This window comes from Streptomyces sp. NPDC040545 (assembly GCF_055595065.1).
The window spans coordinates 802,896-859,782 of sequence record NZ_JBVIWA010000001.1 but is presented as its reverse complement, the minus strand read 5'-3'; the positions used below and the strand labels follow the sequence as shown (position 1 = coordinate 859,782).

52 protein-coding genes and 1 tRNA gene (1 of these 53 running past the window's edge) are annotated in these 56,887 nt (G+C 71.1%); 17 read left to right on the top strand and 36 right to left on the bottom strand.

Annotated elements, in window-relative coordinates:
• Positions 1-142: 142 nt before the first annotated feature.
• The 6 genes from scy (at position 143) to ACZ573_RS04120 (ending at position 9,825) form a co-directional block, all read left to right on the top strand.
• The gene (gene scy / locus ACZ573_RS04145; protein WP_471298646.1) at positions 143-4,699 is read left to right on the top strand and encodes a polarized growth protein Scy; all 4,557 of its coding nucleotides are present in this window, start codon (positions 143-145) and stop codon (positions 4,697-4,699) included.
• A gap of 195 nt (positions 4,700-4,894) precedes the next feature.
• On the top strand, positions 4,895-5,833 hold the full coding sequence (locus ACZ573_RS04140; protein ID WP_030386920.1) for a coiled-coil domain-containing protein: 939 nt from the start codon (positions 4,895-4,897) through the stop codon (positions 5,831-5,833).
• Positions 5,834-5,934: 101 nt separating this feature from the next.
• A complete protein-coding gene (locus ACZ573_RS04135) occupies positions 5,935-6,930 on the top strand; it encodes an ABC transporter ATP-binding protein (RefSeq protein WP_471298643.1) in 996 nt (331 codons plus the stop codon).
• Between the two features lie 2 nt (positions 6,931-6,932).
• Positions 6,933-7,709 carry an ABC transporter permease gene (locus ACZ573_RS04130; protein ID WP_471298640.1) on the top strand — a complete coding sequence of 259 codons (777 nt, stop codon included), beginning with the start codon at positions 6,933-6,935 and terminating at the stop codon, positions 7,707-7,709.
• Positions 7,710-7,861: 152 nt separating this feature from the next.
• Positions 7,862-8,992, top strand: a complete 1,131-nt coding sequence (locus tag ACZ573_RS04125; protein ID WP_471298638.1) for an ABC transporter ATP-binding protein — start codon at positions 7,862-7,864, stop codon at positions 8,990-8,992.
• Positions 8,989-9,825: an ABC transporter permease gene (locus ACZ573_RS04120; RefSeq protein WP_471298636.1), complete on the top strand. Its 837-nt coding sequence runs from the start codon at positions 8,989-8,991 to the stop codon at positions 9,823-9,825. The genes ACZ573_RS04125 and ACZ573_RS04120 overlap by 4 nt, the downstream gene beginning before the upstream one ends.
• A 9-nt stretch (positions 9,826-9,834) precedes the next feature.
• On the opposite strand, the gene ACZ573_RS04115 is transcribed toward ACZ573_RS04120, so the two are convergent.
• Positions 9,835-10,161, bottom strand: a complete 327-nt coding sequence (locus tag ACZ573_RS04115) for a hypothetical protein (RefSeq protein WP_030009607.1) — start codon at positions 10,159-10,161, stop codon at positions 9,835-9,837.
• 229 nt (positions 10,162-10,390) lie between these two features.
• Here ACZ573_RS04115 and ACZ573_RS04110 point away from each other — a divergent pair, with 229 nt between their 5' ends.
• The gene (locus tag ACZ573_RS04110; RefSeq protein WP_471298633.1) at positions 10,391-11,422 is read left to right on the top strand and encodes an LLM class flavin-dependent oxidoreductase; all 1,032 of its coding nucleotides are present in this window, start codon (positions 10,391-10,393) and stop codon (positions 11,420-11,422) included.
• A gap of 92 nt (positions 11,423-11,514) precedes the next feature.
• On the opposite strand, the gene ACZ573_RS04105 is transcribed toward ACZ573_RS04110, so the two are convergent.
• Positions 11,515-11,907, bottom strand: a complete 393-nt coding sequence (locus ACZ573_RS04105; protein ID WP_030009605.1) for an SCO5389 family protein — start codon at positions 11,905-11,907, stop codon at positions 11,515-11,517.
• Positions 11,908-12,127: 220 nt separating this feature from the next.
• Between ACZ573_RS04105 and nucS the strand changes: the two genes are divergently transcribed.
• The gene (gene nucS, locus ACZ573_RS04100) at positions 12,128-12,799 is read left to right on the top strand and encodes an endonuclease NucS (RefSeq protein WP_189743080.1); all 672 of its coding nucleotides are present in this window, start codon (positions 12,128-12,130) and stop codon (positions 12,797-12,799) included.
• Between the two features lie 55 nt (positions 12,800-12,854).
• On the opposite strand, the gene ACZ573_RS04095 is transcribed toward nucS, so the two are convergent.
• From ACZ573_RS04095 to ACZ573_RS04080, 4 genes are all read right to left on the bottom strand, one after another.
• On the bottom strand, positions 12,855-15,338 hold the full coding sequence (locus ACZ573_RS04095) for an ATP-binding protein (RefSeq protein WP_471298630.1): 2,484 nt from the start codon (positions 15,336-15,338) through the stop codon (positions 12,855-12,857).
• Between the two features lie 192 nt (positions 15,339-15,530).
• On the bottom strand, positions 15,531-15,854 hold the full coding sequence (locus ACZ573_RS04090; protein ID WP_030764081.1) for an STAS domain-containing protein: 324 nt from the start codon (positions 15,852-15,854) through the stop codon (positions 15,531-15,533).
• Positions 15,855-16,029: 175 nt separating this feature from the next.
• Positions 16,030-16,878: a 3-hydroxyacyl-CoA dehydrogenase family protein gene (locus ACZ573_RS04085; protein ID WP_471298625.1), complete on the bottom strand. Its 849-nt coding sequence runs from the start codon at positions 16,876-16,878 to the stop codon at positions 16,030-16,032.
• 156 nt (positions 16,879-17,034) lie between these two features.
• On the bottom strand, positions 17,035-17,577 hold the full coding sequence (locus tag ACZ573_RS04080) for a hypothetical protein (RefSeq protein ID WP_471298622.1): 543 nt from the start codon (positions 17,575-17,577) through the stop codon (positions 17,035-17,037).
• Positions 17,578-17,680: 103 nt separating this feature from the next.
• Between ACZ573_RS04080 and ACZ573_RS04075 the strand changes: the two genes are divergently transcribed.
• On the top strand, positions 17,681-18,253 hold the full coding sequence (locus ACZ573_RS04075) for a cob(I)yrinic acid a,c-diamide adenosyltransferase (protein ID WP_351151244.1): 573 nt from the start codon (positions 17,681-17,683) through the stop codon (positions 18,251-18,253).
• Here the strand turns inward: ACZ573_RS04075 and ACZ573_RS04070 are convergent.
• On the bottom strand, positions 18,250-18,834 hold the full coding sequence (locus ACZ573_RS04070) for a hypothetical protein (RefSeq protein ID WP_471298619.1): 585 nt from the start codon (positions 18,832-18,834) through the stop codon (positions 18,250-18,252). The two genes, ACZ573_RS04075 and ACZ573_RS04070, sit on opposite strands and share 4 nt — an antisense overlap.
• A gap of 163 nt (positions 18,835-18,997) precedes the next feature.
• Between ACZ573_RS04070 and ACZ573_RS04065 the strand changes: the two genes are divergently transcribed.
• From ACZ573_RS04065 to ACZ573_RS04055, 3 genes are all read left to right on the top strand, one after another.
• Entirely contained in the window at positions 18,998-20,182 is a 1,185-nt protein-coding gene (locus tag ACZ573_RS04065; protein ID WP_471298616.1) for a sensor histidine kinase, read from the top strand.
• On the top strand, positions 20,179-20,832 hold the full coding sequence (locus tag ACZ573_RS04060) for a response regulator (protein WP_390797624.1): 654 nt from the start codon (positions 20,179-20,181) through the stop codon (positions 20,830-20,832). The genes ACZ573_RS04065 and ACZ573_RS04060 overlap by 4 nt, the downstream gene beginning before the upstream one ends.
• Positions 20,833-21,005: 173 nt before the next feature.
• On the top strand, positions 21,006-22,859 hold the full coding sequence (locus ACZ573_RS04055) for a glycosyl hydrolase family 18 protein (RefSeq protein ID WP_471298612.1): 1,854 nt from the start codon (positions 21,006-21,008) through the stop codon (positions 22,857-22,859).
• 122 nt (positions 22,860-22,981) lie between these two features.
• Here the strand turns inward: ACZ573_RS04055 and ACZ573_RS04050 are convergent, their stop codons facing one another.
• From ACZ573_RS04050 to ACZ573_RS03930, 25 genes are all read right to left on the bottom strand, one after another.
• Positions 22,982-23,428 (bottom strand): DUF2550 domain-containing protein, encoded by a 447-nt coding sequence (locus tag ACZ573_RS04050; protein ID WP_189972913.1) that lies wholly within the window; start codon positions 23,426-23,428, stop codon positions 22,982-22,984.
• A 163-nt stretch (positions 23,429-23,591) separates the two neighbouring features.
• The gene (locus ACZ573_RS04045) at positions 23,592-23,963 is read right to left on the bottom strand and encodes a F0F1 ATP synthase subunit epsilon (RefSeq protein WP_030008701.1); all 372 of its coding nucleotides are present in this window, start codon (positions 23,961-23,963) and stop codon (positions 23,592-23,594) included.
• A 140-nt stretch (positions 23,964-24,103) separates the two neighbouring features.
• Entirely contained in the window at positions 24,104-25,546 is a 1,443-nt protein-coding gene (atpD, locus tag ACZ573_RS04040) for a F0F1 ATP synthase subunit beta (RefSeq protein ID WP_030386949.1), read from the bottom strand.
• Entirely contained in the window at positions 25,546-26,463 is a 918-nt protein-coding gene (locus tag ACZ573_RS04035; protein WP_314244062.1) for a F0F1 ATP synthase subunit gamma, read from the bottom strand. The genes atpD and ACZ573_RS04035 overlap by 1 nt, the downstream gene beginning before the upstream one ends.
• 20 nt (positions 26,464-26,483) lie before the next feature.
• Positions 26,484-28,079 (bottom strand): F0F1 ATP synthase subunit alpha, encoded by a 1,596-nt coding sequence (atpA, locus tag ACZ573_RS04030; protein ID WP_471298608.1) that lies wholly within the window; start codon positions 28,077-28,079, stop codon positions 26,484-26,486.
• 130 nt (positions 28,080-28,209) lie between these two features.
• Entirely contained in the window at positions 28,210-29,025 is an 816-nt protein-coding gene (locus ACZ573_RS04025) for a F0F1 ATP synthase subunit delta (RefSeq protein WP_471298605.1), read from the bottom strand.
• Positions 29,022-29,567 carry a F0F1 ATP synthase subunit B gene (locus ACZ573_RS04020; protein WP_471298602.1) on the bottom strand — a complete coding sequence of 182 codons (546 nt, stop codon included), beginning with the start codon at positions 29,565-29,567 and terminating at the stop codon, positions 29,022-29,024. The genes ACZ573_RS04025 and ACZ573_RS04020 overlap by 4 nt, the downstream gene beginning before the upstream one ends.
• Positions 29,568-29,607: 40 nt before the next feature.
• Positions 29,608-29,856, bottom strand: a complete 249-nt coding sequence (locus tag ACZ573_RS04015) for an ATP synthase subunit c family protein (protein WP_030008695.1) — start codon at positions 29,854-29,856, stop codon at positions 29,608-29,610.
• 74 nt (positions 29,857-29,930) lie between these two features.
• Entirely contained in the window at positions 29,931-30,767 is an 837-nt protein-coding gene (gene atpB, locus ACZ573_RS04010) for a F0F1 ATP synthase subunit A (RefSeq protein WP_471299068.1), read from the bottom strand.
• 210 nt (positions 30,768-30,977) lie between these two features.
• Positions 30,978-31,427, bottom strand: coding sequence for a hypothetical protein (locus ACZ573_RS04005; RefSeq protein ID WP_301366443.1), 450 nt, complete (start codon positions 31,425-31,427; stop codon positions 30,978-30,980).
• A 275-nt stretch (positions 31,428-31,702) separates the two neighbouring features.
• Positions 31,703-33,037: an MraY family glycosyltransferase gene (locus ACZ573_RS04000; RefSeq protein ID WP_471298598.1), complete on the bottom strand. Its 1,335-nt coding sequence runs from the start codon at positions 33,035-33,037 to the stop codon at positions 31,703-31,705.
• A 116-nt stretch (positions 33,038-33,153) separates the two neighbouring features.
• Entirely contained in the window at positions 33,154-34,383 is a 1,230-nt protein-coding gene (locus tag ACZ573_RS03995; protein WP_471298595.1) for a serine hydroxymethyltransferase, read from the bottom strand.
• 268 nt (positions 34,384-34,651) lie between these two features.
• Positions 34,652-35,308, bottom strand: coding sequence for an arsenate reductase/protein-tyrosine-phosphatase family protein (locus ACZ573_RS03990; protein ID WP_471298592.1), 657 nt, complete (start codon positions 35,306-35,308; stop codon positions 34,652-34,654).
• On the bottom strand, positions 35,305-35,952 hold the full coding sequence (locus ACZ573_RS03985; protein ID WP_030720925.1) for an L-threonylcarbamoyladenylate synthase: 648 nt from the start codon (positions 35,950-35,952) through the stop codon (positions 35,305-35,307). The genes ACZ573_RS03990 and ACZ573_RS03985 overlap by 4 nt, the downstream gene beginning before the upstream one ends.
• Before the next feature lie 49 nt (positions 35,953-36,001).
• Entirely contained in the window at positions 36,002-36,847 is an 846-nt protein-coding gene (prmC, locus tag ACZ573_RS03980) for a peptide chain release factor N(5)-glutamine methyltransferase (RefSeq protein WP_030008688.1), read from the bottom strand.
• A gap of 47 nt (positions 36,848-36,894) precedes the next feature.
• Positions 36,895-37,974, bottom strand: coding sequence for a peptide chain release factor 1 (gene prfA / locus ACZ573_RS03975; protein ID WP_030008687.1), 1,080 nt, complete (start codon positions 37,972-37,974; stop codon positions 36,895-36,897).
• A 126-nt stretch (positions 37,975-38,100) separates the two neighbouring features.
• The gene (rpmE, locus tag ACZ573_RS03970) at positions 38,101-38,319 is read right to left on the bottom strand and encodes a 50S ribosomal protein L31 (RefSeq protein ID WP_030708126.1); all 219 of its coding nucleotides are present in this window, start codon (positions 38,317-38,319) and stop codon (positions 38,101-38,103) included.
• A gap of 183 nt (positions 38,320-38,502) precedes the next feature.
• On the bottom strand, positions 38,503-39,606 hold the full coding sequence (locus ACZ573_RS03965; protein ID WP_471298588.1) for an LCP family protein: 1,104 nt from the start codon (positions 39,604-39,606) through the stop codon (positions 38,503-38,505).
• 230 nt (positions 39,607-39,836) lie between these two features.
• Entirely contained in the window at positions 39,837-41,969 is a 2,133-nt protein-coding gene (gene rho / locus ACZ573_RS03960; protein WP_471298584.1) for a transcription termination factor Rho, read from the bottom strand.
• Positions 41,970-42,401: 432 nt separating this feature from the next.
• Positions 42,402-43,328, bottom strand: coding sequence for a homoserine kinase (gene thrB / locus ACZ573_RS03955; RefSeq protein ID WP_471298581.1), 927 nt, complete (start codon positions 43,326-43,328; stop codon positions 42,402-42,404).
• Between the two features lie 409 nt (positions 43,329-43,737).
• On the bottom strand, positions 43,738-44,808 hold the full coding sequence (gene thrC, locus ACZ573_RS03950; protein WP_471298579.1) for a threonine synthase: 1,071 nt from the start codon (positions 44,806-44,808) through the stop codon (positions 43,738-43,740).
• 6 nt (positions 44,809-44,814) lie between these two features.
• On the bottom strand, positions 44,815-46,104 hold the full coding sequence (locus ACZ573_RS03945) for a homoserine dehydrogenase (RefSeq protein ID WP_314244546.1): 1,290 nt from the start codon (positions 46,102-46,104) through the stop codon (positions 44,815-44,817).
• A gap of 126 nt (positions 46,105-46,230) precedes the next feature.
• Positions 46,231-47,622, bottom strand: a complete 1,392-nt coding sequence (lysA, locus tag ACZ573_RS03940) for a diaminopimelate decarboxylase (RefSeq protein ID WP_301366450.1) — start codon at positions 47,620-47,622, stop codon at positions 46,231-46,233.
• 19 nt (positions 47,623-47,641) lie between these two features.
• Positions 47,642-48,583 (bottom strand): ArgS-related anticodon-binding protein NrtL, encoded by a 942-nt coding sequence (gene nrtL / locus ACZ573_RS03935; RefSeq protein ID WP_471298576.1) that lies wholly within the window; start codon positions 48,581-48,583, stop codon positions 47,642-47,644.
• A gap of 94 nt (positions 48,584-48,677) precedes the next feature.
• Positions 48,678-49,169, bottom strand: coding sequence for a response regulator (locus ACZ573_RS03930; RefSeq protein WP_471299065.1), 492 nt, complete (start codon positions 49,167-49,169; stop codon positions 48,678-48,680).
• A 100-nt stretch (positions 49,170-49,269) separates the two neighbouring features.
• Here ACZ573_RS03930 and ACZ573_RS03925 point away from each other — a divergent pair.
• The 3 genes from ACZ573_RS03925 to ACZ573_RS03915 all read left to right on the top strand — a co-directional run bounded on the left by ACZ573_RS03925 (position 49,270) and on the right by ACZ573_RS03915 (position 52,204).
• Positions 49,270-49,341, top strand: a tRNA-Arg gene (locus ACZ573_RS03925).
• A 1,078-nt stretch (positions 49,342-50,419) separates the two neighbouring features.
• The gene (locus tag ACZ573_RS03920; RefSeq protein ID WP_471298574.1) at positions 50,420-51,154 is read left to right on the top strand and encodes a hypothetical protein; all 735 of its coding nucleotides are present in this window, start codon (positions 50,420-50,422) and stop codon (positions 51,152-51,154) included.
• A gap of 123 nt (positions 51,155-51,277) precedes the next feature.
• The gene (locus ACZ573_RS03915; RefSeq protein WP_471298571.1) at positions 51,278-52,204 is read left to right on the top strand and encodes a hypothetical protein; all 927 of its coding nucleotides are present in this window, start codon (positions 51,278-51,280) and stop codon (positions 52,202-52,204) included.
• Here the strand turns inward: ACZ573_RS03915 and ACZ573_RS03910 are convergent.
• Positions 52,197-52,838 (bottom strand): hypothetical protein, encoded by a 642-nt coding sequence (locus ACZ573_RS03910; RefSeq protein ID WP_471298568.1) that lies wholly within the window; start codon positions 52,836-52,838, stop codon positions 52,197-52,199. The genes ACZ573_RS03915 and ACZ573_RS03910 overlap by 8 nt on opposite strands.
• A 656-nt stretch (positions 52,839-53,494) precedes the next feature.
• Between ACZ573_RS03910 and ACZ573_RS03905 the strand changes: the two genes are divergently transcribed.
• Positions 53,495-54,481, top strand: a complete 987-nt coding sequence (locus ACZ573_RS03905; protein ID WP_471298565.1) for an XdhC family protein — start codon at positions 53,495-53,497, stop codon at positions 54,479-54,481.
• 15 nt (positions 54,482-54,496) lie between these two features.
• Here ACZ573_RS03905 and ACZ573_RS03900 read toward each other — a convergent pair whose 3' ends face one another.
• Complete coding sequence (locus tag ACZ573_RS03900) at positions 54,497-54,820, bottom strand: plasmid stabilization protein (protein ID WP_471298562.1); 324 nt, start codon at positions 54,818-54,820, stop codon at positions 54,497-54,499.
• A 114-nt stretch (positions 54,821-54,934) separates the two neighbouring features.
• Here ACZ573_RS03900 and ACZ573_RS03895 point away from each other — a divergent pair, with 114 nt between their 5' ends.
• A complete protein-coding gene (locus ACZ573_RS03895) occupies positions 54,935-55,330 on the top strand; it encodes a DUF6479 family protein (protein WP_373041067.1) in 396 nt (131 codons plus the stop codon).
• A gap of 45 nt (positions 55,331-55,375) precedes the next feature.
• Here ACZ573_RS03895 and ACZ573_RS03890 read toward each other — a convergent pair whose 3' ends face one another.
• Entirely contained in the window at positions 55,376-56,263 is an 888-nt protein-coding gene (locus tag ACZ573_RS03890) for an ATP-dependent DNA ligase (protein WP_471298559.1), read from the bottom strand.
• Positions 56,260-56,887: the 3' portion of a non-homologous end-joining DNA ligase gene (ligD, locus tag ACZ573_RS03885; RefSeq protein WP_471298556.1), read on the bottom strand. 269 nt of this gene lie beyond the right edge of the window; only the last 628 of its 897 coding nucleotides appear in the window; the start codon falls outside the window, past its right edge; it ends in the stop codon at positions 56,260-56,262. The genes ACZ573_RS03890 and ligD overlap by 4 nt, the downstream gene beginning before the upstream one ends.

The window sequence follows — 56,887 nt, the reverse complement described above, 5'->3', positions numbered from 1 at the left end:
GGCCGGGGTTCGGTGCGGAAACGGGGTCGGGGCCTGTCACCCCTGCCCGTATCTGACACCATTCCCCCGGGGGCGTCGTTCAGCGGGCGAGCGATGCTCATTGGGAGTGAGCTTGCGACCAGGGGACGGATGGGACCGCGCTGTGCGGGGCTACGAAAGCCAGGAGAGCCATCAGGCCGAAGCCGACCATCTCTCGCGCTTCGAAGCCGAGATGGAGCGGCTGAAGAAGGAGCGCGGGAAGGCCGTCCAGCACGCCGAGGACCTGGGATACCAGGTCGAGGTGCTGCGCGCCAAACTGCACGAGGTACGGCGCGCTCTGGCGTCCCGCCCCGCCTACGACGGCGCGGACATGGGGTACCAGGCCGAGCAGCTGCTCCGCAATGCCCAGATCCAGGCCGACCAGATGCGCTCGGACGCCGAGCGCGAGCTTCGTGACGCCCGGGCCCAGACCCAGCGCATCCTCCAGGAGCACGCCGAGCACCAGGCGCGCCTGCAGGCCGAGCTGCACGCCGAGGCCGTCAACCGCCGCCAGCGCCTGGACCAGGAGCTGGGCGAGCGGCGCCAGACCGTCGAGGCCCACGTCAACGAGAACGTGGCCTGGGCCGAGCAGTTGCGCGCCCGTACCGAGGCCCAGGCGCGCCGCCTCATGGAGGAGTCCCGCGCCGAGGCCGAGCAGTCCCTGAACGCCGCCCGCGCCGAAGCCGCCCGGGTCGCCGAGGAGACCCGGCGCCGGATGGCCGCGGACGCGGAGGCCGCCCGCGCGGAGGCCGAGGCCACCCTGCTGCGTGCCCGCAAGGAGGCCGAGCGGCTGCTGACCGCCGCCTCCTCGCAGGCCCAGGAGGCCAGCGAGCACGCGGAGCGGCTGCGCTCCACCACCACCGCCGAGGCCGAGCACACCCGCCAGCAGACCCTGGATCTGGGCCGGCTCGCCGAATCCCGCGTGCAGGAAGCCGATTCCGCGCTGCGCGAGGCCCGTGCGGAGGCGGAGAAGCTCCTCGCGGACGCGAAGGAGAGCGCCACCCGGCAGCTGACGTCGGCGGAGTCCGTCAACGAGCAGCGCACCCGCACCGCCAAGGAGCAGGTTGCCCGACTGGTCGGCGAGGCCACCAAGGAGGCCGAGGCCCTCAAGGCGGAGGCCGAGCAGGTCCTGGCCGATGCCCGCGCGGACGCCGAGCGGCAGCGCACCGAGGCCGGCGAGCAGGCCCGTACGGCCGCGGCCGAGGACATGGCGGCGCAGCTGGCGAAGGCCGCCCGCACCGCCGAGGACGTACTGAACAAGGCCTCGGAGGACGCCCGGGCCACCACCCGGGCCGCGTCCGAGGAGGCCGAGCGGATCCGCCGCGAGGCCGAGACCGAGGCCGACCGGCTGCGCCTGCAGGCGGCGGCCACGGCCGACGAGCTCAAGGGCGCGGCGAAGGACGACACCGAGGAGTACCGGGCCCGCACGGTCGAGCTCCAGTCGGAGGCCCGGCGGCTGCGCGGCGAGGCCGAGCAGCTGCGCGCCGAGGCCGTCGCCGAGGGCGAGCGGATCCGCGGCGAGGCCCGCCGCGAGGCCGTACAGCAGATCGAGGAGGCGGCCCGGACCGCCGAGGAGCTGCTCGGCAAGGCCAAGGCGGACGCGGACGAGCTGCGCGGCGGCGCGACCGCCGAGAGCGAGCGGGTGCGTGCCGAGGCCGTGGAGCGGGCCGGCACGCTGCGCAAGCAGGCCGAGGAGACCCTGGAGCGGACCCGCGCCGAGGCCGAGCGGCTGCGCGCCGAGGCCGAGGAGCAGGCGGAGAACGTACGGGCCGAGGCGGACGCGGCGGCCGTCGCCCGGCGCCAGGAGACCGAGCAGGCGCTGGCCGCCAAGCGGGCGGAAGCCGACGAGGAGCTCGTACGGCTGCACACGGAGGCCGAGACCCGGCTGACGACGGCCGAGCAGACGCTGCGTGACGCCCGCGGCGCGGCGGAGAACATCCGCCGGGAGACCACGGAGGAGAACGACCGGCTGCGCGCCGAGTCGGCGGAGCGGATCCGCGCCCTGCAGGCGCAGGCGGAGACCGAGGCCGAGCAGCTGCGCACGGACGCGGCGCAGGACGCCGGCCGGGTGCGCGCGGAGGCCGAGCAGGTCGCCGTACGGCTGCGCAGCGAGGCGGAGTCCGAGGCCGAGCGGGTGCGCTCCGAGGCCCAGGAGACCGCGGACCGGCTGCGCGCGGAGGCGAAGGCCGCCGCCGAGCGGGTCGCCGAGGAGGCCGCGGAGGCGCTGGCCGCCGCGCAGGAGGAGGCCGCCCGGCGCCGCAGGGAGTCCGAGGAGACCCTGGCGTCGGCGCGGACCGACGCGGACAACGAGCGGGCCCAGGCCCGCGAGCAGAGCGAGGAACTGCTGGCGCAGGCCCGCAAGCGCTCCGAGGAGGCGCAGGCCGAGGCGGTCTGGCTGACGGAGGAGGCCGAGCGGCGCGCGTCGGAGGTCGTGTCGGCGGCGGAGGCCACCGCACAGCAGGTACGGGACTCCGTGGCCGGGCTGCACGAGCAGGCCGAGGAGGAGATCGCCGGGCTGCGCAACGCCGCCGAACACGCGGCGGAGCGTACGAAGACGGAGGCCGAGGAAGAGGCCGGCCGGGTCCGCGCGGACGCCTACGCGGAACGGGAGCGGGCCACCGAGGACGCCAACCGGGTCCGCAGCGAGGCGCGGGCCGAGACGGACGCGGCGAAGGCACTGGCGGAGCGGACGGTCGGCGAGGCCATCGCCGAGGCGGAGCAGCTGCGCAGCGACACCGCCGAGTACGCGCAGCGGGTGCGTACGGAGGCCACGGACGCGCTGGCCGCCTCCGAGCGGGACGCGGCCCGGACCCGGGCGGATGCCCGGGACGACGCGAACCGCATCCGCGGCGAGGCGGCGGAGTCCCTGGAGTCCGCCCGCGCCGAGGGTGCCCGGATCACGGCCGAGGCGACGGCCGAGGCCGAGCGGCTCACCGAGGAGACCCGCGCCGCGAACGCGGCCACCGTCGCCGACGCCGAGGCCGAGGCCGAGCGGATCACCGCCGAGGCGGCGGAGGCCGCCGAGGCCACCCGCACCGAGGCCGCGAACACCCTGGACGAGGCTCGGGCCGAGGGCAACCGGCTGCGTACCGAGGCTGCGGAGCAGGTCGACCGGCTCATCTCCGAGGCCGCGGCGGAGGCCGAGCGGCTCACCGAGGAGACCCGCGCCGCGAACGCGGCCACCGTGGGCGAGGCGACGCTGGAGGCCGAGCGGCTCACCACCGCGGCGGTCCGGCTCAAGGCGCAGGCGGCCGAGACGCTGGCGAGCGCCGAGCGCGACGCCGCGCGGATCATGGTCGACTCGCGTGCCGAGGGCGACCGTCTGATCGACGAGACCCGTGTGGCCAACGAGGCCACCGTCGGCGAGGCCGCGGCGGAGGCCGAACGGGTGCGCGCCGAGGCGGCCCGGGTCCTGGACGAGGCCCGCGCGGAGGGCGGCCGGATCATCGGCGAGGCCACCGCGGAGGCGGAGCGGGTCACGGTCGCGGCGAACGAGACCCTGGCGGGCGCCGAGCGCGACGCCGAGCAGACGCTGGACGAGGCGCGCGCCGAGGCGAACCGGCTGCGCAGCGAGGCGGCCGAGCAGGCGGACCGGCTCATCACCGAGGCCGTCTCCGAGACGGAGAAGCTCACCGAGCAGACCCGCAAGGACAACGAGCGCACGGTCGGCGAGGCGGCCGGCGAGGCCGAGCGGCTGCGCGCGGACGCGTCGGAGGCGCTGTCGTCGGCGCAGGAGCACGCGGCCCGCACCCGGTCGGAGGCCGAGCGGGTCAAGGCGCAGGCGGCGGCCGAGGCCGAGCGCATCCGCGGCGAGGCCCGTACCGAATCCGAGCGGCTGCTGGACGAGGCCCGTGAGGCGGCCAACAAGCGCCGCAGCGAGGCCGCGGAGCAGGTCGACCGGCTCATCACGGAGGCTTCGGCGGAAGCCGAGAAGCTCACGGCCGATGCGCAGAAGCAGGCCCTCGCCGCCACCACGGCGGCCGAGGAGCAGGCCGACGCGATGGTCGACGCGGCCCGCAAGGAGGCCGCGCGGATCTCCTCGGAGGCGACGGTCGAGGGCAACTCCCTGGTGGAGAAGGCCCGTACGGACGCGGACGAGCTGCTGGTCGGCGCGCGCACGGACGCGGCCGCCATAAGGGAGCGGGCGGAGGAGCTGCGCTCCCGCGTCGAGGGCGAGGTCGAGGAGCTGCACGAGCGGGCCCGCCGGGAGTCGGCCGAACAGATGAAGTCGGCCGGCGAGCGCGTGGACAAGCTGGTGCGCGCGGCGACGGAGCAGAGCGTCGAGGCCGAGGCGAAGGCCAAGGAGCTGGTGTCGGACGCGAGCAGCGAGGCGAGCAAGGTGCGCATCGCGGCGGTCCGCAAGGCGGAGGCGCTCCTCAAGGAGGCCGAGCAGAAGAAGGCGGAGCTGGCCCGGCAGGCCGAGAGCGCGCTCGCGCAGGCCAAGGCGGAGGCGGAGCAGATCGTCGAGGAGGGCCGCCGGGAGCTGGAGGTCCTGGTGCGCCGTCGCGAGGACATTCAGGCGGAGATCTCCCGTGTCCAGGACGTTCTTGAGGCGTTGGAATCATTCGAGGCGCCATCGGGCGGCGGAAAGCCGGTGGTCGGCGGCCAGGGTGTAGGGGGCGTGAAGGCCGGCGTGACTGCGGGATCCACTCGTTCGGGTGGCAAGGCGTCGGAGGGGTAGCCAAATGCTCCGGGGTGTGTGCACCTGATGAAGGTTCAGGCGAACGGGTGACAAGCATTCTGCCGCCTTGCCACTCAAAAGGGGTGTCATTGTCCAGATCAAACGTGGATTGACTCGATGACACGCCGTCTGGGCGCCTAGGATTCCCCTAACACCTCACGTAGCACCTCATCGGTCTCATTCGACAGGAACCCCATGAGCGACACTTCCTCCCCCTTCGGCTTCGAGCTCGTGCGGCGTGGTTACGACCGTGGTCAGGTGGACGACCGCATTACCAAGCTGGTCTCCGACCGCGACAGCGCCCTTGGACGTATCAACTCTCTGGAAAAGCGGATCGAGGAGTTGCACCTCGAGACGCAGAACGCCCAGGCCCAGGTGAACGACGCCGAGCCGTCGTACGCCGGTCTCGGCGCCCGGGTCGAGAAGATCCTGCGGCTGGCCGAGGAGGAGGCGAAGGACCTGCGCGAGGAGGCCCGTCGCGCGGCCGAGCAGCACCGTGAGCTCGCCGAGTCGGCTGCCCAGCAGGTGCGCAACGACGCCGAGTCGTTCGCCGCCGACCGCAAGTCGAAGGCGGAGGACGAGGGCGTCCGCATCGTCGAGAAGGCCAAGGGCGACGCGTCGACCCTGCGCGCCGAGGCCCAGAAGGACGCGGCCTCCAAGCGCGAGGAGGCCGACGCCCTCTTCGAGGAGACCCGCGCCAAGGCCGCCCAGGCCGCCGCGGACTTCGAGACCAACCTGGCCAAGCGCCGTGAGCAGTCCGAGCGCGACCTGGCCTCCCGCCAGGCCAAGGCCGAGAAGCGTCTCGCGGAGATCGAGCACCGTGCCGAGCAGCTGCGCCTGGAGGCCGAGAAGCTGCGTACGGACGCCGAGCGCCGGGCCCGCCAGACCGTGGAGACCGCGCAGCGCCAGGCCGAGGACATCGTGGCCGACGCCAACGCCAAGGCGGACCGCATCCGCAGCGAGTCCGAGCGCGAGCTGGCGGCGCTCACCAACCGCCGCGACTCGATCAACGCGCAGCTGACCAACGTCCGCGAGATGCTGGCGACGCTGACCGGTGCGGCCGTCGCGGCGGCCAACCCGATCGTGGACGACGAGCCCGTCACCCGCGGCGTGCCGGCGCAGCAGAGCCGCTGATTACCTGCGGGTACACGCAGCACCCGTCGTGTGCCCGATCGAGGGCCCTATGTCACCCTTTTGAGGTGGCGTAGGGCCCTCGGGCGTTCTAGCGTGGCCGCATGATCGAGCTTGAGGGCCTTACCAAACGATTCGGCACGACGACTGCCGTGGACCACCTCAGCTTCCAGATCCGACCGGGGGTGGTGACCGGCTTCCTGGGCCCCAACGGCGCGGGCAAGTCCACGACCATGCGCATGATGCTCGACCTCGACAACCCGACCAGCGGCACGGTCCGGGTCTACGGGAAGCACTACCGCGACCTGGCGGAGCCGCTGAAGCACGTGGGGGCGCTGCTGGACGCGAAGGCCATGCACGGTGGCCGAAGTGCGTACAACAACCTTCTCTGTCTGGCCCAGTCGAACAGCATCCCGCGGCAGCGGGTCGACGAGGTACTGGATCTGGTCGGCCTGACGGCCGTGGCGAAGAAGAAGTCCAAAGGATTTTCGCTCGGAATGAGCCAACGGCTGGGAATCGCCTCTGCATTGCTGGGCGATCCGGAAATCCTGATGTTCGACGAGCCGGTCAACGGCCTTGATCCCGAGGGAATTCTCTGGATCCGCAATCTGATGAAGGGGCTGGCGGCGGAGGGGAGGACGATCTTCGTCTCCTCCCATCTGATGAGCGAAATGGCGCTGACCGCAGACCATTTGGTGGTGATCGGACAGGGAAAGCTGCTGGCAGACCTGCCTATGGCCGATTTCATCCAGCAGAACTCGCGCAGCTACGTCCGGCTGCGCACGCCGCAGCAGGAGCGGCTGAAGGACGTCCTGCACGAGGCCGGGATCAACGCCGTCAGCGTCCCCGCCACCGGCACCCTGGAGATCGACGGCGTGAGTGCGGAGCAGCTCGGCGAGCTGGCCGCCCAGCACCAGATCGTGCTGCACGAACTCAGCCCGCAACGGGCTTCACTGGAGGAAGCGTTCATGCGCATGACGGCGGACTCCGTCGAGTACCACGCCCACGCACCGGGCATGGCCGCCGACAACCCGGCCCGGCCGGCCGACGTCCCCGCCTGGGGCGCCGGCTACACCGCGACGCGCAAGGGTGGTGAGTGAGCATGGCCTTCACCGCCGTCCTGCAGTCCGAGTGGACCAAGATCCGCACGGTCGCCTCCACCAGCTGGACCCTCGCACTGGCCCTGATCGTCACCGCCGGCTTCGGCGCCCTGATCTCCACCGCGGTGGCGGCGGGCTTCAACGACATGAGCGCGATCGAACGGGCCACCTTCGACCCCACCCTGGTGAGCTTCGCCGGCATGCAGTTCGGCCAGCTGGCGATGATCGTCTTCGGTGTGCTGGTGGTCAGCACCGAATACAGCACGGGCATGATCCGCACCTCGCTGGCCGCCGTACCCGCCCGCGGGAACTTCCTGTTCGGCAAGCTGACCGTGGCCACGGTACTGGCCCTGCTGGTCGGACTGCTGACCAGCTTCGTCTCGTTCTTCCTCAGCCAGGCGATCCTGGGCGACCACGGCACCGGTCTCGACGCGGAGAACGTCCTGCGCGCGGTGATCGGCGCCAGCGTGTACATGGCACTCATCGCCCTGTTCTCCATGGGTGTCGCCAGCATGCTGCGCAGCTCGGTCGCCTCGATCAGCATCCTGATCCCGTTCTTCCTGATCGTCACGAACCTCCTCAACGCCTTCGAGGCGACCCGTGAGTACGGTCAGTACCTGCCCACCGCGGCGGGGTCGAAGATCATGCAGGTCGTACCGAACGCCATGGGGACCGAAGAGGGCCCCTACGGTCCGTGGGGCGGGCTCGGAATCATGCTCCTGTGGGTGGCCGCCGCGGTACTCGGGGGCTACCTCGTCCTCAAGAAGAGGGACGCCTGACGGCCGGCCCCCACTGAAGTACTACGGGTGATGCCCGGGTCGGTCTCAGGGGCAGCTCAGGGATCCGGCCCGGGACGGAACCGCAGGAACCTCGTTATCCTCTTAACCCTTACGCGGGCGAAAGTCGTCCCGGCCTGGTAAGGGGCAGCAAGATGATCGAGGCAGTCGGCCTGACCAAGCGCTACGGCGCCAAGACCGCCGTCGACCAGCTGTCCTTCCAGGTCAAGCCGGGTCACGTCACCGGATTCCTGGGGCCCAACGGCTCCGGCAAGTCCACCACCATGCGCATGATCGTGGGTCTGGACCGGCCCACATCCGGCCACGTCACGATCAACGGCCGGCCCTTCCGGGAGCTGCCGAACGCCCAGCGACACGTCGGCGCACTGCTCGACGCCAAGGCCGTGCACGGCGGCCGCCGGGCCCGCGCCCACCTGCTCTCCATCGCCCAGCTCTCCGGGATCCCGGAGAAGCGGGTGGACGAGGTGCTGGCCGTGGTCGGCCTCCAGGACGCCGCCCGGCAGCGCACGAAGGGCTTCTCGCTCGGAATGGGCCAGCGGCTCGGCATCGCCACGGCCCTGCTCGGCGACCCGCAGGTGCTCCTGTTCGACGAGCCGGTCAACGGTCTCGACCCCGAGGGCATCCTCTGGGTCCGCAATCTCATGCGCCGCCTCGCCTCCGAGGGCCGCACCGTCCTGGTCTCCTCGCACCTGATGAGCGAGATGGCGCTGACCGCCGACCACCTCATCGTGATCGGCCGGGGGCGGCTGCTGGCCGACATGGGCACCCAGGAGTTCATCGCGCACAACTCGGCCGGATTCGCTCGGGTGCGCGCGGCCGACACTGATCGTCATGGCCGGGAGACGCTGGGTACGGCCCTCACCAAGGCGGGCGGGCGGGTCCTCCAGGAGTCCGACGGAGCACTGCGCGTCACCGGGCTGGAGCTGCCGCAGATCTCGGACCTGGCGCACGCGGCCGGTGTCCGGCTGTGGGAGCTGTCACCGCACCGGGCCTCGCTGGAGGAGGCGTACATGCGGATGACCCAGTCCGCGGTCGAGTACACCTCCACCGAGGACCCGCGGGCCGAGCTGTGGGAGCCGGAGCCGCTCTCCCTCCCGGCCTGGGAGGACGAGGCGGAGGCCGCCCCCGAGGTCCCGCAGAACGGTTTCTACGCTCCGCCGCCGCCCGGAGCGGGCGGGCAGCCCTTCCTGATGCCCGGCAAGCCCGGCGAGCTCGCGAGCACCACCAGGAACACCACCCCGCGCACCCCCGAGGACACCCGATGACCCCGACGACCACGACGGCGGAGCAGCCCGGGAGCTACAGCTCCCCCCTGGCCACGCCGCGGCCGCACCTGGGGCACGCCCTGGCCTCGGAGTGGACCAAACTGGTCTCGCTCCGCTCCACCCTGTGGACGCTGGGCTCGCTCGTGCTGATCGTGGTCGGGGTCGGCCTGCTCGTCGTCGCGCAGACCGGGGACGAGGACTTCGCGCAGATCAACTTCACCACGCCCGCCCTGATCGGCCTGCTGGTCGGCCAGCTCGCGGTGATCGTCCTCGGCGTGCTGACCATCAGCTCGGAGCACGGCACCGGGCTGGTGCGGACCACCTTCACGGCCGCCCCCGACCGGCACCGGGTGCTCACCGCGAAGTACCTCGTCTTCAGCATGACGGCCTTCGTCACCACCACGCTGTCGGTGTTCGTGGTCGGGGTCTCCGCAGCGGTCGTACGCGGCGGCAGCGCGTCCGGCCCGCACGCGGCCGGCGAGTGGTTCGGGGCCCTGCTCGGCTGCGGCTACGTTACCCTGCTCGGCGTGCTCGCGCTCGCGATCGGCGCGCTGGTGCGGCACTCGGCCGGGGCGATCGCGGTGATGCTGGGCCTGGTCACGCTGCCGCCGGTGATCGGGGGCATGCTCAGCATGTGGGTGGCCGTCGAGCCCATCGGGCGGCTCATCCTGCGGCACAACGTACCGGTGGCGATGATGCAGCTGTTCGGCCTGCCGGAGGGCGGCGACCTCGGCTCGTCGCCGAGCAACTTCGCGCACCTGGCACTGATCGTGGTGATCACCGGCGCCGCGGTGGCCGGCTCGTACGTGGTCGTCGGCCGCCGGGACGTCTAGTTACGAGTCCTAGTACCTGGGAGCGTTACGGGACCGCTGCACCTTCGAGGTGCGGCGGTCCTTCGCGTTCCAGCAGGCCTTGTGCCAGTGCCGGCGGTCGTCCACGCCGCCGTACTCGGGCCAGGCCACCAGGTGCGGGGTGCCGGAGGGGATCTCCTGGTCGCAGCCGGGGCAGCGGTAGCGCTTGCCCGCCGCGCTGGCACCGGCCACGTGCCGGACCTTCCAGTCCTCGCCCTGGTACTCCTCCGTGCGCTCCAGCCCGTAGCGGTCGAGGCCGGTGCTGGGGCGTTCGTCCGGGGTCTCGCCGCCCCTGGGGCGGTTGTTGCGCGGTGACACGTATACCTCACGGATGGGCGGACGGCAGTGACTTTCTCCCAGACTACGCGCAGCGAGCCCGGGTACCCGCAGGGTTGCCGAGGAAGGCGGCCGCGCGAAGAGGAATGGCCCGACAATCCCAATAACTTTCGTGTCAGCCCGTGCCTTTGGCACGTGTCAGACGTTGTTGCCATAGGAAGAACCGGTCCACCTGGGGGAGGCCGCGTCAGCCGCGAGGAGGCTATAGGCGATGCGCGTAGGAGCGTTTGTACTGGCGGCCCAGTTCCCGGGCCAGGGACAGGGAGAGGCACTGCACCGGGCGGTGCGGACCGCCGAGGTGGCCGAGGAGGCCGGGCTCGACTCGGTCTGGCTCGCCGAGCACCATTTCGTCCCGTACGGGGTCTGCCCGTCGGCGGTGACCCTGGCGGCCCTGCTGCTGGGCCGGACGCGCAGGCTGCGGGTGGGCACGGCGGTGAGCGTGCTGCCGAGCACGCACCCAGTGGCGCTCGGGGAGCAGGCTGCCCTGCTGCACGTGACCTCGGGCGGCCGGTTCACCCTCGGGGTGGGCCGCGGCGGGCCGTGGGTCGACCTGGAGGTGTTCGGGGGCGGCCTGGACAGTTACGAGAACGGCTTCCCGGAGGCTCTGGACCTGCTGCGGCGCTGGCTGACCCGGGCACGGGTGGGCGCTGCCGGCGAGCGGTACGCGTTCCGCGAGGTGGACGTCGTACCGCGCCCCTCGGAGACGCTGGACGGGGACGCGGCGGGGCCCGAGGTCATCGTGGCCTGCACCTCGCCGGCGTCGGTGCGGATGGCCGCGGAGCGGGGGCTGCCGATGCTCCTCGGAATGCACTGCGGGGACGACAGCAAGGCCGAGATGGTCGCCCTGTGGCGCAGCGCGGCGCTGGCGGCGGGCCACTCGCGCGAACACGTGGCCGGCGCGGGACACGTCTCCGCCGGGGTGTGCCAGATCGCGGACCGTACGGCGGACGCGCGCGAGACCCTGCTGAAGGCGATGCCGGGCTGGCTCAAGCAGGGCCTCGACGCGCATGTGACGGTGGACGGCCGGGTGCGTGCGATGCGGGATCCGGTCGCCTACACGGAACTGTTGTGCGACCTGCACCCGGTGGGTACCCCGGAGGTGGCGGCGGACCGGCTGGCGGCCACGTCGGCACGGACGGGCATCACGCGCTTCGCCCTCCTGACGGAGGGCTCGGGCGATCTCGCCGCGACGGAGGAGAACGTACGCCGGCTCGGCGCCGAAGTCCTTCCCCGCCTCGGCTGAGACGGCCCGCCGGCCCCACCTGGGCCGTTTCCTTCGGATCACGCCCGGGCGGCATGATCCGAAAGAGGCGGCCAGGACACGGCCGTCAGGGCCTAGCAGTCGCGCAGCTCCGGCGACTGGTTGAGCAGCTGACCGCGGATCGAAGTGAACTTGGCCAGCCGGTCGTCCACCGAGGGATCCAGCGGGAACACCGCCACCCGGTGACAGTTCTGGAATGCCAGGCGCACTCCGAAGTGCCGCTGCAGCGCACCGCGTATCGCGTCACTCGCGAGGGCGCGCAGCAGCTGCCCCCGCGCCTGCTCGTCCGGCGGCGGCGTCTGGTTGTCGGCGAACTCTCCGCCGTCCACCTTCAGCTGAGCCACCAGCGAGCTGATCATCTCCCAGGCGAAGGGCAGGGAGGTCCGGACGCAGTCGACGAAAGCGGCTTCGTCGACCTCGCCTCGCTCGGCCTGTTCGAGTAGGGCCGGTGAGACGTCGAGCGACATGGGTTCTCCTCTCGCGACCCCGGCTGTTTGGGTTGCCGGAGTCTTACGGGCAGGGAAGGAGGTCGCGACGCAGAGTGCACGCTCGACAACCTCCCGCTCACCACGGTAGGCGTCCCATCGGTGACGCACCAGGAGAATGCGCATACAACGCGCCATCGGCGAACGGGGCTTTCAGGGGCGAATCGCGTGAAGGCCTTCTCGTCGAGTAGCGTTGCCGACCATGCGTCTCGTCATTGCCCGCTGCTCCGTCGACTACGCGGGCCGGCTCACCGCCCATCTGCCCTCGGCACCCCGTCTGATCCTCGTGAAGGCCGACGGCAGTGTCTCGATCCACGCGGACGACCGAGCGTACAAACCGCTCAACTGGATGTCGCCGCCGTGCACCCTCAAGGAGGGGAGCGGTGATGAGGCCAACATCTGGACGGTCATCAACAAGGCGGGCGAGAAGCTCATCATCACCATGGAGGAAGTCCTCCACGACTCCTCGCACGAGCTGGGCACCGACCCGGGCCTCATCAAGGACGGCGTCGAGGCACACCTCCAGGAACTCCTCGCGGACCGGATCGAAACGCTGGGCGAGGGCTACACGCTGATCCGGCGCGAATACATGACGGCGATCGGCCCGGTGGACATCCTGTGCCGGGACGCCTCGGGCGCGACGGTGGCCGTGGAGATCAAGCGCCGCGGCGAGATCGACGGTGTCGAGCAGCTGACCCGCTACCTCGAACTCCTCAACCGCGACCCGCACCTGGCCCCGGTCCGGGGCATCTTCGCGGCCCAGGAGATCAAGCCGCAGGCGAAGGTCCTCGCGACCGACCGCGGCATGGACTGCGTGGTCCTGGACTACAACGCGCTGCGCGGCATCGAGGACGACAAGCTCCGCCTGTTCTGATCCTCCGCTCCTGCACGCACGACGGCTCCGTCCCCAGGGACGGAGCCGTCGGCGTTCACCGGTCCGTGGCCGGTGAGACGGCGGCCCCCGTACCTGTCGGGGTGGTGGTCGTCGGCGACGGCGCGGCGGTCTCCGTCGGGGTGGGCGAGGGCTCCGCGCTCGTCGTCGGCGGCGGCGAAACGGACGTCGCCGGCGGGGACTTCGGCGGCGTCGGGGACGGGCGGCGCGACGGGGTACGGGCGGGACTGCGGCCCGGGGTCGGGGCGGCGCTCTGCCCGGGCTCCGGGGATTGCGCCGGCGGGGCCGATACGGGCGGCTCCGGTGCAGGATCGTTCCCGCTGTTGACGGCGGTCGTGGCGGACTCCGTGGCCGTGGGGGTGGCGGACACCGCCGGTCCCTGCGCCGGCGGCGCGGTGTCCGAGGAGCTCAGCGCCAGGCTCACGACGGTGCCCAGCGCCACCACCGTCAGCGCGCCCGCGCCGGCCAGCAGCACGAGCCGGCGACGGCCGCGGGCCGCCGGGGCCGGGGCGGCGGCGGTGGCGGGCCGGGGCGCGGCGGGCGGGGCGGGCTTCGGGTTCAGCGGGAAAGCGTCCTCGAAGACCTCGGACAGCGTCGTGGGCGCCTGCGACCGGGCGGTCACCGGCACGACGGGGGTCATCCGGGTCACCGCCTCCGCGGAGACCGGGACCACGGGGGCGACCCGGGCCCCGGGAGACACCGGGGCCACCTCGGCCGTGGGCGCCTCGGAGGCCGCCGGGGCCGCCGCCTTGGGCCCGGGGGCGGCCTTGGGCCGGGGAGCGGCCGGGGTGGCCACCGTGACGGCCTCCGGAGCCGCCGCCGGAGCGGCGGGCGCCTCCAGGCGCAGCGGGGGCGACACGGCCGCCCCGGCCGTCTCCCGGTCGACGACCAGCGCCAGCGCCCGCCGCCCGGCGACCGTGCCCCGCTTGTCCGCCAGGGCGCCCCGCAGCCCGATCGAGGTCTCCAGCTCGGCCCGCGCCCGGTCCAGCCGCTCCTCGCACAGGGCCAGCACCCCGAGTTCGTGGTGGAAGTAGGCCTGCTCGGCGACCTCGCCGGCCTTGCGCGCGGCCTCGGCCCCCGAGCGCAGCACGCGCTCCCAGGCCTCCCAGTGCAGCGAGGCCGCGAACGCCGGAGCCGCCGTGCGCGCCAGCAGCACCGCCGCGACCACGTCCGCTCCGGCCAGCGCCGCCAGCACCGCGTCCGCCTCCGCCGCGACGCGCGCCGGGACCACCGAGGCGTGTCCGGTCCACCAGGCGTAGTGCCGGGCGGCCGTACGGGCCTCCTCCGACGCGGTGTCCCCGTAGCCGACCTCCTCCAGCTGCCGCGCGACGCCCGACGCCAGCCGGTACCGCGTCCCGACGGGCGTCAGCAGCCCGCAGGCCAGCAGCTCCGCCACCGCCGTGTCGGCGTGGGTGTCCCCCACCAGCGCGGGCAGGTGCGCGTGGTGCGGCAGCTCGCCGCCCAGCGCGCACGCGATCCGCAGGGCCGCGCGCGCCGACTCGCTGACCCGCGAGGCCAGCAGCTCCGCCGGGGCCGCGCCCTCGGCGAGGGTCGGCAGCGGTACGTGCACGGCGTCGCGCGGGCGCTCCTCGAAGACGCCGGGCTCCTCCCCCTCGTCGTCCTCGTCGCTGTGGTTGAGCTCGTCCCGCTGCCGCAGCAGCGCGGCGGCCTGCACAAAGCGCAGGGGCAGCCCCTCGGAGGCGAAGCGCAGGTCCCCCGCCCAGGCGGTCTCCTCGTCCGTCAGCGGCCGTCCGACGCCCGCTTCCAGCAATTCCAGGCAGTCGGCCTTGCCCAGTCCGGCGAGGAAGACCTCTTCGATGTGCGAGTCGTCGGAGGGGGCCCGGGTGTCCGGGGTCGCGGCCAGCAGGTAGGCGCATTCGGGGGTGGCGCGCATCAGCTCGTCGAGGGCGGGCCCGCCCATCTCCAGGTCGTCCAGGAGGACGACGGCGCCTATCTCCCGTACGCGGGCCAGGAGCTCGGCCCGTCCGGGGCGCTGCTGCTCGGCCTCGTACACGGTCGCGTAGAGGGCGTGCAGCAGTTCTCCGGGCTGCTGGTGCCCGTATCCGCTCAGCCGCACGACGCCGTCGGGCGCGAGGCCCGCGCACCGTTCGGCGACCGCGTCGAGCAGGGCGCTGCGACCGGATCCCGAGGGTCCGGTCAGCCGTACGGACCGGCCCCGGCCCAGCAGGCGCACCAGCCGCTCCCGCTCCTCCTCGCGCTCCAGCAGGGGGCGGGCGGGGACGGCGGGGCCTGGCAGTACGGGCGGCCGTGCGGCGGCGGCGCGGGCCGCCCGGGCGGCGGCGTCGCGCTTGGCGGGCCGGGCCGGCTCGGCGCCGGGGCGCAGCGGTTCGATCTCGCTGCCGTCGACCGGGTTGACGGTGAGGGCGAACTCGCCCGCGGTCAGGCTGACGACCCGGGCGGGCCCGGCCGCCGCGGGTGCCGCGGCCGGGGTGGGCGCCGCGGGCGCGGAGCCGCCCGTGGGCTGCTCGTGCTGCTCGGTCTGCCCCTGTGTACGGTCCATGACCCAGTCCCCCGATCGCGGGCCGCGCGCCTCGCCGTCGTACCGCCCGGCCTTCGCGCACCCGCTGTCGCCACCGGTCCGGTTTCCGCCCGAACCCTAGACCGTGGCCGGTCGTGCGGGAAACCGCAGGGGGGCGATCACCACCGGACCGTTACGTTTGCGCAGGGAATGCGGAGGTCAGCGGGCTGCCGGTCAGACGCGGGGCAGGGACTCCGCTTCCAGACCGCCTTCGATCGCGAGGATCCGGTGCAGCCGGGTCGCGACGAGCAGCCGCTGCATCTGCGGCGGCACGCCGCGCAGGACCAGACGCCGGCCGGTCCGGCCGGCCCGGCGGTGCGCTCCCATGATCACGCCGAGGCCGGTCGCGTCCCAGGAGTCGAGCCCGGTGAGATCGAGGACGAGATCGCCCTGGCCGTCGTCGAGGGCGGAGTGGAGGGCCGTACGGGCGTCCGCCGCGCTGCGCACGTCGAGGCGGCCCCCGACAGCGAGTTCGGCGTGGTCGCCCCTGATGTGCATGTGTACTCCCGGCGGTACTGCGTACGTATGGTCCGACTGGTCCGTGGTCGGCAACTCTCACTGCAACTGACTGCCCCACGGGCAGGGAAGTTGCCGAACGTGAGCGAACCGATACCTAATTCACCCTGAGGGGTGACGGCATTCGAACGGTGGTGCTCCGTGGCAGGGCCAGGCCTCAGTGCTTGTAGAAGCCCTGGCCGCTCTTGCGGCCGATGTCCCCGGCGTCCACCATCCGGCGCATGAGCTCCGGCGGGGCGAACTTCTCGTCCTGGGACTCGGTGTAGATGTTGCTGGTGGCGTGCAGCAGGATGTCGACGCCCGTGAGGTCGGCGGTGGCCAGGGGGCCCATCGCGTGCCCGAAGCCGAGCTTGCAGGCGATGTCGATGTCCTCGGCGGAGGCCACGCCCGACTCGTACAGCTTGGCGGCCTCGACGACCAGCGCGGAGATCAGGCGGGTCGTCACGAAGCCGGCGACGTCGCGGTTGACGACGATGCAGGTCTTGCCGACGGACTCGGCGAACGCCCGGGTGGTGGCGAGGGTTTCGTCGCTCGTCTTGTAGCCGCGCACGAGCTCGCACAGCTGCATCATCGGGACGGGCGAGAAGAAGTGGGCGCCGACGACCCGCTCCGGACGCTCCGTCACGGCCGCGATCTTCGTGATCGGGATGGCGGAGGTGTTGGAGGCGAGGATCGTGTCCTCGCGGACGATCTTGTCGAGGGCGCGGAAGATCTCGTGCTTGATCTCGATCTTCTCGAAGGCCGCCTCCACCACGATGTCGACGTCGGCGACCGCGTCGAGGTCCGTGGTGGTGGTGATGCGGGCGAGCGCCGCCTCGGCGTCCTCGGCCGACAGCTTGCCCTTGGAGACGAACTTGTCGTAGGAGGCCTTGATTCCGTCCGTGCCACGGGTCAGCGCGGCCTCGGTGACGTCACGGAGTACGACGTCCCAACCCGCCTGAGCGGAGACCTGCGCGATTCCGGAACCCATGAGTCCGGCACCGATGACGGCGAGCTTCCCAGCCACTACACACCCCTCGTTTCCCTACGGCACAGTCACGTAGTCACTCCGGCGGAGACTAGCGCCCGGGCGGTGCGGTGTGACCGTGAAGTAACACGCGTCACGTCTCAGATGACGGACATCACACCGGTACGGCCCAGCAGCCCTGCCCCGCCGTCCAGTTCACCCGCCGTCGGCCCCGGTGCACTTCTCGGCCAGCGCGCGCAGCCGCCTCAGCTCCTTGCGCGCGGCGCCGAGGTGGCCGATCTCGACGGCCATGGCGCCCCGGCCCGCGAGGTAGTGCGCGTCGGCCCTGGCCTGCGCGTCCGCCTGCGGCCGCGCACAGATCTGCCGTTGCAGGAAGCGGAGCTGCCACACGATGTCGCGGGCCGTGGGGAGGTACGCCGGCGCGGGCCCGTGCTCCGCGCGCAGCATGTCCTTCGCGTAGTCCCAGACCCTCGCGTCGTGCTCGGCGGCGCCCGGTTCGCCCGGATGGTGCGGATGGTCCGCCCAGGCGGCGGCGTGCTCGCGCAGGTCGTCGAGGCGGTCGAGGGCCTCCCCCAGGCGCCCGGCGGCCACGGCCGCGCGCCCGGCCCCGGCGCACTCGGCCGGTTCACCGCGGACGTCCGGGTCCCGCTCCCCGTGCCGCGTGGCGAGGAAGCCCGCCAGGAGATCGATCTGCTGGGCGGCCTCGGCCAGGCGCCAGATGTAGTACACGTCGGCCACTTCGCCGCTCCCCCTCCCGGGGCCGGCGGCCCCCACCGGACCGTACGCGGGCGGCGGTGACCTCGCCCGGAATTTTCCCGGCGGGCCCGTCTACCCTGGCCGCATGGTGAACCTCACGCGCATCTACACCCGTACCGGCGACAAGGGCACGACCGCCCTGGGCGACATGAGCCGCACCGCCAAGACCGACCTGCGGATCTCCGCGTACGCCGACGCCAACGAGGCCAACGCGGCCATCGGGACGGCGATCGCGCTGGGCGGGCTGTCGGCGGACGTGGTGAAGGTCCTGGTCCGCGTGCAGAACGACCTCTTCGACGTCGGGGCGGACCTGTGCACCCCGGTGGTCGAGAATCCGGAGTACCCGCCGCTGCGCGTGGAGCAGTTCTACGTGGACAAGCTGGAGGCGGACTGCGACCACTTCCTGGAGCAGGTGGAGAAGCTGCGCAGCTTCATCCTCCCCGGCGGCACCCCCGGTGCGGCCCTGCTGCACCAGGCCTGCACGGTGGTCCGGCGTGCCGAGCGTTCGACGTGGGCGGCGCTGGAGGTGCACGGCGAGGTGATGAACCCGCTGACCGCCACCTACCTGAACCGCCTCTCCGACCTCCTGTTCATCCTGGCCCGGGTGGCCAACAAGGAGGTCGGGGACGTTCTGTGGGTGCCGGGCGGCGAGCGCTAGCGCCAGCGCTCGGTCGGGGCGAACGGCCGCTGCCCGGCGTCGTCCGGGACGGCCGGGGCCTTGCTCGGCCAGATCGTGTACGCCGCGGCGACCAGGGCGTGGATCCCGACCGCCCGCAGAGCGCCTGACTGCCAGCCCTGGAGCGAGCTGACGTCGCCCGCGTCGCCCACGTACCAGATCGCCACCTGGAGCAGCGCCAGGGCGACGGCGGCGGCGATCACCGTACGGACCCAGAGCTTCCACTCGTGCCGGGCCCGTGCCTTCCCGTACCCGGGACCCGTCGGCTTCGGTCCCCCGGCCAGCCGGTACGCGGCGTGCCCGTCGAGCCACTTGACCGTGTAGTGGCCGTAGGCGACGGTGTAGCCGATGTACAGGGCGGCCAGTCCGTGCTTCCAGTCCGGCTCGGCGCCGTTCTTGAGGTCGAGCGTGGTGACCACCAGCAGGACCAGCTCCATCAGGGGCTCGCACAGCAGGACCGCCGCCCCCAGCCTGGGCATCTTCGCGAGGTAGCGCAGGGCCAGGCCGGCCGCCAGCAGTACCCAGAAGCCGACCTCACAGGCGATGATCAGCGCGACGATCATGGGACTCTCCGTCCGCTCGGGTTCTCCGTTCCCTCCAAGACTCCCGTCCGGCCGGGCCCGATACGTCGTCGCCATTGACCATGTGGGCCTGCATCGTTCGATGTACCCGCGCCTCGGCCTCTCCGCCGACGTACGGGCCCCGCGCACCCTGTTGGATGGGAACGTGACCGAGAAGAGCCTGCGCCCCCACCGTGACGACGTCTTCCTCGCGGTGGTCAGCACGGCCGCGGGCCTGGCCTTCTGGTCGCTCGGGGTCTACAGCGGCCCCGGCCGGGGCTTCCTGCCGGCCTGGGCGGCCCTGGTCCCCCTCGTGGCCCTCGGCGCGATGGAGCTGCTGCGCCGCACCAAGCCCAATCTGACCCTGGCCGTCGGCACCGCCGGGGTGGTCGCCGACCAGTTCACGGTCGGCAGCCTCGCCACCGTCGTGATCTTCACCGACCTGATGTACGCCGCCGTCGTGTACGGAAAACCGGCCATGGCCCGGCGGCTCCCGGTCAGCACCGGCCTGATCACCGTCGTCGTCACCATCGCCTCGCTGGCCTGGCTGCGTACCCCGCAGGCCCTGCTGATCGGTGCGGTCACCGGCATCGTGAGCTTCGGCCCGGCCCTGACCGGCGCCACCCTGCGCAACCACCGCGAGGCCGCCGAGGCCGCCCGGCTGCGCGCCGAGCAGACCGCGCTGCTGGCCGAGATGGACCGCAGCCAGGCCGTGGCCGCCGAGCGCGCCCGGATGGCCCGGGAACTGCACGACATGGTGGCCAACCACCTCTCCGCCATCGCCATCCACTCCACCGCCGCGCTCTCCATCGACACGGCCGCGACGAGCCGGGACGCACTCGGGGTGATCCGCGAGAACAGCGTGCAGGGGCTGGCCGAAATGCGTCGGCTGATCGGGCTGCTGCGGGATGCCGGCGGCGACAAGGAGCCGGTCGCCGTGCCCTCGCTGGACAGCCTGGACGCCCTGCTCGGGCAGGCCGGGACCAACGGCTCGGCGAGCGGGCTGACGTTCGTGCTCCATGACGACCGGACCTCCGGGGAGCCGGCGGCGGCGCCCGTGGAGCTGGCCGCGTACCGGATCGTCCAGGAGTCGCTGACCAATGCCCTCAAGCACGCCGCCCCGGGCACCGTCACGGTCCGCGTGGCGCACACCGACGGGCTGCTGACCGTGGCGGTGGACTCGCCCTTCGGGGACCGGCCGGGCCCCCGCGCCCCGGGCTCGGGGGCCGGGCTGATCGGCATGCGGGAGCGGACGGAGCTGCTGGGCGGGGAGTTCGCGGCGGGGCGGTCCGGTGGGGTGTGGCAGGTACGGGCGACACTGCCCGCGGAGGAGAAGGCGGTGGAGGCGTGACCATTCGGGTGGTGGTGGCGGAGGATCAGGGCGCGGTCCGGGCCGGGCTGGTGCTCATCCTGCGCAGCGCGGGCGACGTCGAGGTGGTGGGCGAGGCGGGCGACGGGGAGGAAGCGGTGCGCCTGGCCCGGGAGCTACGGCCGGATCTCGTCCTCATGGATGTGCAGATGCCCCGGCTCGACGGGGTGTCCGCGACCCGTCAGGTCGTCTCGGAGGGCCTGGCCGACGTCCTGGTGCTGACCACCTTCGACCTCGACGAGTACGTCTTCGGGGCGCTGCGGGCGGGGGCGGCGGGCTTCCTGCTGAAGAACGCGGACGCCGCGGAGCTGATCGGGGCGGTACGGACCGTCGCGCGCGGGGAGGGCCTGATCGCCCCGGCGGTGACCAGGCGGCTGATCGCGGAGTTCGCGGCGCCCCGCCCGGCGCGGCCCGCTCCGGCGCCGGAGCGGGCCGCGGCGGTCGCCTCCCTCACGCGGCGGGAGCGGGAGGTGCTGAGCGCGCTGGGCGAGGGCCTGTCGAACGCGGAGATCGCCGTGCGCCTGGAGATGGCGGAGGCGACGGCCAAGACGCACGTCAGCAGGCTGCTCGGCAAGCTGGAGCTGCGCAGCAGGCTCCAAGCGGCGGTGCTGGCGCAGGAGTTGGGGATATAGGCGAACAGGCGCGCACCGGTCTGGACCTCTTGACGGTTGGTCCAGACCTTTCTACGCTCGCCGCAACACTGTGGTGAGCGTGCCATGACAAAGCGTGCTCACGGGCGGCGCAGGTCCCACCCCCATGTCGTAGTCGGCCCCCACGACCGCGACGGACCTACGGAGGATCACCCTTGAGCACAGCATCCCCACCTCGCACCAGGCGCACCCGGTTCTTCGGCCGAGTCGCGGCGATCGTGGCCGCGCTCGCCCTGCCCGTCAGCGGACTCGTCGCCCTGGCCGGCCCGGCCCAGGCGGCCGCCTCGGCGACGGCGACGTACACCAAGGTCTCCGACTGGGGCTCCGGCTTCGAGGGCAAGTGGGTGGTGAAGAACACCGGCACCACCACCCTCAGCAGCTGGACCGTGGAGTGGGACTACCCGGCGGGCACCTCGGTCACCTCGGCCTGGGACGCCACCGTCACCGGCTCGGGCACCCACTGGACGGCCAAGAACCTCGGCTGGAACGGCACCCTCGCCCCCGGCGCCACCGCCAGCTTCGGCTTCAACGGCGCCGGCGGCGGCGCCCCGTCCGGCTGCAAGATCAACGGCGCCTCCTGCGACGGCGGCACCCAGCCCGGCGACACTCCCCCCACCGCTCCCGGCACCCCCACCGCGAGCAACGTCGCCGACACCTCGCTCACCCTGACCTGGACCCCGGCCGCGGACGACAAGGGCGTCAAGAACTACGACGTCTACCGGGGCTCCGCCAAGATCGCCACGGTCACCGGGACCAGCTACGCCGACTCCGGCCTGACCAAGGGCACGACGTACACCTACAGCGTCACCGCCCGCGACACCATCGACCAGACCGGCCCCTCCTCCGGCTCGGCCACGGTGACGACGACCGGCGGGGTCATCCCCCCGGACCCGGGCGGCAAGGTCAAGCTCGGCTACTTCACCAACTGGGGCGTCTACGGCCGCAACTACCACGTGAAGAACCTGGTCACCTCCGGCACCGCGGGCAAGATCACCCACATCAACTACGCCTTCGGCAACGTCCAGAACGGCCAGTGCACCATCGGTGACGCCTACGCCGACTACGACAAGGCCTACACCGCAGACCAGAGCGTCGACGGCGTCGCCGACACCTGGGACCAGCCGCTGCGCGGCAACTTCAACCAGCTGCGCAAGCTGAAGAAGGCCTACCCGAACATCAAGATCCTGTGGTCCTTCGGCGGCTGGACCTGGTCCGGCGGCTTCCCGCAAGCCGCCGCCAATCCGACCGCCTTCGCCCAGTCCTGCTACAACCTGGTCGAGGACCCGCGCTGGGCCGACGTCTTCGACGGCATCGACCTGGACTGGGAGTACCCGAACGCCTGCGGCCTGTCCTGCGACACGAGCGGAGCGGCCGCCTTCAAGAACCTGATGCAGGCGACCCGGGCCAAGTTCGGCGCGAACAACCTGGTCACCGCGGCCATCACCGCCGACGCCTCCAGCGGCGGCAAGATCGACGCGGCCGACTACGGCGGCGCCGCGCAGTACGTCGACTTCTACAACGTCATGACGTACGACTTCTTCGGCGCCTGGGCGGCCCAGGGCCCGACGGCCCCGCACTCCCCGCTCACCTCCTACGCGGGCATCCCGCAGGCCGGCTTCAACTCGGCCGACGCCATCGCCAAGCTCAAGGCCAAGGGCGTAGCGGGCGCCAAGCTGAACCTCGGCATCGGCTTCTACGGCCGCGGCTGGACCGGAGTGACCCAGGCGGCCCCCGGCGGCACCGCCACCGGACCCGCCCCCGGCACGTACGAGCAGGGCATCGAGGACTACAAGGTGCTCAAGGCCAGCTGCCCGGCCACCGGCACCGTCGCCGGCACGGCCTACGCCAAGTGCGGCAGCAACTGGTGGAGCTACGACACCCCCGCCACGATCGCCGGGAAGATGACCTGGGCCAAGCAGCAGGGCCTCAAGGGAGCCTTCTTCTGGGAGTTCAGCGGTGACACCACGAACGGTGAGCTCGCGAACGCGATCCACACCGGGCTGCAGTAAAGACCGAAGCCGGGGAGACGGGTCCGCCCCCGTCTCCCCGGCTTCTCATTGCCCTGGCCAAGCCACGTTCACCCGCCCCCGGACTTCGTCCGGGGGGACCCCCGGACAATGGGCAAGGATCTTCAGGCCACATTCACCCGCTGGCCGGGAGGCGCCGCCTCCAGCCAGGCGAGGAAGCCGGTCAGCGCGTCCTCGCTCATCGCCAGCTCCAGGCGGGTCCCCCGGTGGAGACAGCCGAGCACGACGGCGTCGGAGAGCAGGGCCAGCTCCTCCTCGCCCTCCGGGGCACGGCGGGCGACGACCTCGATCGAGGACCGCTCCAGCAGCCGGCGCGGGCGCGGGGAGTACGAGAACACCCGGAACCACTCGATCCGGTCACCGCTGTAGCGCGCGACGCCGTACACCCAGCCCTTGCCGGAGATGTCGGGCTCCTCGGACACACCCCAGCGCATGCTGCAGTCGAAGGTGCCGCCGGACCGCTGGATGAGTCTGCGGCGCAGCCCGAAGACAAACAGCCCGATCACCACCAGGGTTACGACCAGGCCGCTCACAAGCAGAGCGAGGAGCATCTTCACCGACCTCCTCGCTCATCGAATACACATGAGAAAAAACGGACCTGCATCGCCTCAGCCGCGACCCGGTCTGGAAAATTCCAGCACGGACCGCGGCTGAGGTCTGCTGAGTCCCGGCGGTCGCCCCCCGGGACTCAAACGATCAAACTCCGACGGGCGTTCAGCCCGTTACGGCGCGCAGCCGGACATCAGCGCGACGCTCGGCGGCCGCATCGGCCTCCGCCTTCGCGCGCTCCAGTGCCCGCTCCGCACGCTGGACGTCGATCTCGTCCGCGAGCTCGGCGATCTCGGCCAGCAGGGACAGCTTGTTGTCCGCGAACGAGATGAAACCGCCGTGCACCGCGGCGACAACCGTGTTGCCGTCGCTGGTACGGATGGTCACCGGGCCCGATTCCAGCACACCGAGAAGCGGCTGGTGACCGGGCATGACGCCGATGTCGCCGGACGTGGTGCGGGCGACAACAAGGGTGGCCTCGCCGGACCAGACATTGCGGTCCGCCGCGACCAGCTCGACGTGCAGCTCAGCAGCCAAGGTGGCTCCTCGGGTCACCACCCGGCGGGTCGGCCGGGTGTTGGGTCAAATTCTAATGGGCGTGGGGAGAGGGACGGGACACACCCGCCCCTCTCCTCAGAACGTGCGAACCGGATGCGCTCCGTGAGGAGCGCGCCGGATCAGGAGACGCCCAGCTCCTTGGCGTTGGCCTTCAGGTCCTCGATGCCACCGCACAGGAAGAACGCCTGCTCGGGGAAGTGGTCGTAGTCACCGTCGCAGATCGCGTTGAACGCGGTGATCGACTCGTCGAGCGGAACGTCCGAACCGTCCACGCCGGTGAACTGCTTCGCCACGTGGGTGTTCTGCGACAGGAAGCGCTCGACGCGACGGGCACGGTGGACAACGAGCTTGTCCTCCTCGCCCAGCTCGTCGATACCGAGGATCGCGATGATGTCCTGGAGGTCCTTGTACTTCTGCAGGATCCCCTTGACGCGCATCGCCGTGGCGTAGTGGTCCGCCGCGATGTACCGCGGGTCGAGGATGCGGGACGTCGAGTCCAGCGGGTCCACGGCCGGGTAGATGCCCTTCTCGGAGATCGGACGGGAAAGAACCGTCGTCGCGTCGAGGTGGGCGAAGGTGGTCGCCGGCGCCGGGTCGGTCAGGTCGTCCGCGGGGACGTAGATCGCCTGCATCGACGTGATCGAGTGACCACGGGTCGAGGTGATGCGCTCCTGGAGGAGACCCATCTCGTCGGCCAGGTTCGGCTGGTAACCCACCGCGGAGGGCATACGGCCGAGCAGGGTCGACACCTCGGAACCCGCCTGGGTGTACCGGAAGATGTTGTCGATGAAGAACAGCACGTCCTGCTTCTGCACATCGCGGAAGTACTCCGCCATGGTCAGACCGGCAAGGGCGACGCGCAGACGGGTGCCCGGGGGCTCGTCCATCTGGCCGAAGACAAGCGCCGTCTTGTCGATGACGCCGGAGTCGGCCATTTCCTCGATGAGGTCGTTGCCCTCACGGGTACGCTCACCGACGCCCGCGAACACCGACACACCGTCGTGGTTGTTGGCGACGCGGTAGATCATTTCCTGGATCAGAACGGTCTTGCCGACACCGGCACCACCGAACAGACCGATCTTTCCACCCTTGACGTACGGGGTGAGAAGGTCGATGACCTTGACGCCGGTCTCGAACATCTCGGTCTTCGACTCGAGCTCGTCGAAGCGGGGCGCCTTGCGGTGGATCGGCCAGCGCTCGGTGACGTTGGCGTTCTCCTCCGGGTAGTTCAGCACCTCACCGAGGGTGTTGAACACCTTGCCCTTGGTGAAGTCACCGACGGGGACGGTGATGCCCTCGCCCGTGTCGGTCACCGGGGCCTGGCGGACCAGACCGTCGGTCGGCTGCATCGAGATGGTACGGACGAGGCCGTCACCCAGGTGCTGCGCGACCTCGAGGGTCAGGGTCTTGAGCGCGCCGTCCTCGGCCGGGTCGGCGACCTGGACCTTGAGGGCGTTGTAGATCTCGGGCATGGCGTCGACGGGGAACTCCACGTCGACGACCGGGCCGATGACCCGGGCGACGCGGCCCGTGGCGGCGGCCGTCTCAACAGTGGTCGTCATTACTTGTCACTCCCCGCGGTCGCGTCAGCCATGGCGCTCGCGCCACCGACGATCTCGCTGATTTCCTGGGTGATTTCGGCCTGGCGGGCCGCGTTGGCAAGCCGGGAGAGGCTCTTGATGAGGTCTCCGGCGTTGTCGGTCGCCGCCTTCATCGCGCGGCGGCGGGCGGCGTGCTCGGAAGCGGCCGACTGCAGCAGTGCGTTGTAGATACGGCTCTCGACGTAGCGCGGCAGCAGGGCGTCGAGGACGTCCTCCGCCGACGGCTCGAAGTCGAACAGCGGAAGGATCTCGCCCTTCGCGCCGGTCTCCTCCGGAGCCTGGTCAAGGCTGAGCGGCAGCATCCGGCCGTCGACCGGGTTCTGCGTCATCATCGACACGAATTCCGTGTAGACGATGTGCAGCTCGTCGACGCCGCCCTCGGCCGTCTCGGTCTGGATGGCTTCGATCAGCGGCCCCGCGACGCGCTTGGCGTCGGCGTAGGCCGGGCTGTCGGTGAAGCCGGTCCACGAATCCGTGACCTTGCGCTCACGGAAGCCGTAGTAGGCCAGACCCTTGCGGCCGACGATGTAGGTGTCGACGTCCTTGCCCTCGGCGCGCAGCCGCTCGGTGAGCCGCTCCGCCTGCTTGATGGCGTTCGAGGAGTAGCCGCCGGCCAGACCGCGGTCGCTCGTGATGAGCAGGATCGCGGCACGGGTCGGCGTCTCGACCTCGGTGGTCAGGGCGTGCTTGGTGTTCGAGCCGGTCGCCACCGCGGTCACCGCACGGGTGAGCTCGGTCGCGTACGGCATCGATGCCGCCACCTTGCGCTGCGCCTTGACGATGCGCGAGGCGGCGATCATCTCCATCGCCTTGGTGATCTTCTTGGTCGCCGTGATGGCACGGATGCGACGCTTGTAGACCCGGAGCTGCGCTCCCATGAGTCAGGTCCCTTCCGTCGTCACTTGGAGACGTTGACGGCCGGTGCGTCCTCGCCCAGGAGCTTGCCGTCCGAGGTCTCGAACTGGCGCTTGAAGCCGGCGATGGCGTCAGCGATCGACGTCAGCGTGTCGTCCGACATCTTGCCGCCCTCGGCGATGGAGGTGAGGAGGTCCTTGCGCTCGCGGCGCAGGTGCTCCAGCAGCTCCGACTCGAAGCGACGGATGTCGACCACCGGGACGTCGTCCATCTTGCCGGTGGTGCCGGCCCAGACGGAGACGACCTGCTCCTCGACGGGCATCGGCTGGTACTGGCCCTGCTTCAGCAGCTCGACCAGACGCTTGCCGCGCTCCAGCGAAGCCTTCGACGCGGCGTCCAGGTCGGAACCGAAGGCGGCGAACGCCTCCAGCTCGCGGTACTGGGCCAGGTCCAGACGCAGACGGCCGGAAACCTGCTTCATGGCCTTGTGCTGGGCGGAGCCACCGACGCGGGAGACCGAGATACCGACGTTCAGCGCCGGGCGCTGGCCCGCGTTGAACAGGTCGGACTCCAGGAAGCACTGGCCGTCGGTGATGGAGATGACGTTGGTCGGGATGAACGCCGACACGTCGTTCGCCTTGGTCTCGACGATCGGCAGACCGGTCATCGAACCGGCGCCCATGTCGTCGGACAGCTTCGCGCAGCGCTCCAGCAGACGGGAGTGCAGGTAGAAGACGTCACCCGGGTAGGCCTCACGGCCCGGCGGGCGGCGCAGCAGCAGCGACACGGCGCGGTAGGCGTCGGCCTGCTTCGACAGGTCGTCGAAGATGATCAGGACGTGCTTGCCGGCGTACATCCAGTGCTGGCCGATGGCGGAACCGGTGTACGGCGCCAGGTACTTGAAGCCGGCCGGGTCGGACGCCGGGGCGGCGACGATCGTCGTGTACTCGAGCGCACCGGCGTCTTCCAGGGCGCCGCGAACGGACGCGATGGTCGAGCCCTTCTGGCCGATGGCGACGTAGATGCAGCGGACCTGCTTGTTCACGTCGCCCGAGCGCCAGTTGTCGCGCTGGTTGATGATCGTGTCGACGGCCAGAGCGGTCTTACCCGTCTGACGGTCACCGATGATCAGCTGACGCTGGCCACGGCCGACGGGCACCATGGCGTCGATGGCCTTGTAGCCGGTCTGCATCGGCTCGTGGACCGACTTACGGACCATGACGCCCGGAGCCTGCAGCTCCAGGGCGCGACGGCCTTCGGTCGCGATCTCGCCGAGACCGTCGATCGGGTTGCCGAGCGGGTCGACGACGCGGCCGAGGTAGCCCTCGCCGACGCCGACCGAGAGCACCTCACCGGTGCGCTGCACCGGCTGGCCCTCCTCGATACCGCTGAACTCGCCGAGGACGACCGCACCGATCTCGCGCTCCTCGAGGTTGAGGGCGAGACCGAGGGTGCCATCCTCGAACTTCAGCAGCTCGTTCGCCATGGCGGAGGGCAGACCCTCCACCTTCGCGATGCCGTCGCCGGCAACGCTGACCGTTCCGACCTCCTCGCGCGAGGCCGCGTCCGGCTGGTACGACTGGACAAAGTTCTCCAGTGCGTCCCGGATCTCCTCCGGCCGGATCGTGAGCTCCGCCATCTGGGTTCCCTGCTCTCCTTGTTGGGCCTGAAGCTTCTTAGGGGTCTGGGGGCGACCCCCAGGAATCTTCTGCAAGTTCTGCACGGCCCAACCGGGCCGCTAGGAATGCTTCTGTTCTATTGGTGGCTGGTCAGCCGGCCATGCGGCGCGACGCCTCGGCGAGGCGGTCCGCGATGGTGCCGTCGATGACCTCGTCGCCGACTCGCACCGAGATCCCGCCGAGGACCTCGGGGTCCACGTCGAGGTTCAGGTGCATCTGTCGGCCGTACAGCTTGGCCAGCACCGCGCCGAGACGCGCCCGCTGCACGTCGCTGAGCGGAACCGCGCTGGTCACGGTGGCGACCATGCGGTTGCGGCGCTCGGCGGCGAGCGTGGAAAGGGACTCCAGTCCCGCTTCCAGGCTACGTCCACGCGGCTGCGTGACAAGACGGATCACCAGGCGCTCGGTGACGGCGTTCGCCTTGCCGCCGAGCAGGCTGCGCAGCAGCTCGCTCTTGGCGGCGGCGGAGGCCGCACGATCGGTCAGCGCGGAACGCAGCTCGGTGTTCGAGGAGACGATCCGGCCGAAGCGGAAGATCTCGTCCTCGACGTTGTCGAGCGCGCCACCCTGCTGGGCCGCCGTGAGGTCGGCAGTGGCTGCCAGCTCCTCCAGCGCGTCCACCAGGTCGCGGGACTGCGACCAGCGGGACCGGACCATGCCGGACACCAGGTCGAGGGTTTCCCCGCCGACCTGGCCGCCGAGCAGGCGACCGGCCAGCTCGGCCTTGGCCTCGCCGGACTGCGCCGGGTCCGTGACGACCCGACGCAGCGAGACCTCACGGTCGAGCAGCGCGGTGACGGCAGCCAGCTCACCGGCGAGCTTCGCCGCGTCGACGGACGTGTTGTCCGTCAGCGCGTCGAGACGCTCACGCGCGGAGGCCAGCGCCTCGCGGCTCGCTCCGTTCATCGGGCCGCCTCGGCCTTCTCCTCAAGCTCGCTGAGGAAGCGGTCGATGGTGCGGCTCTGCCGGGCGTGGTCCTCGAGGGACTCGCCGACGAGCTTTCCGGCCAGGTCGGTGGCGAGCTTGCCAACGTCCTGACGCAGCGCCTGAGAGGCGGCCTTACGGTCCGCCGCGATCTGGGCGTGGCCGGCAGCGATGATCTCCTCACGCTGCCGCTGGCCCTCTGCGCGCAGTTCTTCCTTGAGCGCAGTGCCCTGCTCCAGCGCTTCCTGGCGCAGGCGCGCGGCCTCGTGCCGGGCTTCGGCGAGCTGGGCCTTGTACTGCTCCAGCACGCTCTGGGCCTCGGTCTGAGCGGCCTCAGCCTTCTCGATACCGCCCTCGATGGCCTCGCGACGCTCTTCCAGAACCTTGTTGATGTTCGGGAGGAGCTTCTTCGCGAGGAAACCGAAGACGATGACGAAGGCGATCAGACCGATGACGAGCTCGGGGATCGGCGGGAGGAGGGGGTTTTCCGCCTCTTCGGCCGCGAGCTGAACCAGAGGGTTCACATCAGTGCCTTCCGACTAAAGGGTCTGTTCGCTACCGGGATCAGGAGGTCGGGTAGACGAACGGCATGACCAGACCGATGAGGGCGAGCGCCTCACAGAAGGCGAAGCCGAGGATCTGGTTGGCGCGGATCAGGCCGGCGGCCTCGGGCTGGCGGGCCAGGGCCTGGGTGCCGTTACCGAAGATGATGCCGACGCCGACGCCGGGGCCGATGGCCGCGAGGCCGTAACCGATGGAGCCGAGGTTGCCCTTGATTTCGACGCCAGCAGCGAGGGTCTGGAGAGCGGACATGCCGGTTCTTCCTTCTCTTTCATGGACCGGTGGGGGTTGGCCACCGGACGACTGGTGGTTTGGGGGTGGGGCGGTCAGTGGTGCTCGGCGACGGCGCCCTGGAGGAAGCTGCAGGCCAGCAGCACGAAGACGTAGGCCTGGACAGCCTGGATGAAGAGCTCGAACGCGGTCATCACGATGACCATCACGAAGGACACGCCCGCGTAGGCGATGCCGATGCCGTTCAGCAGGTACCAGCTGGCGATCGTGAAGAGCAGCAGCAGCGTGTGACCGGCGAACATGTTCGCGAAGAGACGGACCGCGTGGGTGAAGGGGCGGATGATCACGTTCGAGAAGAACTCGATCAGCATGACCAGCGGCAGGATCCCGCCGAGCGACTTGTCGTAGCCCGTGACGTTCTTCAGGCCGCCGACGAAGCCGTGGCGCTTGAAGGTCACCGACATCCACATGACGTAGATGACCAGGGCCAGACCGGCCGGGTACGCGATGACCGAGTTCACCGGGAACTGGGCGAGCGGAATGATCGACCAGAGGTTCAGGATCCAGACGAAGAAGAACGTCGTGACCATGAAGGGGACGTACTTCTCGCCCTCCTTCTTGCCCATCGTTTCGTAGACGATGCCCCGGCGCACGAAGTCGTATCCGGCTTCGGCAACCATCTGGAGCTTCCCCGGAACCAGCTTCGGCTTGGCGAAGGCGGCCCAGAAGAATCCGACGATGATGACGGACCCGAGCAGGGCCAGGAGCATCGTCTTGTTGAAGTAGACGGCTCCGTCCATGTCGCCGAAGATCGGTTCGAACAGGAACGAGTGCAGGCCAGGAGCCGGGAAACCACAGCCGTCGAAGATGTGGCAATCGGTCTCGAAGGCGAGCACCTGCGTCGGGTCAGCACTCACCGCGGGCTCCTTCAGCGTGGCGCATAGGTACGGCAACCTCGTTGTGTCGGCGCGGCGCACAGCCGCGGTTCGGCACGGGACTGGTCTTACGGATGTGGGGGCGGCTTGCAGGCAGTGAGCCTCGCGATTGAGCAGGCGTCAGCTCAGCTGCCTGCGCCCGCGATGCCGCATATGGCACCGGACGATAGCAGCATCTCGAACGCGCACTTATTCCGCCCCTACCGTTCACGACGAGGGCCCCGTGTTTTCAGGCTTCTCACCCTTGCCACCACGCTTGGTGGACTCGGGCTCGACGTAAAGGATCTTGGCCTTCATGTGCGCGCGCGTCTGCGCGGCGATCCAAGCAAGGGTCGCCGCGACGATGGTGATCGCGAATGCCCTGGGATTGAACAGCGTCGTGTTCTTGAACACGGCGACGAAGACGAAGAGCAGCAGGATCTGGGTCGTGTAGAGCGCCAGACCCATCATCTGGAACAGATGCGGCAGCGATCGTGCCGTCCGCTGCAGGATGACGAATCCGATACCCATGAACAGAATCACGACGACCGTGGCCGCGATCGCCCCGATCGCCCCCTTACCGCCCGCGACCACGCCACTGACGATGGCGGCAACGACGCCGACGGCAGCGGTGGGTACGGCGGTGTGCAGAAGGGTTCGGGCGTCATCGGACAGCATGGCGCATGGCTCCGCGTGATGGTGGGGGTAACGGGACTCGTACGGGACGAGCGTAAGCCCGGTCCGAGAAAGGACCTCGGGCCAAGGGACCGTCGCACTACGGTCCTTCGGCTCTGTCGCCGGGTTTAGTGAACGGTATCACAAACTATTTGATGAGAGCTTTACCTGTCGGGTGTGCCGACTGTCACACATGAGAGTGACCCTGCCCGTGTGTGCGCGACAGGGGTGCGGCTTGTCTGGTAAAGGGCATTCATGTCCGACATGCGAATCGACCGTCAGCGGGTGGATTCAGCCTTACGCCGGTCGGGAAAGCGCGAACGGGGGCCCACGGCAGTCGCTCCGTTGACGCCGGACACACCGGCGGCGATGGGCCTCCCGTGCTCCGGCTCCGTGCCCGAGGCATCGCGCGCGGCCGCCTCCGCGGCGGCTTCGGCCGCACGTGCGGAATGGCGGTAGCGCGGCGGAACCAGACCCTCCGCCCAACGCGGGGCGCGCGGGGTGAAGCGCGGCAGAAGCAGCAGGAACAAGCCCACCGCACTCAGCGCGGCGATCGCCAGCACGATCCACATCGTGGCGGAATGCACCGAATACGCCACGGTGCCGAAGGCGATCAGGCCTGACCAGAAGTACATGATCATGACCGCGCGGCTGTGGGAATGCCCGAGTTCCAGCAGCCGGTGGTGGAGGTGCCCGCGGTCCGCGGCGAAGGGCGACTGGCCCTTCCAGGTCCGCCGCACGATGGCCAGGACCAGGTCCGCCATCGGGATCGCGATGACCGTCAGCGGCAGGATCAGCGGGATGTAGGCGGGGAGCATCGCATGCGTCGCGTTGCGCTCGCCGCCCGCGAACAGGGCCAGGGCGTCCGGGTCCACCTGCCCGGTGAGGGAGATGGCGGAGGCGGCCAGCACCAGGCCGATGAGCATCGAGCCGGAGTCGCCCATGAAGATCCGGGCGGGGTGCATGTTGTGCGGCAGGAAGCCCAGGCACATGCCCATCAGGATCGCGGCGAAGAGGGTCGCGGGCGCGGCCGACTCGATGCCGTAGCCGAACCAGATCCGGTACGCGTAGAGGAACAGCGCGGTGGCGGCGATGCAGACCATGCCGGCGGCCAGGCCGTCGAGTCCGTCCACGAAGTTCACGGCGTTGATGGTGATGACGACGAGGGCGACCGTGAGCAGATTGCCCTGCCACTGGGTGAGCGGGACCGTGCCGATTCCCGGGACGGGGATCCACAGGATGGTCAGACCCTGCATGACCATCACGCCGGCGGAGATCATCTGCGCGCCGAGCTTGATCAGGGCGTCGAGCTCGAACTTGTCGTCGAGGACGCCGACCAGCCAGATCAGCGCTGCTCCGGAGAGCAGCGCCCGCGGTTCGTTCGACAGCTCGAAGACACCGTTGAGGTTGCGCAGGTGGTCCGCGACCAGCAGCCCCGCGCACAGACCGCCGAACATGGCGATGCCACCCAGTCGCGGTGTGGGCTCGCGGTGCACGTCGCGGGCACGGATCTCCGGCATGGCCCCGGCCGCGATCGCGAACTTCCGCACGGGCCCGGTCAGCAGGTAGGTCACCGCGACCGTGACGCAAAGCGTCAGCAGATATTCACGCACGGGCTGCCCCAGATGTATCGCCGGCCATCTCAGCCCCACACATTAGCTGCGATGTCACCTCCACCGAGGACGCGAGGGGGCGGTATCCCGGTTCCTGTACGCCCTGCTTGTCCTGCTTACTCCCTGTAAGGGGGAAATCCCGTCGTCAGCTCGCCGACCTCCGTACGTGTTTTCACGCCATCCCCGTCCAGCGCCGCGGCGAACAGCGCCGCGATCCGGACCATCTCCGCCTCCCCCATCCCCTGGGTGGTCACGGCGGCCGTTCCCAGCCGGATGCCGCGCTGGTCCCCGTACGGGAGGGCGCAGGTGTCCAGCACGATCCCGGCGGCGGCCAGCCGGCCGCGGGCGGTCGGGCCGTCCACGCCCAGCGGCGCCGGATCGGCGGTGATCAGGTGGGTGTCGGTGCCGCCGGTGGTGAGGGTGAACCCGTGCTCCTGGAGCGCGCCCGCCAGCGCCCGGGCATTGGCGACGACCCGGTGCGCGTACGTGGTGAAGGCCGGCCGGGCCGCCTCGCCGAAGGCCACGGCCTTGGCGGCGATGGTGTGCATCTGGGCCCCGCCCTGCGTGAAGGGGAACACCGCCCGGTCGACGCGCTCCGCGTACTCGGCGCCGCACAGCACCATGCCGCCGCGCGGGCCGCGCAGCACCTTGTGCGTGGTCGCGCAGACGATGTCGGCGTACGGGACGGGGCTGGGCGCGGCCCCGCCGGCCACCAGGCCGATCGGATGGGCGGCGTCCGCGATGAGATAGGCCCCGACCTCGTCGGCGATCTCCCGGAAGGCCGAGTACTCGGGGTGGCGGGGGTAGGAGATGGAGCCGCACACGATCGCCTTGGGGCGGTGCGCGTGGGCGAGACTCTGGACCTGGCGGTAGTCGATGAGGCCCGTCCCCGCGTCGACGCCGTAGCCGACGAAGTCGAACCACCGCCCGGAGAAGTTGGCGGGCGACCCGTGGGTGAGGTGCCCGCCGTACGGGAGCCCCATCGCGAGCACGGTGTCCCCCGGCCGCAGCAGGGCGGCGTACGCGGCCAGGACGGCGGAGGAGCCGGAGTGCGGCTGCACGTTCGCGTGCTCGGCCCCGAAGAGCGCCTTGGCCCGCTCGACGGCGGTCCGCTCGGCCAGATCGGCGTACTCGCACCCGCCGTGGTGCCGGGCGCCGGGGTACCCCTCGGCGTACTTGTTGGCGAGCGCGGATCCGAGCGCGGCGAGGACGGCGGTCGAGGTGAAGTTCTCCGCGGCGATCAGCTGCAACGTGGCGGCCTGCCGCTGCCGCTCCCCGGCCAGTACGTCGGCCATCTGCGGGTCCTGCGCGCGCAGCAGGTCCGTGGGCTGGGTGATGACGCTCATGGCGGCGCTCCAGGGGTACCGGGTACCAGCCACTCTAGGCCTGCGGACCCCACGATGCCCTGTCAGCGCGCGGCGGTCACACCCGTCAGGCTCAGCGCCCGGCGGCCACCCCCGTCAGGTTCCGCGCGCGGCGGTCACGCCCGTCAGGGCGGTCACGACCGGATCCAGCGCCTGGTCGAGCCCCTCCTCGACGCGGCGCTCGCGCCGCTCGGCCCCGGGGGGCCTCCCGGGCTTCGTACCGCTGCGCCGGCCTCCGGCCGGCGCACGCTCAGCGCGCGGCGGTCACGCCCGTCAGGGCGGTCACGACCGGATCCAGCGCCTGGTTGATCTCGTCGCCGATCGAGCGGAAGAAGGTGATCGGGGCGCCGTACGGGTCGTACACCTCGTCCGCGTCGGGCGACGGCGCCAGCAGCCAGCCGCGCAGGGCCGCGGCGGCCCGGACGAGCGCCCGCGCCCGCTCCGCCATGCCGTCGTCCAGCGGCGGCAGCGTGGCCGGATCTATCGCCCGCACCAGCCGGGTGAACTCCTTCAGCGTGAAGGTGCGCAGCCCCGCCGAGTGGCCCATCGAGATGACCTGGGCCCGGTGGTCACGGGTGGCGGTCAGCACCAGGTCGGCGCGTATGACGTGCTCGTCCAGCAGCTCCCGCCCGGTGAACCCGGACGCGTCGGCACCGAAGTCCGCCAGCACGGCGGCCGCGTTCGCCTCCATCGGGGCGCCCTCGTGGCCCCATGTGCCGGCGCTCTCGACGATGAGGTCGCCGGTGACGAGGCCGCCGAGGCGGTGCGAGAGGGCATGCCGCGTCAGCCGCTCGGTGATGGGCGAGCGGCATACGTTCCCGGTGCTGACGTGGAGGATGCGGAAAGTGGTTCCCCCGGCTACCGCCGGGCGGTGCCCCCCTGCTATGCCACGCCCCTCAGGGCTCACGGGGCGACCTCGAGGTCGGGTACGACCTCCCGCAGCTGGTCTGCGGTGAGTGCCCCCTCGCGCAGCAGGACGGGAACCTTCCCGGTGACGTCGACGATCGACGACGGCTGGATGCCGGGCGTCGGGCCGCCGTCCAGGTACACGGACACGGAGTCCCCGAGCATCTCGCGCGCGGCGTCGCAGTCCTCGGGCGCCGGGTGACCGGACAGGTTGGCCGAGGACACCGCCATCGGGCCGACCTCGGTCAGCAGCTCGATCGCCACGGGGTGCAGGGGCATGCGTACGGCGACGGTGCCCTGGGTGTCCCCGAGGTCCCACGCCAGCGAGGGCTGGTGCTTGGCGACCAGCGTCAGCGCGCCCGGCCAGAAGGCGTCGACGAGCTCCCAGGCCTGCTCGGAGAAGTCCGTGACGAGGCCGTGGAGCGTGTTCGGGGAGCCGATGAGCACCGGGGTGGGCATGCCGCGCCCCCGGCCCTTGGCGGCGAGCAGGTCGTGGACGGCCTCCGGGCTGAAGGCGTCCGCGCCGATCCCGTACAGGGTGTCGGTGGGCAGCACGACGAGCTCGCCGCGGCGCACGGCGGATGCGGCTTCACGCAGACCCGTCTTACGGTCCGTCGCGTCGTTGCAGTCGTATCGCCGGGCCATCAGCGGGCCTCCTCGTGCAGCAGGGGGGTGGCGGGAATCGTCGCGCCGGTCACGGCAGGGCCTTGCGGGCCGTCGCGAAGCGCGGGCGGTTGTTGAGGTCCGGGTGGTCGGCCGCGTCGGCCCAGCCCCGCTCCTCGGCGAAGATCCACGGAACCTGGCCGCCCTGGGTGTCGGCGTGCTCGATGACGACGATGCCGCCGGGTCGCAGCAGCCGGTGGGCGGTCCGCTCGATACCGCGGATGGTGTCGAGGCCGTCCTCGCCGGAGAAGAGCGCCATCTCCGGATCGTGGTCGCGGGCCTCGGGGGCGACGTACTCCCACTCGGTGAGCGGGATGTACGGCGGGTTGGAGATGACCAGGTCGACCTGGCCGTCGAGCTCGGGCAGCGCGCTCAGGGCGTCGCCCTGGTGGACGGTGACCCGGGAGCCCTCGGCGTTCTTACGGGTCCACCGCAGGGCGTCCTCGGACAGCTCGACCGCGTGCACGCGCGAGCGCGGCACCTCCTGCGCCATGGCGAGCGCGATGGCGCCGGAGCCGGTGCACAGGTCCACGATCAGCGGCTCGACGACGTCCATGGCGCGCACGGCGTGTATGGCCCAGTCCACGACCGACTCGGTCTCGGGCCGGGGCACGAAGACCCCGGGCCCGACCTGGAGCTCCAAGTACCGGAAGAAGGCGCGGCCGGTGATGTGCTGGAGCGGCTCGCGCGCCTCGCGGCGGGCGACGGCCTCCCAGTAGCGGGCGTCGAAGTCCGCGTCCTTGACGTGGTGCAGTTCCCCCCGTTTGACGCCGTGCACGAAGGCGGCGAGCTCCTCCGCGTCGAAGCGCGGTGAGGGCACGCCGGCGGCGGCCAGCCGCTGGGTGGCCTGGGCCACCTCGGCAAGCAGCAAGTTCACGCTGGTCCTCCGGGCTGCTGTCGTACGGGGGGTGGTGCGGGGGTCGGTCAGTGTGCGGCCGCGAGCTTGGCCGCGGAGTCCGTGTCGACACAGGCCTGGATGACCGCGTCGAGATCACCGTCGAGCACCTGGTCCAAGTTGTACGCCTTGAAACCGGTCCGGTGGTCCGAGATCCGGTTTTCCGGGTAGTTGTACGTACGGATCTTCTCGGAACGGTCCACGGAGCGCACCTGGCTGCGGCGCACGTCCGAGGCCTCCTGCTCGGCGGCCTCCTGGGCCGCGGCCAGGAGCCGCGAGCGCAGGATGCGCATGGCCTGCTCCTTGTTCTGGAGCTGGCTCTTCTCGTTCTGGCAGGAGGCGACCACACCGGTCGGGATGTGCGTGATGCGCACGGCCGAGTCGGTGGTGTTGACGGACTGGCCGCCGGGGCCGGAGGAGCGGTACACGTCGATGCGGAGGTCGTTCATGTTGATCTCGACCTCGACCTCCTCGGCCTCCGGGGTGACGAGCACGCCGGCGGCGGAGGTGTGGATGCGGCCCTGGGACTCGGTGGCCGGAACGCGCTGGACGCGGTGCACGCCGCCCTCGTACTTCAGGCGGGCCCACACGCCCTGGCCGGGCTCGGTGGCGCCGTTGCCGCCCTTGGTGCGGACGGAGACCTGGACGTCCTTGTAGCCGCCGAGCTCGGACTCGGTGGCGTCGATGATCTCGGTCTTCCAGCCGACGCGCTCGGCGTAGCGCAGGTACATGCGCAGCAGGTCGCCGGCGAACAGCGCCGACTCGTCGCCGCCCGCGCCCGCCTTGACCTCCAGGAGGACGTCCTTGTCGTCGCTGGGGTCACGCGGAACGAGCAGCAGGCGGAGCTTCTCGGTGAGCTCTTCGCGCTGTGCGGTCAGTTCCTTGGCCTCGGCGGCGAAGTCGGGGTCGTCGGCCGCGAACTCCTTGGCCGTCTCGATGTCCTCGGCGGACTGCTTCCAGGCACGGAAGGTCGCGACGATCGGGGTCAGTTCCGCGTAGCGCTTGTTCAGCTTGCGCGCGTTGGCCTGATCCGAGTGGACCGAAGGGTCGGCGAGCTTCTTCTCAAGATCGGCGTGTTCGCCGACCAATTCCTCGACCGCTTCGAACATCGGGGGACTCCTGGGGTGAAAAGTGCGAAGGACTGCAGGGGGGACGTGCCGGAACGACGACAAAGGCGCCGGTCCGGCCGCCCCCGAGTGGACAGGGGGCGGCCGGAGACCGGCGCCTGGGTCGCGCTACTTCTTGGCCGCACCCTTGCCGAAGCGCGCCTCGAAGCGGGCCACACGGCCACCGGTGTCGAGGATCTTCTGCTTGCCCGTGTAGAACGGGTGGCACTCGGAGCAGACCTCGGCTCGGATGGAGCCCTCGGTCAGGGTGCTACGGGTGGTGAACGACGCGCCGCAGGTGCAGCTGACCTGGGTCTCGACGTACTCGGGGTGAACATCGCGCTTCAAGGTGTCTCCTAGATTCGGGAGGGCGCCGGGTCGCAGGAGCCGAATTGCGCACTGCGTGAACCGGGGCCGACAGACCAGTCTGCCAGGACCGGGCCGCCTGTCAAAATTCTGAGGACGCCTCCCTCAACGGCACGGGGTCGCCATCTATTCCGCACCGGCCCGCGGACCCTGCCGGGAGGGGCCCTACTGGACGATCGACCCGGCGGCGCTCTTGTCACCGGAGGAGTTCGCGGTGGCCTCGGCCGGGATCGGCCGGTCCGCCAGCAGGGCGTCCCAGACCATCTTCGTCTCCTTGGTGAGCGGGGCCACGCGGTTCGGGTCGCGGGGGTCCGGGGTCACCGGCAGCGTGATCATCTGCATGTCCTGGGCGTCGATGCCCTGGAGTCCCTGGGCGAAGCCCATGAGGGACTTCACATCACCGAGCGCCTTGTCGGTGGTGATCGCCTTGGTCGCGGAGTCGGCGATGCCGAGCAGCTTCTTGGGGTTGTCGAAGACCCCGATGCCCTTCACCTGCTTGATCAGCGCTTTGATGAAGGCCTGCTGGAGCTGTATTCGGCCCAGGTCGCTGCCGTCGCCGACGCTCTTGCGGGTGCGTACGAGGCCGAGGGCCTGCTCCCCGTCCAGCCTGTTGGTGCCGGCGGCGAGGTCGAGGTGGCTGGACCCGTCCTTGATCGGCTTGGTGGTGGTCACCTCGACGCCGCCGAGGTTGTCGATGATCTTCTTGAAGCCGGTGAAGTCGACCTCTATGTAGTGGTCCATACGGATCCCGGACATCTTCTCGACGGTCTTGACCGCGCAGGCGGCCCCGCCGACCGTGAACGCCTCGTTGAACTGGGTGCGCCGGCCGCCGGGGTCGGTCTTCCCGCCCGCCGTCGCGCAGGACGGCCGGGAGATCATGGTGTCGCGCGGTATCGACACCACGCTGGCCTTCTCGTGGCCCTCGTACAGGTGGATGATCATCGCCGTGTCGGAGCGGGCGGAGCCGCCGTCGTCCTGGCCGTACTCGCCGTTGGCGCCGCCGCGGGAGTCGGAGCCGAGGACGAGGATGTCCATCGAGCCGTTGTCGACGTTCTGCGGGCGGTCGGTGCCGAGGGCCTGGTCGATGTCGACGGTCTTCAGATTGCCGTTGAACTTGAAGTAGAAGTAGCCGAGGCCCGTTCCCCCCAGCAGGACCACACCCGCGGCGCTCCAGGCGGCGACGGCGAGGGCCTTGCGGCGCTTCGCCGGCTTGCGGCGGGCGCGCCGGGCGGCGGCACGTCCGCCGTGGTCCTTGCTCTCCTCGGTCATGCTCTCCTCGGTCCTGTGTCCGGTCCCCTGGTCGTTCCGGCCCGCCGTCCACCCCGCGGTTCCTCTGACACAGACGGGCGTACGCCGCGCAGGGTTCCATTCCGGCCCGAACCGCCCTGCCGGGCGCAGCCGCCCCGCTGGGGCGCCCGTACCCCGCGATGCCGCCCCTACGCGCGACAGCCCCCGCCGCGGGTGCGGCGGGGGCTGTCGCGTGATGCGCGTGCCGGACGTCAGTCGTCGTTCTTGCCCGACGGGGTCGTCTTCGCGATCTGCATCAGGAACTCGGCGTTCGACTTCGTCTGCTTCATCTTGTCGAGCAGCAGCTCGATCGCCTGCTGCGAGTCGAGCGCGTGCAGCACCCGGCGCAGCTTCCAGACGATGGCGAGCTCCTCCGCGTTGAGGAGGATCTCCTCCTTGCGGGTGCCCGACGGGTCGACGTCGACGGCCGGGAAGATGCGCTTGTCGGCGAGCTTCCGGTCGAGCTTGAGCTCCATGTTGCCGGTGCCCTTGAACTCCTCGAAGATCACCTCGTCCATGCGCGAGCCGGTGTCGACGAGCGCGGTGGCCAGGATGGTCAGCGAGCCGCCGTCCTCGATGTTGCGCGCGGCGCCGAAGAAGCGCTTCGGCGGGTACAGCGCGGTCGAGTCGACACCACCGGACAGGATGCGGCCGGAGGCGGGCGCCGCGAGGTTGTACGCGCGGCCCAGACGGGTGATGGAGTCCAGCAGCACGACCACGTCGTGACCCAGCTCGACGAGGCGCTTGGCGCGCTCGATGGCCAGCTCGGCGACGGTGGTGTGGTCCTCGGCCGGGCGGTCGAAGGTCGAGGAGATGACCTCGCCCTTGACCGACCGCTGCATGTCGGTGACCTCTTCCGGACGCTCGTCGACCAGGACGACCATCAGGTGGCACTCGGGGTTGTTCGTGGTGATCGCGTTGGCGATCGCCTGCATGATCATGGTCTTACCGGTCTTCGGCGGGGCCACGATCAGGCCTCGCTGACCCTTACCGATCGGCGACACGAGGTCGATGATGCGGGTGGTCAGCACGCCCGGGTCGGTCTCCAGACGGAGCCGGTCCTGCGGGTAGAGCGGGGTGAGCTTCTGGAACTCCGGGCGGCCGCGGCCGGATTCGGGCGCCATGCCGTTCACCGAGTCCAGACGCACGAGGGCGTTGAACTTCTCGCGGCGCTCGCCGTCCTTGGGCTGGCGCACGGCACCGGTGGTGTGGTCACCCTTGCGCAGACCGGCCTTGCGGACCTGGGCGAGGGAGACGTACACGTCGTTGGGGCCGGGCAGGTAGCCCGAGGTCCGGATGAACGCGTAGTTGTCGAGGATGTCGAGGATGCCCGCGACGGGGATCAGCACGTCGTCGTCGGCGACCTGCGGCTCGCTCGGCGCGAACTCGTCGCGGCCACGGCGGCCACGGCGGTCGCGGTAGCGGCCGCGACGGCCACGACGGCCGTCCTCGCCGTCGAAGTCGTCCTGGGGGCCGTTGTCCTGGCGGTCCTGACGACCCTGCTGGCCCTGGCCCTGGCCCTGGCCGCGGCCGCCCTGCTGCTGACGGTCGGCGCGGTCCTGACGGCCGCCGCCCTGTCCGCCCTGGCCACCCTGCGCGCCCTGGCCCTGACCCTGGCCGCCCTGGCCCTGGTCGTCGGCCTTGGCGCCGCGGTCACGGCGGTCACGCTGACGGTCGGTGCGGTCGGCACGGTCACCGCGGTCACGGCGGTCGCGACGGCCACGGCCCTCGCCGTCCTGGCCCTGCGCCTGGCCGGCGGAGACCGCGGTGGCGGCTTCGGCCTTGGCCTCGGACGGGACGGTGGCGGCGGCGGGCGCGGTCTCGGTCTTCTGCTCGACCTGTACGGCGACGGGGGCCGAGGCCTCCGGGCTGCCGGTGGGGGCCGTGGCCCGACGCCGGCGGCGCTCGCCGACCGGGGCATCGTCTCCCCCACTCTCGGCTGCGCTCGCGCGGGAGGGGCCCCCTGCAGGCTGGCCCGGGATCTCGATCTGCGCCTGCGCGGCGGGCTTCTCGGCGGGCGCCTCGGCGGCGGCCTCACCCGTGCGGGCCTTGCTGGTGGCGCGGCGCTTCGGCTTGGCCTCGGCGGTGTCTGCGGCAGTGGAGGCGGCGGCCTTGGGGGCACCGCTGCCCGCCTGCGCCTCCTTGATGACCTCGATCAGCTGGCTCTTGCGCATCCGCGCGGTGCCCCTGATCCCGAGGCCCGACGCGACCTGCTGCAGCTCGGCCAGGACCATGCCGTCAAGGCCGGTGCCGGTGCGTCGACGCTTGGGTGCGGCGCCCGCGGCGGGGGCACTGGTGTCGACAGAGGTGTCGGCAGCGCCCATCAGATCGGTGGTGTCGCTCACGAAGGGTCCTTCCCTGGAGCGGACGTCGGCCTGTCTGGCTCGGCGACCGGTTGTGCTGTCCGACAGCAGTCCTAGGTGTGGACCGTGCCGGGGCGGTGGTCCGCCGGTAGAAATACGGCGGAAGAAACGTGCATGGCTGGTTCCGGCGAGAAGCCCCCGAGCTGGAAGCGTGGGAATGTCACGCCGATTCCGGAGCGTGCTCGAAACTGCTGGAAGTGATCAAAGCAGTCGGGGAGGCTCCCGGAAGAAATGTGGTCCCGGATGGGGACACTGAGCACCGAGCCATGACGGCTTCCGATGCGCACTTGAGACTAACACTACCGGATCCAATAGATATTCCCCCTCTCAATCACCGGCAATCGCGCCCTTCCGTGCGGGCGGCCTGCCCTGGCCGCCCGCCCCTGACCGGCTGTGCGCTCCGGAAAAGCGGGTCTAGCCGCCCTGGGTGCCCAGCGGAAGTACGCTCGCGCCCGCGGCGTCGAGTGCGAGCCGGTTGGCCGCCCACCCGTCGCCCGCGAGCTGCGCGACCTTGTCGGCCGCGCCGTTGTCGACCAGCGCGAGGACCGTGGGGCCCGCGCCGGAGATGACCGCGGGGATCCCGTCCGCCCGCAGCCTGTTGACGAGTGCCACGCTCTCGGGCATCGCCGGGGACCGGTACTCCTGGTGGAGCCGGTCTTCGGTGGCCGGCAGGAGCAGCTCGGGACGCCTGGTCAGGGCTTCCACGAGCAGGCCCGCGCGGCCCGCGTTGACGGCCGCGTCCACGTGCGGGACGGAGCGCGGCAGCAGGCCGCGCGCCGTCTCCGTGAGGACCGGCTTGGAGGGTACGAAGACCACCGGAACGATGGATTCGGCGGGTTCCATCCGGATCGCCTTGGCGCTGCCGCCGTCCATCCAGGCGAGGGTGAATCCGCCGAGCAGACAGGCGGCGACGTTGTCGGGGTGGCCCTCGATCTCGGTGGCGAGCTCCAGCAGCGCCGCGTCGTCGAGCTTGGCCTCGCCGCCTATGGTCACGGCGCGCGCGGCGACGATGCCGGCGCAGATGGCGGCGGAGGAGGAGCCGAGGCCGCGGCCGTGCGGGATGCGGTTGGCGCAGACGACCTCCAGGCCGCGCGGCTGGCCGCCCAGCAGGTCGAAGGCGGTGCGCATGGAGCGTACGAGCAGGTGGCTCTCGTCCCGCGGGAGGGTGTCGGCGCCCTCACCCGCGATGTCGATGTTCAGGCCGGAGTCGGCCACCCGGACGACTACGTCGTCGTAGAGCCCCAGGGCCAGGCCCAGGGCGTCGAAGCCCGGGCCGAGGTTGGCACTGCTGGCGGGGACGCGCACCCGTACGGCGGCGGCGCGGAACGCTGGACCGGCCATCGTCCGATGACACTCCTTGTGACTGTGCGAGATCTTCGCTCTTCGCTGGCTCGCTGCGAATGTACTGGAGAACGTACGACACCCGAAGGCCCTCGGGGCAGCACCGCAGTCATATGCGCGGTGGCGGATGTAGGTACAGCGTATCGAAGGAAGGTTCTCTCGCGACATAGGGCGCACAGGAGGCGCACGATGCGTGTCGCGGACTTCGACCGACTTCGACCGACTTCAGCCGCATTTTTGTTGTCGTACGGGGTGAGTTGCCGGGTTCCGAAGGGTCTCGGAAAGGCCTCTGCGGGCCCTCAAGCGCCCTCCGGAACCCGGCTCACACAGTGCTGCGGTGCTGCGGTACTGCGGTACTGCGGTACTGCTTGCGGCACCGGGGTGGTGCCGCGGTGCTGCGGTGGTGCGGTCAGACCAGGCCGAGGCGCACGGCGGCGGCTTCGGCGTCCACCGGAACGGTGACCGGCTGCGGAGCTCCGGCGATCGCCCAGTCGGGGTCCTTCAGGCCGTTGCCGGTGACGGTGCACACGATCTTCTGACCGGGGTCGACCAGGCCCAGCTCGGCGGCCTTGAGCAGACCGGCCACGGAGGCGGCCGAGGCGGGCTCGACGAAGACGCCCTCCTGCGCGGCCAACAGCCGGTAGGCGGCCAGGATCTGGCGGTCCGTCACCTCGTCGATGAAGCCGCCCGACTCGTCACGCGCGGCCAGCGCGTAGTCCCAGGACGCCGGGTTGCCGATCCGGATCGCGGTGGCGATGGTGTGCGGCTCCTTGACGATCTCGCCCCGCACGATGGGCGCGGAACCGGAGGCCTGGAAACCCCACACGCGGGGCGTACGGGTGGACAGGCCGTCGGCCTTGTACTCCTTGAAGCCCTTCCAGTACGCGGTGATGTTGCCCGCGTTGCCCACCGGCAGCACGTGGATGTCGGGGGCGTCGCCGAGCGCGTCGACGATCTCGAACGCGGCCGTCTTCTGACCCTCGATGCGCACCGGGTTGACCGAATTGACCAGCGCGACCGGGTAGTTGTCGGAGAGCGCGCGGGCCAGGTTCAGGCAGTCGTCGAAGTTGCCGTCCACCTGAAGGATCTTGGCGCCGTGCACCAGCGCCTGACCCATCTTGCCGAGCGCGATCTTGCCGCGGGGCACGAGCACCGCGCAGACCATCCCGGCGCGCACCGCGTACGCGGCGGCGGAGGCGGAGGTGTTGCCGGTGGAGGCGCAGATGACCGCCTTCGCACCCTCTTCCTTGGCCCTGGTGATCGCCATGGTCATGCCGCGGTCCTTGAAGGACCCGGTGGGGTTCGCCCCTTCGACCTTCAGGTGCACCTCGCAGCCGGTGCGCTCGGAGAGCACCTGAGCGGGGACGAGGGGAGTGCCACCCTCGCGGAGCGTCACCACGGGAGTCGTGTCCGTCACCGGCAGGCGGTCCCGGTACTCCTCAATGATGCCGCGCCACTGGTGGGTGCGATTGCTGCTCATGGGTCCTTACTCCCCTTCAACACGCATGATGCTGGCCACACCGCGGACGGTGTCCAGCTTCCGCAGCGCCTCGACGGTCCCGGAGAGGGCGGCGTCGGGTGCGCGGTGAGTGACGACGACGAGGGAGGCCTCGCCGTCCTTGCCCTGCTGGCGGACGGTGTCGATCGAGACACCGTGCTCCGCGAAGGTGGTCGCCACCTGGGCGAGGACGCCCGGCTTGTCCGCCACATCGAGGCTGATGTGGTAGCGGGTGACGACGTCCCCCATGGGGCTGACCGGCAGCTGGGTGTACGCCGACTCGCCGGGCCCCGTTGCCTCGGCGAGCTTGTTGCGGGCGACGGCGACGAGGTCGCCGAGGACCGCGGACGCGGTGGGCGCGCCGCCCGCGCCGGGCCCGTAGAACATGAGCTGCCCGGCGGCCTCCGCCTCGACGAAGACCGCGTTGTACGCCTCGCGGACGGAGGCGAGCGGGTGGCTGAGCGGGATCATCGCCGGGTGGACGCGAGCGGTGACGGACTCGCCGTCGGCGGCGCGCTCCAGGATGGCGAGGAGCTTGATGGTGCAGCCCATCCGCTTGGCGGAGGCGAAGTCGGCCGCGCTGACCTCGGTCATGCCCTCGCGGTACACGTCGTCCAGGCGGACGCGGGTGTGGAAGGCGATGCCGGCCAGGATCGCGGCCTTGGCGGCGGCGTCGTAGCCCTCGACGTCGGCGGTCGGGTCGGCCTCGGCGTACCCGAGGGCAGTGGCCTCGTCGAGCGCCTCCTGGTACCCGGCGCCGGTGGAGTCCATCTTGTCGAGGATGAAGTTCGTCGTGCCGTTGACGATGCCCATCACCCGGTTGATCTTGTCGCCCGCGAGCGACTCGCGCATCGGGCGGACCAGCGGGATGGCGCCGGCGACGGCGGCCTCGTAGTAGAGGTCGAGACCGTGCTGCTCCGCCGCAGCGTGCAGCGCGGCGCCGTCCTGGGCGAGCAGCGCCTTGTTCGCGGAGACCACGGAGATGCCGTGCTCGAAGGCGGTGGTGATGAGGGTGCGGGCGGGCTCGATGCCGCCGATGACCTCGATGGCGATGTCGATGTCACCGCGTTTGAGGAGGGCGGTCGCATCGGTGGTGACCAGCTCGGGGTCGATGCCCTCGCGGACCTTGGAGGGGCGGCGCACGGCCACGCCGGCGAGCTCGACGGGCGCGCCGATCCTCTGCGTGAGGTCGTCGGCGTGCGTCGTCATGATGCGAGCCACCTCTGAGCCGACCACTCCACAGCCCAGCAGCGCCACCTTCAGCGGACGCGTACGCATCATTCGACCTACGCCTTTCGATCTTCCATCAGTACCCCGCGGGCGGTTTGCCCGCCGGGTGGAACCAGTCTCACTCAATGGACAGCAGTTTCCATCCTCGGTCCATTGAGTGAGACACCTATTTCATCATCCGAGGTCGAGACGCAGGAGATCTTCCTCCGTCTCCCGGCGGACGATCACCCGGGCCTGTCCGTCACGCACGGCGACGACGGGCGGGCGCAGAGCGTGGTTGTAGTTGCTGGCCATGGAGCGGCAGTACGCGCCGGTGGCCGGGACGGCCAGGAGGTCGCCGGGCGCGAGGTCGGCGGGCAGGAACGCGTCCTTCACGACGATGTCGCCGCTCTCGCAGTGCTTGCCGACGACGCGGACGAGCATGGGCTCGGCGTCGGAGGTGCGGGAGACCAGGGAGATGGAGTACTCGGCGTCGTACAGGGCGGTGCGGATGTTGTCGGACATCCCGCCGTCGACGCTCACGTAGGTCCGCAGGCCTTCCAGCGGCTTGATCGTCCCCACCTCGTACAGCGTGAAGGCGGTCGGGCCGACGATGGCGCGGCCGGGCTCGACCGAGATCCGGGGGGCGCGCAGTCCGGCGCTCTCGCACTCCCGGGCCACGATCTCGTGCAGGGCCTTGGCGATCTCGTGGGGCTCGCGCGGGTCGTCGTTCGAGGTGTACGCGATACCGAGGCCACCGCCGAGGTCGATCTCGGGCAGCTCCACCCCGTGCTCGTCGCGTACGGCGGCCAGCAGCCGCACGACGCGCTTGGCGGAGACCTCGAAGCCGGCCATGTCGAAGATCTGCGAACCGATGTGGGAGTGGACGCCGAGCAGCTCCAGCGAGTCGTGCCCGAGCGCCCGGCGCACGGCCTCGGCGGCGGACCCGTCGGCCACCGCGATGCCGAACTTCTGGTCCTCGTGCGCGGTGGCGATGAACTCGTGGGTGTGCGCCTCGACGCCGACCGTGACGCGGATCTGGACGGGCTGGCGTACGCCCAGCTCACGGGCGATGTGCGCGACGCGGGCGATCTCCTGGAAGGAGTCGAGCACGATGCGCCCGACCCCGGCCTCGACGGCCCGGCGGATCTCGCCCTCGGACTTGTTGTTGCCGTGGAAGGCGATCCGCGAGGCGGGCATCCCGGCGGCGAGCGCGGTGGTCAGCTCCCCACCGGAACACACGTCGACGTTCAGCCCCTCCTCCTTCAGCCACTTCACGACGGCCTTGGAGAGGAACGCCTTGCCGGCGTAGAACACGTCGGCGTCGGGGCCGAAGGCGTGCGCCCAGGCCCGGCACCGGGACCGGAAGTCCTCCTCGTCGAGGAAGTAGGCGGGGGTCCCGAACTCCTCGGCGAGCTTGGTGACTTCGATGCCGCCCACGGCGACGACCCCGTCAGCCGTACGCTCGACGGTCCGGGCCCAGACCTTCTCGTCGAGCGCGTTCAGGTCGGCGGGCGGCGGGGAGTAGTGCCCCTCGGGCAGGACGTCGGCGTGGCGGGGCCCGGCGGGGTGCGCGGAACGGCTCATCGGTATCTCTCTTCGCGGGTCACAGGCGTGTCGGTGCGTCTATGCCGAGCAGGGCCAGGCCGCCGGCCAGCACCGTCCCGGCGGCTTCGGCAAGAGCCAGCCGGGCACGGTGGGCGGCCGAGGGTTTCTCGTCGCCCTTGGGCAGGACGCGGTACTGGAAGTCGAGCAGCGCGTCGGCCAGCTCGACGAGGTGGCGGGCGAGCCGCTCGGGCGCACGGTGGTGCGCGGCGGCTTCGAGGACGAGGGGGTGGTCGGCGAGGACGCGCAGCAGGGCGGGAGCGTCGACGTCGTCACCGGCTTCGGGGCGGAACCCGAGCTGCTCGGCATTGCGTACGAGCGCGTGGGCGCGGGCATGGGCGTACCGCACTCGGAAGAGCTCGTTCCCCTCCCCTTGTACGAGCAGCGCGTCGCAGAACTCGGGGGTCTCGCGGGCGGGGGTGGTGAGTACGGCCCAGGCGACGGCGTCGGCCCCGTACCGCGCGAGCACGTCCCCGTCGCGGCGGGCGACGGGTGCGACGGGTGCGACGGCGGGCTCCGGACCGGGCCGGACGCCCTGCAGGGCCTCGATCCGTGCGACGGCGGCCCGTACGAGGCGCTCGCGCAGCTCCAGGGAAGGCGCGTCCGGGAGCTCGATCACCGCTACGGGGCGCACGTCACGCACCAGCCGGGCGGCGGACACGGTGCTCAGCGAGAAATTCAGGAACCCGGCCCCGGTGACCTCGACACGCTCGATCCCGGCCACTCCGCCGAGCCGGCGGGCCAGCACCTCGGCGGCCTCGGCCGGCCGCACTCCGGCACCCTTCGCGATCTGGAAGGCGACGGGAGTGGCGTACTCCCCCACCCCTCCGGGCCGGGTCCGCTCGACCACCACCCGGGCGGGCACCGCCCCGCCCAGCTCACCGTCCTCGACGGCGCGGCGCACGGCGCTCACGACGCAACGGGAGAGGTCGGCGGGGGTCACGGGACCCAGCCTAGGGGAGACGCACCGTCATCAGTCGAAGGGTTTCGCCATGTGAACAGTGCACCGGACAACCGGCACCGGCGAGGAGGGCGCTCTACTGGAGGGGACCGCCCCTCCCCCTCCCGGCGGGCGCCCCTTTCCTGCCGTCGCTGAGGTCCTTGCGCTCGATCAGCCGGCGCACGACGCGTACCAGCTCGGTGGGCTCGAACGGCTTCGCGAGGAAGGCATCCACCCCGGCCGCGATCCCGGCCTCGACCTCTTGCTGCGTACAGGCGCTCACGATGGCGACGGGCACATCCCTGGTCCGCGGATCGGCCCGCAACTGCGCGGCCGCCCCGAACCCGTCCAGCCGGGGCATGACCACATCAAGGGTGATCGCATCGGGGCACACCCGATGCACGACGTCCAGACACTCGGCACCATCGTTCGCGGTCACGACCTCGAAGCCCTCCAGCTCGAGATTGACCTTGATCAGCTGCCTGATGACCTTGTTGTCGTCGACAACAAGCACCCGGCCCGAGACGCCTGACACAACTCGAGAGTAGGTCCGCCCGGGCCCCCGCGTCCGGGTTTTCGCCACTTCCACCCCCTGCGGGCGAACCACTCCCTCCTCCCCCGCAAACCGGTTCCTGATCACCCCACGGAAGCTGGTAGTGTTCAACCCGTCGCCGCAACACCAACGACGCGCCCCCGTAGCTCAGGGGATAGAGCAACGGCCTCCGGAGCCGTGTGCGCAGGTTCGAATCCTGCCGGGGGCACTTCGCAGGAAGTGCCCAAAGACCCCGCCCTCAGCGAGAACGCTGAGACGGGGTCTTCGCGTATGCACAGCCAACTGCCGTGCTGTGCAGTCGTATGTCAGGACCTGTGGGGTACTCGTGGGCAGGGTCTTGGAGCGTCTCAGCAGGTGAACCCTCAAAGTTGCGTACGGCTGCTCGTCGTTCCCCGGATCCCGGTCTTGGAAGATGGGCCAAGGGCGGGCCGTAACGTCATCCGGACGACCTGGGGGGATCTCGTGGACGTGAACACGCTTGCCGTCGCACTCATAGGCGTCGGAGGAACGCGCCCGGCTGCAGATGCTCGCCGCACTCGGCAGTGCGCGTGACAGCCTCGCGTGCGCACTGGCTGCGGAGCGAGGCCGGTCCGCCTGAGGAACGTGGAGTACGCGGTCGTGGAGAAGCAGGGGTGAGGCACTTACGGCATGAACCCAGCCCTTGCAGCGCCAAGCCCCCGAGACCCTTCCGACGCTGCCTCCTGGGGCGCGCGCCTTTGCGTCGCACCCCTAGGCCTGCCACGAGCTTCGGTGCGCCTGGTCCGGGGCCGTCCACCTGTGGTGGATGTGGGATGTGAGCACACGGTGACTGGTGCCACGACGGCTTTCAAGATCAGCGTTGGCCGACCGGGCCATGAAAACCTCATCGATTCCCTCGCACGAAGCCTCTCACCCTATGTGGCACATCTGTTACAAAGAGCGCGTTGGCTTGAATGGGCGAGGGGGAAGAACCCAGTCCTGCGGTCCTGGGGGCGGGTCCCCGCGTGGACGGAAATGGGGGTTCCATGCCCGAACCCGCAGGCAGTACGCCGGAGGCGGGCGGTGGAAGTAAGAAGCCGCAGCATCGATATGGCTGGGGCTGACTCATCGGCCGGAGCTACGGATGAGAAGGGCCGGGAGATTCCGTGAGCTTCGAGAACCTCTCCAGATCTTCCTCAAGGTCGCCGGCGGCACACGACTCGACGAGCTCGGCCACGTCCCCTTGGAGAGAGCCGAGCGTGTCCGCTACCGCACCATCCCCTCCCGGATTGGAGTAGCCCTGGATGAGCAGCCTCCATGACCTTGCTGTGAATCTGCTCGCCGCAGCCCTCGCCTTCGTCTTCGGTAGATCCTACGAGCGGGTGCGGGCCCTGTGGCGTTTCCGGAGCATTCGGGCCTTCTGGAAGCCCTTCGTCACGAGCGACCTCAGGGTGATCACCTCAATCTTCATCCAGCAGGAGCACTACATCTGGGAGCGGTCCGGACTGGTCGGAGTCGGCGATGTGATAGCGCTGAACGAGCTGCGGCAACAGCTTCAGCAAGCGGGGGTGAACCAGTTGCCCCTGACCCCCAGCCACCAACTCACCGGGCCGGAGCGTCGCGGCAACCTCGTGCTGGTCGGTGGACCGCACTCCAACCAAGTGACGGCCGAAGTCATGCAGCGACTACCGCTCACCTTCCACTTCGGCTCGCCTGACGTCCACGACGCAAATATCTATGACACCACTACGGGCGACACCATGGAGTGCGTCGTCGACGACACGGACCAACTCCTCGTCGACCAAGGCATCCTGATTCGAGCAGCCAATCCGTTCAACCCTGCAAGGAACGTCATAATCCTGGCCGGCAGCTTCGGGTTCGGCACCAGTGCAGCCGCTCAGCTCCTGGCCGGCCCGGAGCTGCTCGCACACCCCATTGCCGCAGCCGGGCATCCCTTCGAAGCTGTCTTTTCCGTCGAGATAGCCGGCGGCACACCCCAGCGCATCGAGCTGAGAGCTTTACGAGTTCTCGACTCCCGAGTACTTCGGACAGGACAGCCGTAAGAGACGCCCCTGGCCCGTACCACTGCGCGATGGACCTGCCCGTGGCGGGGCGGCGCGGCGGGGTGTCAGCCGGGCGGGCGGCCATTACGTGCGGGCCCGGGGGCGGGCGGACAGACTGGGCGCATGCCCGTGAACGCGCGGCGGCCGCCACCGGCGCCTCCCGAGGTTTCGTTCCTGGAGAAGTTGGCGTACGTCGCGGCGCCCGGGACCGTCGTGCTCGGGCTGCTCTACTACTTCGGCAACCAGTACAACGAGGCCTACTACCGCGCGTTCGGCGTCCCGCTCAGCGACCTGCCCATCTCCATTCAGGCCGTCCTCGCGCGCAGCCCGGACGCCCTCTTCTTCCCGGTCTGGATGCTGCTCGTCTGCGGACTCGTCGTCCTGCTCGTGCTCGGCCGGCTCGGACACGCCCTGGCCCGCCCGGAGAACGAGGGGCGGCGTCGCACGGCGTACCGCGCGCTGCTGGTGGTGGGCCTGCTCCTGGGGGTGGTCGGGGGCTACCCCGTGTTCTTCCGGGATGACCTGCTCGCCTTCCTTCCCGCGGGCTTGCCACGCGGGCTGCTGCCCTCCCTCGTGGTGGCCCTGGGAGCCAGTCTGGCCTTCTTCGCCATCCAGGTGCGCCTCGGGCAGCACGACCCCGGGCGGCGCAATCGTCGGGTCCGCGACGCGGACCGGCTGTGGCTCGTGGCCGGGGCGTTGCTCCTGGGGATGCTGACGTTGAGCCTGTTCTACGGCGTGTCCCGGTACGCGGCGATGGCGGGCGAGGGGCAAGCGATGGAGGACGCGGACGGCGGCATGAAGCGGAACCCGGCCGTGGAAGTCCTTTCACGCCTGCCGCTGGTCCACCACGCCAAGGACATCGAGTTCAAGGACCTGGGCGCCGAGGCCGGGCCCTACCGGTACCGGTACAGAGGCTTTCGCCTCCTGGCGAAAACCCCGACCCGCTTCTACCTCGTCCCCTACTACGGGGGGTACGAGAACACCGTGACCGTCGTGCTCCCTGACGACGACGGCACGGTCCGGGTGCAGATGAAGGGCTCTGTCAGGTGAGCACCGGCTCGGGCGTGGGGATCTCGGTCCCGCCGGTGGTCTCCGGGGTTTCCGGGGTCTCGGTCTCGCCGGGGGTTTGCGGGGTGGCGTCGGGCGTCGGCGTCGGGAGTTCGGGGGTCGTCTCCGGTGCGGCCTCGACGGCCTCACCGGTCAGCGTCACCGAGAACACGGGCCCCTCAGCGGTCGGAGCGGTGACCGTCCCCGTCCACGTGCCGGGTTCGTGGGCGATGTGGCTGACCTGGACGCTGCACGTCTCCTGGGGCTGCAGGGTGACGCCGGTACAGCCGTCCTCGACGATCGAGAGCTCCCCGCTGTCGGCGGTGGCCTGCAGCGGCTGGACGGTCAGGGGCACCTGCTGGTCGTTGGCGAGCTCCATGGTCCCTTCGGCCGGCTCGTCCAGGTGAGTCCTCGGCAAGGACTTCGAGCCACCCCCGGAGCCTCCGCCCGTGCCGGGGAAGACCTTGCCCAGGTCCTCGTCCGCCGACGCGGTGGGGGACGTTCCGGTGTCCGTGTCGGTGGTCGTGGTGTCACGGGTCGGGACGGGCTCGGGGTCGGACCCTCCGCACGCCGTCGCCGTCACGGCCAGGGCTGTCAGCAGTGCCACCGCGGCGAAGCCGCGTCTGATGTCCGGCATCACGGTGTGAGTACCTCCGCTCCGGCTCGGGTCGGCTCCCAACGTCGCACAGCGGCTCGCTGTCGGAGCGGAACCGGAACGGTGACACTGCGCTATCACCCGGGCAGCGGTGCCTCTGGGGGGCCTTGACGGTGCGTCCGACCGGGGACAGGCCGGTCCAATCAGGGTCCGGACGTCAGCGCGTCGGCTTCGGGATCGGCGCGTCGCTGCCCGCCCAGAGGTGGATGCGGGTGATGCCCGGCTGGAACTCGTGTGCGTAGATGTCCCCGTACCGAGCCTGACGGCCTGGCCTTCGGGTGTCTTGGGGTCGCCGACAGCTCCGGCGCCACGGCCTGGTTCCGGGTGGAGCATCCGGCCGCGGCACGGGCGGCCGCGCGGCAGGTCCAGCTCGGCAACGACGGTCTTGCCCCGGGATCCCGGTCGTGCACCTCGCAGCCGGCCGCGGCCGGAGTCGGCGAGCGGCGAGCGGCGAGCGGCGAGCGGCGGGAACACCCGGCCCGTTCCGGTGGTCCGTACGAGGGAGGTGGGGCGGGGTCTGTGGGATCCGGGGGGTGGGTAGGTGTCGGGTGCGTGCGTACGTTGGGGGGTGAGGCCGCATGGCGCCGCCGGCCAGGTGCCGTGCGGCGGGCTCTGGCGATCGAGAAGGGGCGGCGCGGATGCGTGAGCTGGTGGAGACGGCGCGGCAGTGGCTGGCCGAGGGGCGGGCCGGGTATCTGGCCCGGCCCGTGACCGAGCAGGGGTTCGGGCCGCGGGATCCGGCCGGGGCCGTGCTCATCGATGCGCGGGGGGAGTGTGTCGGCACCCTCTACCGCGGGGTCTTCGACGCCGAGCTCGCCGCCGAGGTCGCGGTCCTGCCGGCCGGGGTCACGGCGCGGGTGTGCGAGGTGTCCGTACGGGCCGCCGAGGCCGTGGCCGCGAGGCTGACCTGCGGCGGGCAGGCCGAGTTGCTGCTGCAGCAGCTCTCGGCGATCCCGGCCCAGTGGTGGGAGCTGCTCGGCGACGGGGTCGGGGTGGCGTTGGTGACCCGGCTGAACGAGGCCGCGGACCAGGCCGCCAGTGAGGTCGTACGGGCCACGGACGCGCCTGGTGACGACGCCGGGCGGCGGGCGGGCGAGCTGCTGGCGACCCGGCGGGCCGGGCGCGACGCGCTGTACGCGGAGTCGGGGCTGGTGCTGGTCGAGGCGTTCCCGTCGGCCCCGTACGTGGTCATCGGGGGCGGCGGTGAGCTCGCCGGGATCATCGAGCGGCAGGCGCTGCTGCTGGGCTGGGAGGCCGTGCTGGTGACCGGCCCGGAGGAGGCCGCCAAGGTGCTGGAGGCACGCCGGGACGCCGCGTGCCTGGTCATGCTGAGCCACGAGGAGTCGTTCGACGTGCCGACGCTGCAGATGGCCCTGGACCAGGAGGTGCCGTACGTCGGCGCGCTGGGCTCCCGCAAGACCACGGCCCGGCGGCGGGAGGGGCTCCTCGCGGCCGGGGTCACCGAGGCCCGGCTGGCGCGGGTGCACGGACCGATCGGCCTGGACCTCGGCGCCCGCACCCCGGCGGAGACCGCGCTGGCGATCTGCGCCGAGATCCTGGGGGCGCTCGGGCGGCGCAAGGCCGCCGGAACCCTGCGGGATGCCGACGGCCCCATCAACTCCTAGCGGACGGAAGGGCTTTCACTCCCCCAGGGCCCGCTTGAGCTGTGTCTTGTTCATCTCCGAGCGGCCGTGGATGTTGCGGCGCCGGGCCTCGGCGTAGAGCTGTTCGTACGTGGGGCCCTGCGCGCCCGAGTGGGAGTGCAGGCCCCCGCGCCGGGCCGAGGAGATGTCCTCGAGGGACTCCCTGCTCGCGGTCCGGGATTCGCCGGCCCGGGCGCGTTCCTTGTTCACCGTCCGGGCGGCGATCTCCTGCGCCTTCTCCTCGGGCTCGCCGCGCCGCTCCAGGCCTTCCTTGATGTGCTCGTACTGCCGTTCGCGCTTCGGGGACGATCCGCGGGGCATGGCCGGCCTCCTTCTCGTTCGGTGTGCAGGCACACCGGGCGTGTACCCCGGATGGCCCAAGGCATCCAGGGCATAGCGAAGCATTTCGGACCTGAGTACGGGAACATGGTCGCTATGGACACGACTCTGAGCGTGGACGCGACCCTCGCCGACATCGCATGGTTCCTGGTCGTCGGCATCCTCGTCGCCGGCTTCCTGCTGGGCGGCTTCCTGCTGGGCAAGAAGGTACGGGCCAAGGAGCCACCCCCGCCCACCCCCGAGAGTCAGCCACATCTGCCCGAGGGCGGCGCGGTCTACGAGGTCCGCGAGGAACGGGACCAGGTGGAGATCCCGGAGGGTGGCCTGCGGCCGCACGAGATGCAGGGCTACGGGAACTTCGGCTCCACCACCTCCAGCCATCCGGACGAGGTCCGGGCGGAGCGGGAGTCCGGCTACAAACTCCCGGAGGGGCCGGGACCGCATCCACAGCCGGGGGCTCCGCCGGACGCGGGGCGTGGCGCGCACGCCTGACCCGCCCGCTCCGTCACACCCTCTGACCCGCGCCTCCCGCGCGGGTCAGAGGTCCGTCCGCAGCCGCAGCACCTCCGGTGGCGGGTGCCGGGTCGAGGTGTGCCGGACCTCCGCCGTGAGCGGTGGATCGAGCGCCCGGAACGGGACCTCCCCGAGTCCGATCGCCGTGACGGTGGCCAGGGACGGCGTGGCCGCCCCGCGGGCGGCCACCTCGGCTGCCACCTCCGAACGCAGCGCCGCGCTCAGCGGGCTCGACACCAGCGGGGCCTGGTCCCCGACCGGCAGGACGAGCACCAGGGCGAGCGGGCGGCGCGGGGTGCCGGTGTAGCCGACCACCGCCGCGTCCCGGACATCGGTGTGGCGCAGCTTCTGCCAGCCGCGCCGCCCGGCCGGGTAGGCCTGGTCCAGCCGCTTCACTACGAGGCCCTCGATCCCGCTGGCCGGCAGGGTCTCGTACCAGGTGGCGGCCAGTTCCGGATCGGTCGTCATGGGCACCGGCTGCAGCGGTGGCCCGAGCGGCAGCAGCAGGTCGACGAGGAGGGCCCGGCGGCGCTCGTACGGGCGTGCGCGCAGGTCCAGCCCGGCCAGTTCCAGCACGTCGAAGGCGGCGTACGAGGCGGGCAGGCGCTGCGCGAGTACGGCGGCCCGTGCGGCGGTGGCTGCCGCCCGCCGCTGCACCAGCGCGAAATCCGTACGTCCGGCGTGCCAGACCACCACCTCGCCGTCGAGGACCGTGTCGGCGGGCAGCAGCAGCGCGGCCGCGGCCAGGTCGGGGAAGGCGCTGGTCACGATCCGGCCGGAGCGCGCCTGGAGCGTCACGTCGCTCGCCGAGCGCAGCACGACGAGCCGGTGGCCGTCGAACTTCGGCTCGTACGCCAGTCCCGCCCCGCGCGGCAGGGTACGTACGGGCGCTGCCAGCGCGACGCGGATCATGGCCGGGCCCCCGGCAGCGGTCGGGCCTGCGCCGGGTCGGTCAGCGGGCCGAAGAGGTCCCCGTCGCGGGCGAGCCTCGGGGCGATGTCGTCGGCGAGGAAGACGAGCCCGGCGGCGGTCCGGCAGGCCTCGACCTCGGCCCAGGACACGGGCGCGGAGACGGTCGGGCGTGGCCGCGCGCGCAGGGTGTAGGGCGCTGCGGTGGTCTTGGCGGCGGCGTTCTGGCTGTGGTCGACGAATACCTTGCCGGGGCGCAGCGCCTTGGCCATGCGGTGGACGACCAGGCCGGGGAGCTCGCGCTCGGCCTCCTGGGCGAGCTGCTTGGCGTACGCGGACACCCGCTCGGACGGGGTCGGCTCCAGCGGCACGGCCAGGTGCATGCCCTTGGAGCCGGAGGTCTTGGCGTAGGCGTGCAGGCCGTCGGCGGCGAGCCGCTCGCGCAGCCAGAGCGCGGCGGCGCAGCACTCGACGACGGTGGCGGGCGGGCCGGGGTCGAGGTCGAGGACCATCCGGTCGGCGAGGGCGGGGTGGCCGGCGGTCCACTGGGGGGTGTGGAACTCCACCACGAGGTTGGCGGACCACATGAGGGTGGCCATGTCGGCGACGACCACCTGGGCGGCGGAG

Bases quoted from the DNA above. Each gene is read 5' to 3' on its own strand.
- thrC (WP_471298579.1), bottom strand. From the start codon at position 44,808: ATGAGCAGCAATCGCACCCACCAGTGGCGCGGCATCATTGAGGAGTAC.
- prfA (WP_030008687.1), bottom strand. From the start codon at position 37,974: ATGTTCGAAGCGGTCGAGGAATTGGTCGGCGAACACGCCGATCTTGAG.
- ACZ573_RS04140 (WP_030386920.1), top strand. From the start codon at position 4,895: ATGAGCGACACTTCCTCCCCCTTCGGCTTCGAGCTCGTGCGGCGTGGT.
- ACZ573_RS03910 (WP_471298568.1), bottom strand. From the start codon at position 52,838: ATGCCGGACATCAGACGCGGCTTCGCCGCGGTGGCACTGCTGACAGCC.
- thrB (WP_471298581.1), bottom strand. From the start codon at position 43,328: ATGGCCGGTCCAGCGTTCCGCGCCGCCGCCGTACGGGTGCGCGTCCCC.
- ACZ573_RS03965 (WP_471298588.1), bottom strand. From the start codon at position 39,606: ATGACCGAGGAGAGCAAGGACCACGGCGGACGTGCCGCCGCCCGGCGC.
- atpD (WP_030386949.1), bottom strand. From the start codon at position 25,546: ATGACGACCACTGTTGAGACGGCCGCCGCCACGGGCCGCGTCGCCCGG.
- ACZ573_RS03895 (WP_373041067.1), top strand. From the start codon at position 54,935: ATGGACACGACTCTGAGCGTGGACGCGACCCTCGCCGACATCGCATGG.
- ACZ573_RS04035 (WP_314244062.1), bottom strand. From the start codon at position 26,463: ATGGGAGCGCAGCTCCGGGTCTACAAGCGTCGCATCCGTGCCATCACG.
- ACZ573_RS04125 (WP_471298638.1), top strand. From the start codon at position 7,862: ATGATCGAGGCAGTCGGCCTGACCAAGCGCTACGGCGCCAAGACCGCC.
- ACZ573_RS03900 (WP_471298562.1), bottom strand. From the start codon at position 54,820: ATGCCCCGCGGATCGTCCCCGAAGCGCGAACGGCAGTACGAGCACATC.
- atpA (WP_471298608.1), bottom strand. From the start codon at position 28,079: ATGGCGGAGCTCACGATCCGGCCGGAGGAGATCCGGGACGCACTGGAG.
- ACZ573_RS03985 (WP_030720925.1), bottom strand. From the start codon at position 35,952: ATGGCCCGGCGATACGACTGCAACGACGCGACGGACCGTAAGACGGGT.
- ACZ573_RS04075 (WP_351151244.1), top strand. From the start codon at position 17,681: ATGGTGAACCTCACGCGCATCTACACCCGTACCGGCGACAAGGGCACG.
- ACZ573_RS04015 (WP_030008695.1), bottom strand. From the start codon at position 29,856: ATGTCCGCTCTCCAGACCCTCGCTGCTGGCGTCGAAATCAAGGGCAAC.
- ACZ573_RS04120 (WP_471298636.1), top strand. From the start codon at position 8,989: ATGACCCCGACGACCACGACGGCGGAGCAGCCCGGGAGCTACAGCTCC.
- ACZ573_RS03890 (WP_471298559.1), bottom strand. From the start codon at position 56,263: ATGATCCGCGTCGCGCTGGCAGCGCCCGTACGTACCCTGCCGCGCGGG.
- ACZ573_RS04025 (WP_471298605.1), bottom strand. From the start codon at position 29,025: ATGAACGGAGCGAGCCGCGAGGCGCTGGCCTCCGCGCGTGAGCGTCTC.
- ACZ573_RS04005 (WP_301366443.1), bottom strand. From the start codon at position 31,427: ATGCTGTCCGATGACGCCCGAACCCTTCTGCACACCGCCGTACCCACC.
- ACZ573_RS04050 (WP_189972913.1), bottom strand. From the start codon at position 23,428: ATGCTCCTCGCTCTGCTTGTGAGCGGCCTGGTCGTAACCCTGGTGGTG.
- ACZ573_RS03945 (WP_314244546.1), bottom strand. From the start codon at position 46,104: ATGCGTACGCGTCCGCTGAAGGTGGCGCTGCTGGGCTGTGGAGTGGTC.
- lysA (WP_301366450.1), bottom strand. From the start codon at position 47,622: ATGAGCCGTTCCGCGCACCCCGCCGGGCCCCGCCACGCCGACGTCCTG.
- ACZ573_RS03905 (WP_471298565.1), top strand. From the start codon at position 53,495: ATGCGTGAGCTGGTGGAGACGGCGCGGCAGTGGCTGGCCGAGGGGCGG.
- ACZ573_RS04095 (WP_471298630.1), bottom strand. From the start codon at position 15,338: ATGGACCGTACACAGGGGCAGACCGAGCAGCACGAGCAGCCCACGGGC.
- ACZ573_RS04105 (WP_030009605.1), bottom strand. From the start codon at position 11,907: ATGTCGCTCGACGTCTCACCGGCCCTACTCGAACAGGCCGAGCGAGGC.
- ACZ573_RS04090 (WP_030764081.1), bottom strand. From the start codon at position 15,854: ATGCACATCAGGGGCGACCACGCCGAACTCGCTGTCGGGGGCCGCCTC.
- ACZ573_RS04135 (WP_471298643.1), top strand. From the start codon at position 5,935: ATGATCGAGCTTGAGGGCCTTACCAAACGATTCGGCACGACGACTGCC.
- nucS (WP_189743080.1), top strand. From the start codon at position 12,128: ATGCGTCTCGTCATTGCCCGCTGCTCCGTCGACTACGCGGGCCGGCTC.
- ACZ573_RS04070 (WP_471298619.1), bottom strand. From the start codon at position 18,834: ATGATCGTCGCGCTGATCATCGCCTGTGAGGTCGGCTTCTGGGTACTG.
- ACZ573_RS04130 (WP_471298640.1), top strand. From the start codon at position 6,933: ATGGCCTTCACCGCCGTCCTGCAGTCCGAGTGGACCAAGATCCGCACG.
- ACZ573_RS03995 (WP_471298595.1), bottom strand. From the start codon at position 34,383: ATGAGCGTCATCACCCAGCCCACGGACCTGCTGCGCGCGCAGGACCCG.
- ACZ573_RS03915 (WP_471298571.1), top strand. From the start codon at position 51,278: ATGCCCGTGAACGCGCGGCGGCCGCCACCGGCGCCTCCCGAGGTTTCG.
- ACZ573_RS04110 (WP_471298633.1), top strand. From the start codon at position 10,391: ATGCGCGTAGGAGCGTTTGTACTGGCGGCCCAGTTCCCGGGCCAGGGA.